The 52,190-nt window shown below is 41.6% G+C and carries 39 protein-coding genes and 1 tRNA gene (1 of these 40 cut by a window edge); 32 read left to right on the plus strand and 8 right to left on the minus strand.

Annotated elements, in window-relative coordinates; genetic code table 11:
• Window positions 1-89, minus strand: partial view of a DUF4301 family protein gene (locus DMB45_RS12275; protein ID WP_041504333.1) — the 5' portion only. Its footprint begins 1,474 nt before the window's first position; the window shows 89 of its 1,563 coding nt (coding positions 1-89); its start codon is at window positions 87-89; its stop codon lies off the left edge, out of view.
• A 113-nt stretch (window positions 90-202) separates the two neighbouring features.
• Window positions 203-454, minus strand: coding sequence for a hypothetical protein (locus tag DMB45_RS12280; RefSeq protein ID WP_041504334.1), 252 nt, complete (start codon window positions 452-454; stop codon window positions 203-205).
• Between the two features lie 203 nt (window positions 455-657).
• Here DMB45_RS12280 and DMB45_RS12285 point away from each other — a divergent pair, with 203 nt between their 5' ends.
• From DMB45_RS12285 to DMB45_RS12325, 9 genes are all read left to right on the plus strand, one after another.
• Entirely contained in the window at window positions 658-1,323 is a 666-nt protein-coding gene (locus tag DMB45_RS12285) for a CBS domain-containing protein (protein ID WP_041504335.1), read from the plus strand.
• Between the two features lie 30 nt (window positions 1,324-1,353).
• Complete coding sequence (locus DMB45_RS12290; protein ID WP_041504336.1) at window positions 1,354-2,241, plus strand: NAD kinase; 888 nt, start codon at window positions 1,354-1,356, stop codon at window positions 2,239-2,241.
• 69 nt (window positions 2,242-2,310) lie between these two features.
• The gene (locus DMB45_RS12295) at window positions 2,311-3,054 is read left to right on the plus strand and encodes an isoprenyl transferase (RefSeq protein WP_041504337.1); all 744 of its coding nucleotides are present in this window, start codon (window positions 2,311-2,313) and stop codon (window positions 3,052-3,054) included.
• Window positions 3,055-3,059: 5 nt separating this feature from the next.
• On the plus strand, window positions 3,060-5,615 hold the full coding sequence (locus DMB45_RS12300) for a BamA/OMP85 family outer membrane protein (protein ID WP_041504338.1): 2,556 nt from the start codon (window positions 3,060-3,062) through the stop codon (window positions 5,613-5,615).
• A gap of 106 nt (window positions 5,616-5,721) precedes the next feature.
• Window positions 5,722-6,237 carry an OmpH family outer membrane protein gene (locus DMB45_RS12305; RefSeq protein WP_041504339.1) on the plus strand — a complete coding sequence of 172 codons (516 nt, stop codon included), beginning with the start codon at window positions 5,722-5,724 and terminating at the stop codon, window positions 6,235-6,237.
• 95 nt (window positions 6,238-6,332) lie between these two features.
• A complete protein-coding gene (gene murI, locus DMB45_RS12310; protein ID WP_041504340.1) occupies window positions 6,333-7,157 on the plus strand; it encodes a glutamate racemase in 825 nt (274 codons plus the stop codon).
• 23 nt (window positions 7,158-7,180) lie between these two features.
• Complete coding sequence (locus DMB45_RS12315) at window positions 7,181-9,391, plus strand: RelA/SpoT family protein (protein WP_041504464.1); 2,211 nt, start codon at window positions 7,181-7,183, stop codon at window positions 9,389-9,391.
• 83 nt (window positions 9,392-9,474) lie between these two features.
• Entirely contained in the window at window positions 9,475-9,927 is a 453-nt protein-coding gene (locus tag DMB45_RS12320; RefSeq protein WP_041504341.1) for a Fur family transcriptional regulator, read from the plus strand.
• A gap of 91 nt (window positions 9,928-10,018) precedes the next feature.
• Window positions 10,019-11,287: an adenylosuccinate synthase gene (locus DMB45_RS12325; RefSeq protein ID WP_041504342.1), complete on the plus strand. Its 1,269-nt coding sequence runs from the start codon at window positions 10,019-10,021 to the stop codon at window positions 11,285-11,287.
• Window positions 11,288-11,317: 30 nt separating this feature from the next.
• Here the strand turns inward: DMB45_RS12325 and nhaD are convergent, their stop codons facing one another.
• Complete coding sequence (nhaD, locus tag DMB45_RS12330) at window positions 11,318-12,724, minus strand: sodium:proton antiporter NhaD (protein WP_041504343.1); 1,407 nt, start codon at window positions 12,722-12,724, stop codon at window positions 11,318-11,320.
• A 76-nt stretch (window positions 12,725-12,800) separates the two neighbouring features.
• Here nhaD and DMB45_RS12335 point away from each other — a divergent pair, with 76 nt between their 5' ends.
• Window positions 12,801-13,463 carry an MgtC/SapB family protein gene (locus DMB45_RS12335; RefSeq protein WP_041504344.1) on the plus strand — a complete coding sequence of 221 codons (663 nt, stop codon included), beginning with the start codon at window positions 12,801-12,803 and terminating at the stop codon, window positions 13,461-13,463.
• Window positions 13,464-13,501: 38 nt separating this feature from the next.
• Here DMB45_RS12335 and recQ read toward each other — a convergent pair whose 3' ends face one another.
• Window positions 13,502-15,676 carry a DNA helicase RecQ gene (recQ, locus tag DMB45_RS12340; protein WP_041504345.1) on the minus strand — a complete coding sequence of 725 codons (2,175 nt, stop codon included), beginning with the start codon at window positions 15,674-15,676 and terminating at the stop codon, window positions 13,502-13,504.
• A 237-nt stretch (window positions 15,677-15,913) separates the two neighbouring features.
• Here recQ and DMB45_RS12345 point away from each other — a divergent pair, with 237 nt between their 5' ends.
• The 13 genes from DMB45_RS12345 to DMB45_RS12405 all read left to right on the plus strand — a co-directional run bounded on the left by DMB45_RS12345 (window position 15,914) and on the right by DMB45_RS12405 (window position 33,279).
• Entirely contained in the window at window positions 15,914-16,879 is a 966-nt protein-coding gene (locus tag DMB45_RS12345) for a KpsF/GutQ family sugar-phosphate isomerase (protein WP_041504346.1), read from the plus strand.
• A gap of 56 nt (window positions 16,880-16,935) precedes the next feature.
• Complete coding sequence (locus DMB45_RS12350) at window positions 16,936-19,431, plus strand: DUF5686 and carboxypeptidase-like regulatory domain-containing protein (protein ID WP_110688811.1); 2,496 nt, start codon at window positions 16,936-16,938, stop codon at window positions 19,429-19,431.
• Between the two features lie 105 nt (window positions 19,432-19,536).
• Window positions 19,537-20,268, plus strand: coding sequence for an LPS export ABC transporter ATP-binding protein (lptB, locus tag DMB45_RS12355; RefSeq protein ID WP_041504347.1), 732 nt, complete (start codon window positions 19,537-19,539; stop codon window positions 20,266-20,268).
• Window positions 20,269-20,330: 62 nt separating this feature from the next.
• Window positions 20,331-20,412: transfer RNA gene (locus tag DMB45_RS12360), tRNA-Leu, on the plus strand.
• 79 nt (window positions 20,413-20,491) lie between these two features.
• Window positions 20,492-21,844: a trigger factor gene (gene tig, locus DMB45_RS12365; RefSeq protein WP_041504348.1), complete on the plus strand. Its 1,353-nt coding sequence runs from the start codon at window positions 20,492-20,494 to the stop codon at window positions 21,842-21,844.
• Window positions 21,845-21,961: 117 nt separating this feature from the next.
• Window positions 21,962-25,288 (plus strand): SusC/RagA family TonB-linked outer membrane protein, encoded by a 3,327-nt coding sequence (locus DMB45_RS12370; protein ID WP_110688812.1) that lies wholly within the window; start codon window positions 21,962-21,964, stop codon window positions 25,286-25,288.
• Window positions 25,288-26,742, plus strand: coding sequence for a RagB/SusD family nutrient uptake outer membrane protein (locus DMB45_RS12375; protein WP_041505131.1), 1,455 nt, complete (start codon window positions 25,288-25,290; stop codon window positions 26,740-26,742). Before DMB45_RS12370 ends, DMB45_RS12375 begins: the two co-directional genes overlap by 1 nt.
• 5 nt (window positions 26,743-26,747) lie before the next feature.
• Entirely contained in the window at window positions 26,748-27,440 is a 693-nt protein-coding gene (locus tag DMB45_RS12380; protein ID WP_160289156.1) for a DUF4843 domain-containing protein, read from the plus strand.
• A complete protein-coding gene (locus tag DMB45_RS12385; RefSeq protein WP_110688813.1) occupies window positions 27,440-28,954 on the plus strand; it encodes a PKD-like family lipoprotein in 1,515 nt (504 codons plus the stop codon). The genes DMB45_RS12380 and DMB45_RS12385 overlap by 1 nt, the downstream gene beginning before the upstream one ends.
• A gap of 142 nt (window positions 28,955-29,096) precedes the next feature.
• On the plus strand, window positions 29,097-29,990 hold the full coding sequence (locus tag DMB45_RS12390; protein ID WP_041504353.1) for a cation diffusion facilitator family transporter: 894 nt from the start codon (window positions 29,097-29,099) through the stop codon (window positions 29,988-29,990).
• Window positions 29,991-29,999: 9 nt separating this feature from the next.
• A complete protein-coding gene (locus DMB45_RS12395) occupies window positions 30,000-30,626 on the plus strand; it encodes a DUF5715 family protein (RefSeq protein WP_041504354.1) in 627 nt (208 codons plus the stop codon).
• Window positions 30,627-30,809: 183 nt separating this feature from the next.
• Window positions 30,810-31,910 carry a redox-regulated ATPase YchF gene (gene ychF / locus DMB45_RS12400; protein ID WP_041504355.1) on the plus strand — a complete coding sequence of 367 codons (1,101 nt, stop codon included), beginning with the start codon at window positions 30,810-30,812 and terminating at the stop codon, window positions 31,908-31,910.
• 67 nt (window positions 31,911-31,977) lie between these two features.
• Window positions 31,978-33,279 (plus strand): NCS2 family permease, encoded by a 1,302-nt coding sequence (locus tag DMB45_RS12405; protein ID WP_041504356.1) that lies wholly within the window; start codon window positions 31,978-31,980, stop codon window positions 33,277-33,279.
• Window positions 33,280-33,300: 21 nt separating this feature from the next.
• Here the strand turns inward: DMB45_RS12405 and DMB45_RS12410 are convergent, their stop codons facing one another.
• Both DMB45_RS12410 and DMB45_RS12415 read right to left on the minus strand, forming a co-directional pair.
• Entirely contained in the window at window positions 33,301-34,365 is a 1,065-nt protein-coding gene (locus tag DMB45_RS12410; protein WP_041504357.1) for an RluA family pseudouridine synthase, read from the minus strand.
• Window positions 34,362-35,186 (minus strand): PASTA domain-containing protein, encoded by an 825-nt coding sequence (locus DMB45_RS12415; protein WP_041504358.1) that lies wholly within the window; start codon window positions 35,184-35,186, stop codon window positions 34,362-34,364. The genes DMB45_RS12410 and DMB45_RS12415 overlap by 4 nt, the downstream gene beginning before the upstream one ends.
• A 204-nt stretch (window positions 35,187-35,390) precedes the next feature.
• Between DMB45_RS12415 and DMB45_RS12420 the strand changes: the two genes are divergently transcribed.
• Complete coding sequence (locus DMB45_RS12420; RefSeq protein WP_041504359.1) at window positions 35,391-37,136, plus strand: LysM peptidoglycan-binding domain-containing protein; 1,746 nt, start codon at window positions 35,391-35,393, stop codon at window positions 37,134-37,136.
• 189 nt (window positions 37,137-37,325) lie between these two features.
• Window positions 37,326-39,509: a RelA/SpoT family protein gene (locus DMB45_RS12425; RefSeq protein WP_041504360.1), complete on the plus strand. Its 2,184-nt coding sequence runs from the start codon at window positions 37,326-37,328 to the stop codon at window positions 39,507-39,509.
• Here the strand turns inward: DMB45_RS12425 and DMB45_RS12430 are convergent.
• Window positions 39,506-40,768 (minus strand): Nramp family divalent metal transporter, encoded by a 1,263-nt coding sequence (locus DMB45_RS12430; RefSeq protein WP_041504361.1) that lies wholly within the window; start codon window positions 40,766-40,768, stop codon window positions 39,506-39,508. The two genes, DMB45_RS12425 and DMB45_RS12430, sit on opposite strands and share 4 nt — an antisense overlap.
• A gap of 121 nt (window positions 40,769-40,889) precedes the next feature.
• Between DMB45_RS12430 and DMB45_RS12435 the strand changes: the two genes are divergently transcribed.
• The 7 genes from DMB45_RS12435 to DMB45_RS12465 all read left to right on the plus strand — a co-directional run bounded on the left by DMB45_RS12435 (window position 40,890) and on the right by DMB45_RS12465 (window position 50,602).
• Window positions 40,890-41,819 carry a calcium/sodium antiporter gene (locus tag DMB45_RS12435; RefSeq protein ID WP_041504466.1) on the plus strand — a complete coding sequence of 310 codons (930 nt, stop codon included), beginning with the start codon at window positions 40,890-40,892 and terminating at the stop codon, window positions 41,817-41,819.
• A 330-nt stretch (window positions 41,820-42,149) separates the two neighbouring features.
• Window positions 42,150-42,557 carry an immunoglobulin domain-containing protein gene (locus tag DMB45_RS12440; RefSeq protein ID WP_041504362.1) on the plus strand — a complete coding sequence of 136 codons (408 nt, stop codon included), beginning with the start codon at window positions 42,150-42,152 and terminating at the stop codon, window positions 42,555-42,557.
• A 246-nt stretch (window positions 42,558-42,803) separates the two neighbouring features.
• Entirely contained in the window at window positions 42,804-43,373 is a 570-nt protein-coding gene (locus DMB45_RS12445) for a sigma-70 family RNA polymerase sigma factor (protein ID WP_041504363.1), read from the plus strand.
• 71 nt (window positions 43,374-43,444) lie between these two features.
• Complete coding sequence (locus DMB45_RS12450) at window positions 43,445-44,602, plus strand: FecR family protein (RefSeq protein ID WP_041504364.1); 1,158 nt, start codon at window positions 43,445-43,447, stop codon at window positions 44,600-44,602.
• Between the two features lie 72 nt (window positions 44,603-44,674).
• Window positions 44,675-48,283 (plus strand): SusC/RagA family TonB-linked outer membrane protein, encoded by a 3,609-nt coding sequence (locus tag DMB45_RS12455; protein WP_041504365.1) that lies wholly within the window; start codon window positions 44,675-44,677, stop codon window positions 48,281-48,283.
• A 15-nt stretch (window positions 48,284-48,298) separates the two neighbouring features.
• Window positions 48,299-49,708, plus strand: a complete 1,410-nt coding sequence (locus DMB45_RS12460; protein WP_041504366.1) for a RagB/SusD family nutrient uptake outer membrane protein — start codon at window positions 48,299-48,301, stop codon at window positions 49,706-49,708.
• Between the two features lie 24 nt (window positions 49,709-49,732).
• On the plus strand, window positions 49,733-50,602 hold the full coding sequence (locus tag DMB45_RS12465) for a hypothetical protein (RefSeq protein WP_146216445.1): 870 nt from the start codon (window positions 49,733-49,735) through the stop codon (window positions 50,600-50,602).
• A gap of 119 nt (window positions 50,603-50,721) precedes the next feature.
• On the opposite strand, the gene DMB45_RS12470 is transcribed toward DMB45_RS12465, so the two are convergent.
• The gene (locus DMB45_RS12470; RefSeq protein ID WP_052634817.1) at window positions 50,722-52,149 is read right to left on the minus strand and encodes a polysaccharide deacetylase family protein; all 1,428 of its coding nucleotides are present in this window, start codon (window positions 52,147-52,149) and stop codon (window positions 50,722-50,724) included.
• Between the last annotated feature and the right edge of the window lie 41 nt (window positions 52,150-52,190).

Below are 52,190 nucleotides of genomic sequence, written 5' to 3' on the forward strand. Positions count from 1 at the left end.
CCTTTCTTGAAATTTTCGATTTGTTTATCAATTTGTACGAGTTTGATGCCCCGGTGTCTAAATTGTTTAATATCGTTCTTTGTATACATAAATTTCAAATTTGAAAGGTTAGTAATAGTTCCGTAATGTACGAATGAATTGTGAAATAGTATGCGATTAATTGTTAAATTAAACAAAAAGCACGGCAGGGCCGCGCTTTTATTTAATTTTCATCTTCATCGTATAGGTCTTCTTGGTTGTCCAGCTCTTTTTCAAAGAAATCTTCTGCTTCTTCCAATAGACTTTCTACATCATCGATGCAAAGAGGCTCTTCGTCAATCCAGTAAATACGTTGATTACTATAGAAGCCGTCCATATCGCATTGTATGATACAACGAGGTTTTTCTGTATGTACAACATACAATAGATCAGATGCTTCCTGTGAATTGTCTGCGATGAGAAACTTCGGTAACATAATGTTTATTGTTTTAAAAATTCAAAGGCAAATATAAAGAATAATTGAAAATTGAAAATTGAAACCCGAAAATTATTTTCGGGTGAACGGGAAGTAGAGAAAAAAGCGTATCTTTAGGGCATAAAAAGAGATAGAATTTAAAGTTCAAGAAGGGAGGAACGGATGCTCTTTTGGGGTAACGTCATATATTCAAGGAGTTAACAATGATTGCATTAAAAATATTATCACAGGTTATTCCCGTATTGAACCGGGAAGATCGTTGTTCTCAAGCATTGGGGTGGATGGAAATTTTTAGAGTTTCTCATTTGCCTGTTGTTGAGGGAGATGAATATTTGGGGTTATTAGAGGATGAGACAATATATGCTCATGGAAATTTGGAAGACCCTATCGCATCTTTGGAGATTCACAGGGAGTCGACGTTTGTATATGAGGATACTTATATTTATGATATTGTCGGTGTGGCTTCAGCCGGAATGTTGTCCGTTATCCCCGTGTTGAGCCGGAGTGGAAAATACAGAGGAGTTATTCTGCCTGCTGATATTTTGTATCAGGTTGATCGCTTGTTAGGTGCTAATTTGCCCGGTGGGATTATTGTTTTGGAGGTAAATAATATTGACTATTCTTTAGCGGAGATCGCTCAAATTGTCGAGTATAATGAAGCGAAAGTCGTCAGTTGCTGTGTAACGGGAGGTGGGGATACTAACAAAGTGTATGTCGTCTTAAAAGTGAATACTTCTAATTTGGAACCTATACTGGAGACTTTCAACCGATACCAGTATTCGATAAAAATTACTTTTGTAAACGGCGAGGAGTACGGCGAAGAGTTGAGGGAGCGTTATGGTCAATTGATGAGATATATGGAGATGTGAAGAAGCATCTGATTAAATTTTGTAGGTGATATGAAAATAGCAATATTCGGGAGGGTGGTGGAAACTCATTTTTTCCCTTTTTTGGAGAGCATGTTGGAAGATTTAAGAAGGAGAGGAGCCGTGTTGAGTTGTTACCGTCCTTTTTATTCTTTTTTGGAGCGGCGGAGCGGGGATATGGCGAAGTATTTCGACTCCACTTTCGACGGGGTTTTGTCTAAAGGGGAGGTCGATGTGTTATTTAGCGTGGGAGGAGACGGAACTTTCCTGAACTCCGTTATCTATGTAAGGGATAGCGGTATACCTATTTTAGGCATTAACAGCGGGCGATTAGGTTTTTTGGCCAATATCGCTCAGGAGGAAATTTCTCGGGCCGTGGCGATGCTTTGCACTGGAGATTTTGAAATCGAACGGCGGGATCTGATCCACCTGGATATAGAAGAAAATCCGTTTTCTGATTTCAATTATGCATTGAACGAGGTTAGCGTGTTGAAAACGGAGCGATCTTCTCTTTTGAAAGTACACGCTTATATTGAAGGTGAATATTTGACCACTTATTGGGCCGATGGTCTGATTGTGGCGACTCCGACCGGTTCTACCGCTTACTCTTTGAGTGGCGGGGGGCCCATCGTGTCTCCTGCCTGCGACAATTTAATTCTGACTCCGGTAAGTCCTCATAATCTGAGCATCCGTCCCTTGATTTTACCGGGAAACGTGAGGGTCAAGCTACAAGTGGAAAGCAGGTCTGCAGACTTTATGCTGAGTTTGGATTCCAGGATGCATAAAATATCGAATATTCGTGAATTGTACATATCTTCGGGGAATTTTAAATTGAATGTGGTTAAAATGCCGGATCACAGTTATTATGAAACACTGAGGAATAAATTGCGGTGGGGTGAGGATTTGCGAAACGAAAAGTGAAAAATAGTAAAAAGTGTGAGAGGATATGGAGAACTCTTGTAAATTTGCAATCTCATCTGGTGAAAAATTATGATAGAAGAAATCAAACACAAAAGGAACGTGCCGGATCATGTGGCCATTATCATGGATGGTAACGGAAGATGGGCCAAGAGTCGGGGGTTGGAACGATGGCAAGGACATAAAGAGGGGGTGGATACGGTAAAAAGAGTTGTGGAGGCAAGTGGGGAAATCGGACTGAAATACTTGACTCTTTATACCTTTTCGATAGAAAATTGGAATCGGCCTAAGGAAGAGATAAGTATGTTGATGGGATTGATGGTTGATGCCATTCTTGCCGAGACGGACAACCTGATGAAGCAACAAGTACGGGTAATGGCTATCGGTAACCTGTCGGATTTGCCTGAAGCGGTATATCGGAAATTGAAAAATTTGATCGCTCTGACGTCGGAAAATACAGGGGTGACCCTGGTACTGGCATTGAGTTACGGAGCCCGATGGGAGCTTTTGGAGGCGGCGAAACATTTGGCTAAGGATTATAAGAGTGGGAAAATATCTGATTTAGAGAGTATTAATGATGAAAAATTCGCGTCATATTTGACAACGACCGGGATTCCGGATCCGGATTTGTTAATTCGGACAAGCGGTGAATGTCGGTTAAGTAATTTCCTTTTGTGGCAATTGGCGTACACGGAACTATATTTTATTGACAAATTTTGGCCTGATTTTGAAAAAGAAGATTTATATTTGGCCATTCGTAATTTTCAAAAACGAGAGAGACGCTTCGGAAAAACCGGAGAACAACTAAAAAAGTGAGTCAGATGATAGGAAAAACAGCGTTTGTACTGATATTTATATTTTGTTTTAATTGGGTTGAGGCCCAAGTTGCGGATTCGACAAAAAAAGAAATCGAGATTTATTATTCTGATCCTAAATCGTACGAGTTGGCCGGGGTGGAGATAACCGGTAGCGGCGGAGGTTATGATAAGGATATTTTATTACAGATGTCCGGATTGATTGTCGGACAAAGGATTACCATACCCGGAGATGCGATAACAAAAGCTATACGGAGATTATATGATCAGGGGATTTTTTCTGATATCTCTATCTCCGTGGACCGGATCGAAGGAGATAAAGTGTATCTGAATTTGTATATTCAAGGAAGTTATAGGCTTTCGAAAGTATTGTATGTCGGTTTGAAAAAATCGGAAGAGACAAAAGTACGGGAAAAATTAGCTCTTATGCCGGGTATCCAGGTAACAGAGAACACGAAGGTCAATATAAAAAGAGGTATTGAGAAATATTTAAAAGAGAAAGGGTATTACAATTCCTCTATCAAGATTATTCAAAGAGATGATCCTGCCGTGGAGGGGAGTGTGATATTGGATGTTATTGTCGAGAAGAATAGCAAAATTAAAATTTCCGATATTATTATTACGGGGAATAAAGAGATTAAAGCCCGGAAATTAAAAGCGGCGATGAAAAAAACAAAAGAAAAATCTTTTGTTAATTTCTTTAAATCCGCTAACTTTATAGAGAAAAATTATGACGAAGACAAATTTAATCTTCTGAGCAGATACAATGAAAAAGGGTATCGAGATGCCGTTATCCTGTCGGACTCGATCGTTCCGGTTTCGCCGAACAGGGTGAAGATTTATATTAATCTGGAAGAAGGGAATAAATATTATTTTAACGATATTACTTGGGTGGGTAATACCAAATACGAATCGTGGCGTTTATCTTCACTATTGAATATCAAGAAGGGAGATGTCTACAATAGCAAGTACCTCCAAGAACGGTTGTATATGGATGAGGATGCAGTAAGTAATATATACCAGAATAACGGTTATCTTTTTTCGAGACTGGATCCTATTGAAACGATTGTCGGCAATGATTCGATTAACTTGGAAATTCGTGTGATCGAAGGACCTCAGGCCACTATTAACAAGTTAATGATAAGGGGTAATACCCGTACGCATGAACATGTGATTCGTCGGGAATTATACACGTATCCGGGTGAGCTGTACAGTCGACAAGATGTTATTCGGAGTATTCGGGAATTGGCTAACATGGGTCACTTCGATCCGGAAAAGATCGATCCTAAATTCGAACCGCATCCGGAAGCCGGAACAACGGATATTATTTACAATGTATCAGAAAAACCCAATGATAAGATCGAGTTATCCGGAGGTTGGGGGGCCGGAATGATCATCGGTTCGTTAGGATTGACATTCAACAACTTCTCTATCCGGAATATTTTTAATTGGGATTCCTATCGTCCTTTACCGCAAGGAGATGGACAAACATTCAGTTTGAAAGCTCAAACGAACGGTAAGTATTATACCTCGTTCAGTATCTCGTTCCGGGAACCGTGGTTAGGAGGGAAGCGTCCGAACTCGCTGAGTGTTTCGGCCTATTTTTCCCGCCAGACAGGTTATTCCCGTAATTATTATAATTCTTATTACGTGAACTCCAATAAATCCAAGGATTTTTATAATTCGAGCGAGTTGATGTTGACTTACGGTATTAGTGTCGGGCTGGGACGGAGAATTACCTGGCCGGACGATTGGTTTACAATGTATAACGAGATCTCTTATCAACGTTACGAGTTGAAGAATTGGCCCTATTATATTTTTAGTGACGGAAATTCCAATAATCTATCTTTTGCAACCGTGTTGAAGCGGAGTTCGATAGATAACCCTTTGTACACGAAACAGGGAAGTGAATTTACCTTGTCCTTGGCTTTTACTCCTCCTTACTCTTGGTTTGATAATCGTGATTACGCGACGGAGAAGGACCGGATAAGGTATAAATGGATCGAATATCATAAATGGAAGTTTAGCGGGAAAGTTTATGTCCCTTTGACGGATGTGAACAAACCTCGTCCTTTGGTCCTTTATGCGTCCGTTCAATACGGTTACCTGGGACATTACGATAGTGATAAAAAATCCCCGTTCGAAGGATTCGAAATGGGTGGAGACGGAATGTCGGGATATAGCTTGTACGGTCGTGAATATATCGGGTTGAGAGGATACGAGAACGGATCGTTGACGAATGCGGGGTCGAGCTTTATTGCACCGAATGCCGCGGATGCGAGTCTTTATTCCAAGATTACCATGGAGATCCGTTATCCTATTTCGTTGGCACAATCGGCGACTATTTACGCGTTGGGATTTTTGGAGGCGGGAAACTCATGGTATAAATTAAAGGATTTTGAGCCTTTTAACCTGTATCGTTCTGCCGGGGTCGGTTTACGCGTATTTTTGCCTATGTTCGGTTTGTTGGGTATAGACTGGGGGTATGGATTTGATGAAGTGCCCGGTCGTCCGGGAGCTGCCGGATCGCAAATACACTTTGTACTCGGTCAGGAATTTTAGTTGACATAATCTTTTTTTTGTAATTTGTTAGGTTAGATTAATAAGATAAAAGAGTGAAAAAGCAATTAATTTATTACTTTTGTAAATCATCAAATAGACAAACATTATGAGGAATACAATGAAATTTTTTGTTTTTGTAGCATTTATTTTTGCTGCACTTACAGCTTCGGCTCAGACGAGTCCTATAAAGTTAGGGCATTTAGATACGGATAAGCTGTTAAGTATAATGCCGGAATTTAAGGATGTACAGACGAAAATACAACAGAAATTTGAGGCTGCAAGGAAAGAGTCTGAGGATATGCGTGCGGAGTTTGCCAAAAAGTATCAAGAGTATCAGCAAAATGCGAAAACGTGGACTGATATTATCAGAGAAACGAAAGAGCAGGAATTGCAACAAATGAATCAAAGAATACAGGATTTTGATACGAATGCAGGTGAAAGATTGGATAGAGAGAGAAACGAGTTGATGGCTCCGCTTCTTGAAAAGATTAAAAAAGCGATTACCGAAGTGGGAAAAGAGAATGGGTATACCTATATCTTTGCAGCCGGTGCATTGCTGTTTGCAGCTGATAATAGCGATGATGTATTGCCTTTGATTAAGAAGAAACTCGGGATTCTATAAAGTCGATCCGATATAAAAAGCCGCCGATGGCGGCTTTTTTTTTTGTTTAATATCTCGAAAAAGGTTATATTAGCACCTATATATAGAAAAGAAGTATGAGTTGTCCAATAGGGGTTTTTGATTCTGGTTATGGAGGGCTTACGATATTGAAAGATATTGTGAAAGAGATGCCTGGATACGATTATATTTATTTGGGCGATAATGCTCGGACACCGTACGGAACCCGATCCTTTGATGTCGTTTATGAATATACCCGCCAGGCGGTTTTTAAATTATTCGAAATGAATTGCCGGTTGGTCATACTTGCCTGTAATACCGCATCGGCCAAGGCTCTTCGTACGATTCAGCAGGTGGATTTACCTTTGATTGACCCGGAAAGAAGGGTGCTGGGGGTTATTCGTCCCAGCGTGGAGGCTGTTCCCCGTTTTACGACGAACGGGCATATCGGGGTATTGGGGACCAAGGGTACCGTGGCTTCCGGTTCCTATCTTATGGAAATTGCCAAGATACATTCGGAAAAGGGACTCCGGGTTACGCAACAGGCATGTCCCATGTGGGTTCCTCTGGTGGAGAATGACGAAATAGATTCGCCGGGGACGGATTATTTTGTAAGAAAATATGTTCAGGAGCTAATGGAAAAAGACCCGATGATAGATACGATTATATTGGCCTGTACCCATTATCCGCTGTTAAGAGAGAAAATAGATGAGATTATACCCGAGGGCGTGACTGTTGTTGAGCAGGGGGGCTTGGTGGCCCGAAGTTTAAAAGATTATTTGGAACGTCATCCTGAAATTGACGGGCGACTTTCCAAAGAGGGGAAAATCATATATTATACGACTGAAAAAGGGGGTATGTTTGACCGGATGGCGGCTTTATTCCTGCAATCGGACGTAACTTCCCGGCATATAGAGATATAACCGTGACCTAAATCATGATGGATATGACAGAGCAGGAAATAATAGAGGCAGCTTTCGAGGATTTATTGAATTCCATGCGGAAGGGGACCACTGAAGAGAATAAGAGGTTAATTCGGGTGGCGTTTGAGTTTGCCAACGAGGCGCATCAGGGGGTTCGGAGAAAATCCGGAGAACCTTATATTCTTCATCCGATTGCTGTGGCCAAAATCGCGACGAAAGAGATCGGTTTGGGAACGAAGTCGGTGATCGCCGCTTTGCTGCATGATGTCGTGGAAGATACGGATTACACGGTAGAAGATATATCCAATCTGTTTGGGCCTAAAATCGCTTCTCTCGTGGATGGATTGACGAAAATCAGTGAGGTGATGGGATCGAATACCACGAAGCAGGCCGAAAGTTTTCGAAAAATGATCCTTACTTTGGCTGATGATGTTCGTGTGATTCTGATTAAAATTGCCGATCGTTTGCATAATATGCGCACGTTAGACTCCATGCCCGAACATAAGCAGGTGAAAATAGCGGGAGAGACGTTGTATATTTATGCTCCTTTGGCTCATCGTATGGGACTGCATGCGATAAAAACCGAATTGGAGGATTTGAGTTTGAAATATGAAAATCCGGAAGAGTATAAAGCTTTAGAAAAACGGATTCAAGCCTATAAAACCGAAAATACGAATCTTTTTCAGCAGTTTATTATTCCTATACGGGAGCGTTTGGCGGAGAATGGTTACCGGTTTGAGATTACGGCACGTACCAAGAGCGTCTATTCTGTTTGGTCTAAGATGCAACGTCGCCATATCTCGTTTGAGGAAATATACGATTTGCTGGCGGTACGTATTGTTTTCGTTCCCAAAAGTAATCAACCCGAAAAATGGCAGTGCTGGAACATATACTCCCTGATTACGGATTTGTACAGTCCCAAACCCGAGCGTATACGGGATTGGGTCAGTGTTCCGAAAGCGAATGGATATGAGGCATTGCATCTGACGGTAATGGGACCGGGGGGACGGTGGATTGAGGTTCAGATTCGTTCGGAACGTATGGACGAAATCGCGGAACGGGGATTAGCCGCCCATTGGAAATATAAGGGCGATACGGATGCTAATTCCGAATTGGATAAATGGCTGGCTGGGATCAAAGAGATGCTGGAACAACCGGGGACGGACGCTTTAGAGTTTCTGGATGAATTCAAAATGAATTTATACGCGAAAGAGATCCGGGTATTTACTCCTAAGGGAGATATGAAAACTCTCCCCAAAGGAGCAACGGCTTTGGATTTTGCTTATGATATCCATACCGAAATCGGAAATTCCTGCATCGGGGCAAAGGTCAATCATAAGTTGGTTCCCATGAGTCATGTTTTACAAAGCGGAGATCAGGTGGAGGTGTTGACGAGTGATAGGCAAAAGCCTCAGGGCGATTGGCTAGATTTCGTGGTTACGGCCAAGGCGAAAACGAATATAAGTGCGACTTGCAGGAAGGAAAAGAAAGAGCAGGTCCGGAATGGCGGAATGATTTTTGAGAAATTGCTGGAGGATATGCGTCTACCCGATTCCCCAGAGACAATGAGGAAAGCACTCAATCATTTGAAATTGAATGCAAAAGAGGATTTGTTTGTTAGCTTGGCTAAAGGGCATCTGGATGTGGAAGAGGTGAAGAGGGCATTGAAAAGAAAATCGGAAAATAAATTTGTAAAATACTGGAAATTACAGTTTTTCAAAAACGACAGATCAGATGCGGCGAAAGAGGGGGGAGCGGGAGATAAAAAGAAAAAGGATGAAAAGGTCTTTAATGATGTTGTGGAGGATGCCTCCGATTTTATTATTGCCCCTTGCTGTAATCCTATTCCGGGCGATGATGTCGTCGGAATGAAGATCGACGATAAGATTACCGTTCATAAACGTAAATGTCCCGAAGCCATTCGTTTAATGTCCCGTTACGGGGATCGAATTGTGCCTGTCAAGTGGGTTAGTCATAAGATTATGTCTTTTTTAGCCGTGATTAAATTGAACGGTATTGATAGTATGGGGATCGTGAGTGATATTACAATGATTATTTCTAAGGAGAATAACGTGAATATGCGCACGGTGCATTTTGAAACGAAAGACGGAATATTCGAAGGAATGATTCATTTATACGTACATAATACGGCGGATTTAAACAATCTGATGATGAAAATAGCTTCGTTGAAAGGAGTGGAAAACGTATCTCGAGTGGAGAATATAGACCTTTAATTAAAATTCTTCTAAATTAGATGAGCATGTTTTCGAGATTTGTTGTAATTTAGCAAAGTCATAAATCAAGTGCTTTGGACTCAATGGAAAAAATAAAGGAGACGGTAAAAGAGATTTTTACTACTTACTTGCAGCAAAAAGGACATCGTAAAACACCGGAACGATATGCTATTTTAGATGAGATCTATTCTCATACAGGACATTTCGATATCGAATCTTTGTATGTTTTTATGAAGAATAAAAATTACAGGGTAAGTCGGGCAACTTTGTATAATACGATTGATTTGCTGTTGGAGTGCAAACTGGTGATAAAACATCAGTTCGGAAATAATATTGCCCAGTTTGAAAAAGCTTACAACAACAGGAAACACGAACATATTGTATGTAAGGTATGCGGAAAGGTGGAAGAGTTTGCAGACCCTCGATTGGAGGAGATCGTTGAGCACGTGGAGGATAAATATGATTTTTCGGTTCATCATCATATGCTTTATATATATGGTGTCTGTCACGACTGCAAGTTGGCTGCTTCGAAATAAATATTACCTTTGTACGTTTGTTTTTTTAGTAATTGTTTTATAATCCAAAATCGTTGTGCTTACGCGGCGATTATAATTAAAATAGTATCAAATGAAAGTAGATGTATTGCTGGGGTTACAGTGGGGAGATGAGGGAAAAGGAAAGGTCGTTGATGTTTTAACGCCTCATTACGATGTGATTGCTCGTTTCCAAGGAGGTCCTAACGCGGGACATACGCTGGAATTTAACGGTGAAAAATATATTCTTCGTTCTATCCCTTCCGGAATTTTTCAGGGGGATAAAATAAATATTATCGGGAATGGTGTCGTGTTGGATCCTGCTTTATTTAAGGCGGAAGCAGAGGCACTCGAGGCGTCCGGTCATGATTTGAAGAAGAGATTGCATGTATCTAAGAAAGCCCATTTGATCCTTCCTACACATCGTTTCTTGGATGCTGCCTATGAGGTGGCTAAAGGAGATGCCAAAGTGGGAACGACGGGGAAGGGAATCGGACCGACTTATACGGATAAGATCAGTCGTAATGGCGTTCGCGTAGGGGATATTTTACATGACTTCGATACTAAATACGCGAAAGCAAAAGCTCGTCACGAACAGATATTGAAGAGTTTGAATTTTTCATACGATTTGTCTGCCGTTGAAAAAGAGTGGTTTGAGGGAATCGAATATTTGAAACAATTTCAATTGGTAGATAGCGAACATGAGGTCAATCATTCGTTGAAAGCCGGAAAGTCTATTTTGGCGGAAGGGGCACAGGGAACGATGTTGGATATCGATTTCGGTTCTTATCCTTTTGTGACCTCGTCCAATACCGTTTGTGCCGGAGCTTGTACCGGGCTGGGGGTGGCCCCGAGCCGTATAGGAGAGGTTTACGGTATTTTTAAAGCCTATTGTACCCGTGTCGGAAGCGGTCCTTTCCCCACGGAGCTGAAAAACGAGGTGGGAGATCGGTTGTGCGACCTGGGACATGAGTTCGGATCCGTTACTGGAAGACGTCGTCGTTGCGGTTGGATTGATTTGGTTGCGTTAAAATATGCCATTATGATAAATGGTGTCACGCAACTCATTATGATGAAAAGTGACGTGTTGGATTCTTTCGATACCATCAAAGCCTGTGTAGCTTACGAAATTGACGGAAAAGAGGTAGAGGATTTCCCTTTCGAAATCAATGATAACATCAAACCGGTTTATGTGGAACTTCCCGGTTGGAAAACCGATATGACCCGGGTGAGTTCGGAAGATGAATTTCCGGAAGAGTTTAATAACTATTTGACTTTTCTCGAAGAAGAGACGGGAGTGCCGATCAAGATCGTTTCCGTCGGACCGGATCGGGAACAAACGATCGTCCGTTATCAGGAGTAATATAAAATGGAGTGTCGGAGGACACTCCATTTATATTTTCTGTAAGATATAAACGGCGATACCACCGAGATAACCGAGGAGGGCGATCCATGTGATATGTTTGAGATACCAAACGAAATTGATACGTTCTAACCCCATGACCACAACACCGGCTGCGGAGCCGATGATGAGGATGCTGCCCCCGACTCCCGCGCAATAAGCCAGGAGTTCCCAAAAGGTACCGTTCGTGACGAAATTCATTAAATAGGGCGTGAGGGGTTGCGTTTCCGGGGTAACGAGAGGATACATGCCCATGGCGGCAGCCACTAAAGGAACATTATCGATGATGGAAGACAGTAATCCGATGATACCGTCGATAAGGTAGACATTGTCCAGTTTCTCGTTAAGGAAGGTGGCCATATGATTTAATATTCCTACGGTTTCTATAGCGGCAACGGCCAAAAGGATGCCAAGGAAAAAGAGTAGGGTCGAGTAATCTACTTTGGGGAGTATGGCCGAGACTCGGTAAGGGAAAGTCGTAGCGGGTGTTTTTTTGCGGTTGTAAAGAATCTCAAGGTATATCCATAACATGCCTAAAGCTAATAGGATGCCGACAAAAGGCGGTAAATGGGTTATGGATTTGAAAACGGGGACAAACAGCAAACCGACGATTCCCAGTAAAAGAATAATAAATTGCTCGCGATGGGAGACGGGTAAATTGTTGCCGGTAGTTGATGATGCGTTGGAAACGGTAGCCGTATCTCCTTTGATCTGAAAAGAGACGATGATCAGGGGTATCACGATAGAGATCAGGCTGGGAAGTAGAAGTTGTTTCATAATGCGAGCGGCGGTTATGTTGTCGTGTATCCAGAGCATAATAGTGGTGACGTCTCCTATGGGAGTCCAGGTTCCGCCCGCGTTAGCGGCGAGGATGACGATGCTTCCGAATATCCATCGTTCCGTTCGATCCGTAATCAGGCGACGTAACAACATGACCATCACCATGGCTGTCGTCAAATTGTCTAATACGGCCGACATGAAAAAAGTAAGAAAGGCGATAAGCCACAATAACTTTCTTTTACTTTTTGTTTTTATCTGCTTGGTAATGATGTCGAAGCCATGATGCGTATCTATGATCTCGACGATTGTCATGGCCCCGAGTAAATAAAATAAAATTTCGGCAATATTCCCTAAGTGGTCTATTATTTGCAGGTTAATAAGATACTGAATGGCTTGCTCCCGGAGAGAGAGAGAATGCAGAGAGGGATTTGCCGTAACGTATTCATGGAAAGAAGTGTTGTTGGCCGAGATAATGATATCCGGGCCCGCAAAGATACAAAGGGTCCAGAGTAGCATTCCTAACACCAAGGCCGTAGCGGTTTTATTAACCCCAAGGGAATGTTCGAGGGCAATAAACGTGTAACCTATGATGAATAGTAAGATAGCAATTGTGATCATATTCTTTTGTTTCTGATAAACATCATACGTTATTTTGCGTAAATTTGTTGGTATTCATAAATAGAAAAGAGAGGATATGATTTGGGATTTTATTTTTAGATTATTTGTTGCGGGTGTTTTAGGTGCGATTATCGGTTTGGATCGGGAATACCGGGCCAAAGAGGCTGGTTTTAGAACACATTTCTTGGTCGCTTGCGGTAGCGCTTTGTTTATGATTGTTTCAAAATATGGTTTTGAAGATGTTTTGGGAGATAAGGGTATAGGGTTGGATCCCAGTCGTATAGCTGCGCAGGTGGTGAGCGGGATAGGTTTTCTGGGGGCCGGTACTATTATTATTCAGAAACAGTTTGTACGCGGCTTGACGACCGCGGCAGGGGTATGGGCAACAGCAGCTATCGGACTTGCCGTGGGAGGCGGAATGTATTGGCTGGGTGTCGGGGCTATGGTTTTGACTTTACTGGGACTTGAAGGGTTGGGGTATTTGTTTAAGAGGATAGGGTTACGGAGTGTATTGTTGGTGTTCACGACAAGCGCGCGTGAAAATATTAAATTGGTCACGGATGAGATCGAACGCAAAGGACATACTATCGCAAGTTATTCGACGGAAACCGGACAATTAGGTGATTCTTCGACTTACCGGGTGACTTTAATTATAAAAACGAGAAGGGCAGGGGATGAAAGTTTGTTATTTCAATATATGCAACATCTTCCGGATATGATGATAGACCGTATGGAATGAAAAAAAAACTGCCTTACAGGGCAGTTTTTTCTATTGGTTTAATTTCCATGTTTGGAATGGAATTTCAAACGCATCAACCTCAGGTCTTCTTCCGCGTAATCCCCGTCGAACTCATCATAAGCATCTCCGATATTGTCGCTCTTGGCTTCCATGAAATAATCGAATATTTCCTGTTGCTGCTCTTCATCGAGGATTTTGTTAATATAGTAGTCGATGTTCAATTTGGTACCTGAAAATACAATAGCCTCCATCTCTTTGATTAATTCCTCAAAAGATAATCCTTCTGCGGAAGCGATGTCTTCCAGATCGATTTGGCGGTCGATATTTTGTATGATGTATACCTTAAATTTGGATTTATTGGCGACGGTTTTAACTACCATATCCTGAGCCCGTTCGATTTCGTTGTCATCCACGTATTGTTTGATCACCTCGACAAACTCCTTACCATATTTTTGAGCCTTTCCTGTTCCTACTCCTTGTATGTTAGCTAACTCTTCGAGGGTAATCGGATAGTTGATACACATGTCTTCCAGTGACGGGTCCTGGAAAATAACATAAGGGGGCAGATTGTTTTTCTTGGCTATCTTTTTTCTTAAATCTTTCAGTATGGCAAATAATGTGCTGTCTAACGCTGAAACACCCCCCTTTTCCTGAAGTTTCTCTTCAGATTCTTCAAAATTATGATCTTCCATCAGCATAAAATCTTTAGGTTCTTTTAAAAATTCGTGTCCTTTTTGAGTTAATTTAATGACACCGTATTGTTCAATATCTTTTTCTATATAACAGCTAACTAAGGCTCTTCTGAAAACCATATTCCAGAATTGGGGAGTTTTTTCAGAACCGATACCGAAAGATTCCAGTTCGTCGTGATGATACGATTTTATAGTAGAATCGGTTTCTCCCATCAGAATATTTACCAGATGCTCGACCTTGAATTTCTCTTTAACTTCCAGAATCGTATTTAAAGCGTCGATCAAATATTCTTTCCCTTCGAATTCTTTTTTGGGGAACAGGCAATTATCGCAGGAACCACAATTTTCTTCCTCGTAGGTTTCACCGAAATAGTGTAACAGGACTTTTCGCCTGCATAGGGAAGATTCCGCGTAAGAGACGGTTTCAAACAAAAGTTGTTTACCTATCTCTTGCTCCGCAATGGGTTTCCCCTGCATGAATTTTTCTAATTTCTGAATATCTTTATAACTATAAAAAGTCAGGCAATAACCTTCTCCTCCGTCTCTTCCCGCGCGTCCGGTTTCCTGGTAGTATCCTTCCAGACTTTTGGGTATATCGTAGTGGATAACGAATCTGACATCCGGTTTGTCAATGCCCATACCGAAAGCGATCGTTGCGACAATGACGTTTACCTCTTCCATTAAGAATTTGTCCTGATTCATGCTCCGGGTTGCCGCATCCATCCCCGCGTGATAAGCGGCTGCTTTGATGCCGTTCACACATAAGACTTCTGTCAGTTCTTCTACCTTTTTTCGACTCAGGCAATAAATAATGCCTGATTTACCCTCGTTGTTTTTAATAAATTTGATGATGTCTTTTGTCGGATCGATCTTCGGTCGTACTTCGTAATATAGATTAGGACGGTTAAAAGAAGATTTGAATACTTGGGCATCCAGCATATCTAAGTTTTTCTGAATATCGTGTTGTACCTTCGGTGTTGCCGTTGCCGTTAAGGCGATTATGGGAGCTTTCCCTATTTGTTCCACGATAGGACGGATTTTCCGGTATTCCGTACGGAAGTCATGCCCCCATTCGGAGATACAATGCGCTTCGTCCACGGCAAAGAAAGAGATATTGACCTTACGGAGGAATTCGATATTACTTTCTTTGGTTAATGACTCCGGAGCTACATACAATAATTTTGTTTTGCCGTTGAGTACGTCTTCTTTTACGCTTAATATGTCGTTTTTACTGAGAGAAGAGTTCATGAAATGAGCTACGCCTTCAGATTCGCTAAAGGAGCGCATTGCATCCACCTGGTTTTTCATTAAAGCAATCAGCGGAGAGATTACAATCGCTGTCCCTTCCAGAATGAGAGCGGGCAGTTGATAACATAAAGATTTTCCCCCTCCCGTAGGCATTAAAACAAAAGTATTGTTTCCTGCCAGTACATTCTTAATAATCTGCTCCTGATTCCCTTTAAAATTATCAAAACCGAAATACTCTTTTAATTTAGCATGTAAATCAATTTGCAATCCCATGATTTTATTAAAAATTTCTACACACCTCCATAGGAGGGAGTGCAAATTTATAACTTAATTTTTTTGTACAAACAAAATAGGCGATAATAAATCTATTCCTACACATTTTTGGGGCAATCGTAAAAAAATAATACTTTTGCCCTTAGTAAAGTTATAGACAAAAACCGAGTGTGCAATAAATTTTGATTTTTTTTTTTGCTGAAACTCGTTTTTTGAAATTAATAAACGAAAAGGAGCATGGTAGACATAAAATCAATCGCCTTGAATGTGATTCGGGATGAGGCCGAAGCTATTCAGAATCTGTCCCGATACATAGATAAAGACTTTGAGGCTGTCGTAAAATTGATTTACGAGAGCAAAGGACGCGTCATTGTTACCGGTATCGGTAAAAGTGCCATCATAGCGACGAAAATTGTAGCGACCCTAAACTCAACGGGTACTCAGGCTATATTTATGCATGCCGCTGATGCTATTCACGGTGATTTGGGAATGATCCGGGAGGAGGATGTGGTTATCTGCGTTTCAAAAAGTGGAAATACTCCGGAGATAAAGGTACTCGTCCCGTTGATACGGAATATAGGTAATCATAACATCATAGCCATGGTCTCTAATACCGATTCTTTTTTGGCACAAAATGCGATGTATGTTTTGAAGGCAAAAGTGGAAAAAGAGGCCGGTCCTTTAAATTTAGCCCCGACAAATTCAACTACGGCACAATTAGTGTTAGGAGATGCATTAGCAATGTGTCTGATCGGTTGCAGAAGTTTTTCTAGTCGGGATTTTGCTAAATATCATCCGGGAGGTTCTTTGGGAAAACGTTTGTATTTAAGGGTCGCAGATGTTTTTGATAAAAATAATCGTCCTTGTATCAAGAAGGAAGCGGGAATTCGTCCGGTGATTTTAGCGATGTCGAAAGGAAGATTGGGAGCTGTTGCTATTGTGGACGAAAACGAGAAACTAATAGGGATTATTACAGACGGTGATTTACGGAGAATGATGGAGAAATATGAAGATGTCGACGGATTGACGGCAAACGATATTATGTCGAAGTCTCCGAAGACTATTTTTGAAGAGGAGTTGGCTTATAACGCCTATCGGTTGATGGAAAAAAATAGTATTACTCAACTGGTCGTTGTTGACGAGAAGTTACGTTATAAGGGAATCGTTCATTTACATGACATATTGCGCGAAGGGGTGGTTTGATGGGATCATGATTTTAAAGGTGGCAATGAAAAATTTAAAAGTGGGAGATTTTGAATATGATGAAACGCGCAAAATTCATTCTATTTTTATTTTTGTCTTTATGGATTACCGAATTATCGGCACAAACAACTAAAGTACGCGGACGGGTGACCGATGCCAAAACGGGAGAGCCTTTACCTTTGGTAAGTATCTCTTTTGTCGGAACTACGATCGGAATTACCACGGATTTTGACGGATATTATACAATTGAAACCCGCGCTGAAGTGTCGGAGATTATGGCGGCTTATCTTTCTTACGAGCGGCAGGTGGTAAAGATAAAGCCGGGAGCATTCAATACGGTGGACTTTAAACTGGTACCGGTTGTTACGGATTTAGAAGAAGTGATGGTGACTCCGGGGGAGAATCCTGCTCACGCTATTTTGCGTAATATCTCTAAAAATAAGAGACGAAACAACCCGGCCGAGAAGGACTCTTATCATTGTTCCACTTATACCAAAATGGAACTGGACGTGGCCAATATAAAACCGGAATTTAGAAATAAAAAACTGCAAAAGAATTTCGGCTTTATATTTCAATATATCGATACCTCTGTTATAACGGGTAAAGCTTATCTGCCCGTTATGATTTCGGAAGCTTCAGCTGACTATTATTATCGGAAAAACCCCCGCTTAAGCAGGGAAATTGTAAAAGCCAGTCGTATATCGGGCATAGAAGAAGATTATACCCTGGCCCAATTCACGGGACATCTGCACGTGAACGTGAACCTGTATGATAATTATATTAATATTTTTGAAGTAAACTTTGCCAGTCCTTTAAGTGAACACGGATTGATGTATTATAAATATTTTTTGGTGGATAGTGTTCAAAAGGAAGGGAGAAAGATATATAAGATTCGTTTCCATCCCAAGGGAAAATCGATTCCGGTTTTCGACGGAGAGATCAATATCGATTCTTTGACCTGGGCTTTGGAGTCCGCTACCTTGCGTATGGTAAAGGGATTAAATGTAAACTGGATTCGAGATTTGGTGATTGAAAATACCAACGAGCTGGTGAATGATTCGACCTGGTTTTTGAAACAGGACAAAATCATGGCGGATTTTACCGTGCAAATGAAAGATTCCTCTAAGTTGATATCTTTTATGGGACACCGGCAAATCGACTATTCAGATGTAAGGATTAACGAGGATATTCCGCCGGAAATTGCCAGGTTGGATAATGATATGATATTGAGTGAGGATGTGTTGAAGAATGATGAGAGTTATTGGCAGTCGGTGCGTCCTTATCAGTTGAGCGAACGGGAACAGAATATCTATAATATGGTAGACTCGATAAAGAATGTGCCTTTGTATCAAAACATATATGATTTGATCAATACGGTGCTGTTCGGTTATTATCCGGTGAAAAAAGTGGAGTTGGGACCTTATTATAAGTTATTCAGTTTTAATAAGCTGGAAGGTGCAAGATTCCAGCTGGGAGCCCGTACCACGAGTGAATTCAGCAAGAAAATACGCCTGAGCGGTTACGGTGCTTACAGTACGAAAGACAATGAATTTAAAGGAGGGGGGAGTGTGGAGATCGTATTCAATACGTTGCCGACTTCCAAAATGACGATCGGGGGTAAACATGATGTGCTTCAATTGGGTGCGAGCGAAAATGCTTTCACTACCGGAAATATTTTAAGTTCTATTTTCTCCCGGGGTAATAATGAAAAATTGACGCTTATCAATCAATTTGATTTACGGTATGAAAAAGAGTGGTGGTCGTGGTTTACCAATACTTTTGCCTATGAATACAGACAGATGTTTCCTACCCCTTATGTGGATTTTTTCCGTCCGGATAGTATGGAGGTAAGCCAGATCCGTACCTCACAATTCCGCTTGGGATTGCGTTTTTCTAAAAATGAGGTAGTGGTACGTAAGACTTTCGACAAGATGTCTATGGGGTCTAAATACCCTATTGTCGGTATGGATTTGATCGCAGGTGTAAAAGGGGTTTTTAACAGTCAATACAATTATCAACGTTTGGAGCTTTCCGTTAAACATGATTTTACGATTGCTCCGATAGGTTACAGCGACGTTATGTTGTCCGGAGGGAAAATATTCGGAAAAGTTCCCTATCCTTTGTTGAAATTGCATGAAGGGAATGCGACCTATTTCTATGATCCTTATGCTTTTTCTTGTATGAATTTCTACGAGTTTGCCTCGGATTTGTGGGGAGCTGTTTTCTGGGAACATCATTTCCGGGGATTTTTCTTGAGTAAAATTCCGTTAATGAAGCGGTTGAAGTGGCGCGAGGTGGCGACAGTAAAAGCGTTGTGGGGATCTTTGTCCGATAAAAATAACGGAAGCCGACCCGACACGGAAGCTTTGTTGCTCTTTCCCCAAGGAATGTCTTCGGTTTCGAAACCTTATATAGAGGCTGGGTTCGGTGTTGAAAATATATTTCGATTTATTCGTATCGATGCCATGTGGAGAATAACTCATCGGAAGGATAAAGATAGGCAGGACGTGGATAATTTTGCCATTAATTTTTCCTTGCATTTGAATTTCTGACGGAGAGTTATCGTATAGGCAAATTGTCACTTTTGATCATTTTTGGGTGACGGCTTTTACTTTTACGTCGAAAAGAATTATCTTAGCGCGATAAAACTGAATAATATGAAATTAAGGGCTGAGGATCTGGTAAAAAAATACAAAAGCAGAACCGTCGTAAAAGGAGTTTCGGTAAACGTGGAGCAAGGGGAGATCGTGGGGTTGTTAGGGCCGAACGGGGCAGGAAAGACGACCTCTTTTTATATGATCGTAGGTTTGATCAAACCGAATGGCGGACGTATTTTTTTGGACGATACGGAAATTACGACGGAGCCGGTGTACCGGAGAGCTCAACTGGGAGTCGGTTATCTGGCGCAGGAAGCTTCCGTGTTCAGACAACTGAGCGTGGAAGATAATATCAAAGCCGTACTGGAGATGAGTAAGTTCCCGAAAGATTATCAAAAGCAACGTTTGGAAGAGATGTTGGATGAGTTCGGGTTGCAGCATATTCGAAAAAGCAAAGGTATCCAACTGTCGGGGGGAGAACGTCGGCGTACGGAGATTGCGCGGGCTTTATCCATTTCTCCGAAATTTATTTTGTTGGATGAACCGTTTGCCGGTGTCGATCCCATTGCCGTGGAAGACATTCAGAGTATAGTACAGAAATTGAAAGAGAAGAATATCGGTATTTTGATTACGGACCATAACGTACAGGAGACCTTGTGTATTACCGACCGGGCTTATCTGCTGTATGACGGACGTATATTGCAATCGGGTTCAGCGGAACAATTGGCGGAAGATCCGGAGGTGAGACGCGTATACTTGGGAAAGAATTTTGAACTAAGAAGGAAAAAATAAAAAAAGGTTTAAAAATTTTGGAACTGATAAAAAAGCACTATATTTGCACCGCAAATTAGCAAGCGGGCGTGGCGAAATTGGTAGACGCACTAGACTTAGGATCTAGTGCCGCAAGGCGTGGGGGTTCGAGTCCCTTCGCCCGCACTTGAGAAAGAGCTGGCCGCCTTCATTTAGGTGGCTTTTTTGTTTGTTTTATCATTATTATCATTTATCATAGAGAAGTATGAATATAACACAAACCCAGATCGATGACCTTAACGCAACTCTTAAGGTTCAATTAGATAAGGATGACTACGCTACCCGCGTGAACGATGCATTGAAGGAGTATCAGAAGAAAGCAGTAATTGACGGTTTTCGTAAAGGTAAAACTCCCTTTGGGATCATAAGGAAGATGTACGGTAAGGCCGTGTTGATAGAGGAGATCAATAAATTGATAGGAGAAGGGCTGACCAAATATATTCAAGACAATACACTGAATTTGCTTGGGGAACCGCTTCCTAACGAAACGGAAGGACAGGATTTGAATTTGGATCAGGAGAATTTCGAATTTACTTATGATATTGCATTGGCTCCCGTGATGAATGTGAAGTTGAGCAAGCGTGAGAAAGTACCTTATTATACGATAAAGATTGATGATGAAATGATAGACAAACAGGTCGAGAGTATCTGTAAAAATAGCGGAAGTCTTGAGGTCGTTGATGTTGTTGAAGGGACAGAGTATTTGAAAGGTGAGCTGATCGAATTGGACGAAAACGGGAAACCGAAAGAGGGAGGAATTCGCAATGAGGATGCTTCTGTTTCCGTGTATCATATGAAGGACGAAGAGGCTCGTAATGCTTTTATCGGGGCAAAAGCGGGAAGTGAAGTTATTTTCAATCCGGCAAGAGCTTATCCGAATAAGACTGATTTTGCCGCCATGTTGGGAGTAAGCAAGGAGGAGGCTGAGAAAGTTAAGTCTGATTTCTGTTTGATTGTCAGTGAGATAAAAAGATATGTCGATGCGGAAGTTAATCAGGCATTGTTTGATAAATTATATGGAGAGGGTGCGGTAAAGAGTGTGGAGGAGTTTCGCGCTAAAGTAAAAGAAGATTTAGGAAACCAGTTTAAGGGACATAGTGAATATCGTTTCTCTGTGGATGCTCGCGATAAAATGCTGAAAAAGAATGAGGATGTTGTTTTGCCGGAAGCTTTTTTGAAACGTTGGATGGTGGCTACGAACAGGGAGATGACACCCGAATCGGTAGAGAAGGACTTCGATTCTTATCGGGAGGAGTTCAAGTGGCAGTTGATTAAGACTGCTATGGTTAAGGAGTACGAAATAAAGGTAGAGGATGAGGATATGAAAGGAATGGCTCGTGAGATTGCGGCAGCTCAATTGCAACAATACGGATTGTACGGTCTGACCAATGAACAGTTGGACGGTTTTGCCGTTCGTTTGTTGGAAGATCAAAAGCAACGTGCCAATATGTACGAGAGAGCTTTGGAGAATAAAATTTTCGCTACCGTGAAAGAAGGTGTAAAATTGGAGGAGCAGTTGGTAACGATGGATGAATTCGGGAAATTGTTTGAGAAGTAATTTTTTTCAATATAGAAAAAACTGCCGGAAAATTTTTTCCGGCAGTTTTTTTATGTTTCCTATTGTTTTTAACATGTTTTGTTTTTAAAATGGAATAGATTACTCTATTTTTGCTGTATGAATAAAGTCTTGTATCTGATCTTGTTATTGCAATTTGTTTCGTGTTTTACTTTTGCTCAAGCTCGGCATCCCGCTAATATAAGAATAAGTGCAGATTTTAAAGATACCCCCATTTTAAAGGTATTGGAAGAGATAAAGCAAAAGAGCGGAATCAGTTTTTTATGTAATCACGAACAAGTTCGGGAACTTCCTCCCGTTACCAAACGTTTCCGGTCGGAGACGATAGAGAATATATTGAAATTTTGCCTGAAAGATTCCGGACTTGATTTTCAGTTTGTCAATCGTGTTATTATTATTACTCCCATGGAGCCTGAGATGATAAATAAAATGGAGATTTCCGGTCGGGTATATGATATCTCCGGACTTCCTTTACCCGGAGTAACCGTGAAGTTGGATGGGACTGTTGTCGGGGTCTCCACGGACCGAGAGGGGCGATTTCGGTTGGATATTTACCCTCGTGAAGCGGGAGTTCTTCTTTTTTCTTTTGTCGGGATGAAACCGCGAAGGATTCCGATTATTCAGGGGCGGACAACGGGTATAAGTGTCTTTCTGGAAGATGATCCGGAATTGATAGATGAAGTGGTGATTACCGGTTATTCTAATTATGCGAAAGGTAGTTTTACCGGAAACTCAACAACTATTTCCGGAGATAAATTGCTGAGGGTTTCAAAAACCAATCTTTTGAGTGCCATTCAGACGTTTGAACCTTCTTTCCGAATCCATGGGAATAATGAATGGGGATCAGACCCGAATACCTTGCCGGAACTTTACGTGAGGGGACGGTCGGGTATAGGAGTCACGGAGTTAAGCAAGGAAGATTTGACGAAGTCGGCCTTGGAAAATAATTCCAATTTGCCGACGTTTATTCTGGACGGTTTTCAGATTGATATTCAGAAAGTGTACGATATGGATATGGATCGGGTGGAGAGTATCACGATTTTGAAAGATGCGGCGGCAACGGCGATGTATGGTTCCAGGGCCGCCAATGGTGTTATCGTTATTACCACTCGGGGAATACGGCCGGGAAAATTGCATGTCGGCTACCGTATGAATGGGGAGGTGGCGTTTCCTGATTTGTCGGATTATAATCTGATGCATGCGGCAGAAAAAATTGAAACCGAACGGATGGCAGGTTTGTTCGAACCGGATAATGCCTCTTCTGAGGTAGCGGGACTTGCGGAGTATAATAGTAAGTTGAAACAATTGGCTAAAGGAGTCGATACCTATTGGCTGTCGAAACCGGTACGTGCGGTTTTCAATCATAAACACTCGCTGGTTATGGAGGGGGAGACCGGAAACCTGCGGGTGGGGGTGGACTTTCTTTATCACCAACAGAACGGTGTTATGAAAGGTTCTTTCCGGAACCGGACCGGTGGAGGTTTAAACCTCGATTTTCGTTATCGTTCTTTGCAACTTCGGAACAGGATATCTTATTACGCTGTCCGGTCGGAGGATTCCCCTTATGGGGTATTTAGCGATTATACGAAACAGCTGCCTTACGACGAATATCGGGATGATAAAGGAGACGATCTGCCTTATTTACAAAATTGGCATTCCGGCCCCTTGAAACTGAATCCTCTTTATGAAGCCGGTTTAAAGAGTTTTGCTTATTCGAATTATAATCAATGGATCAATAATTTCGATATAAACTGGTACGTGAATGATTACCTCTCTTTTAAAGGAGGAATCAGTGTGAGTCACCGGACTTCGGAGCGGGAGGAGTTCACGGATCCGCATTCCTTGAAACCGGTAAATCTGGAGAGTACATTGAAAGGCTATTTGGACATAAGAAAGGGAAAAGCTCCGGAGTGGAATACGAATGCTTTGGTAACCTATGACAGGTCGGTGGGGGTACATTATATTCATATGACGGTAGGAATAAATATTCGTTCTTCCCGGACTGAGTATATATCTTCTGCTTACCGGGGATTTGCTTCAGGGGATTTACATTCTCCCAATTATGCCATGGAAGTCGTTGTAAAACCGACGTTGGGAGAGGTGACCAAAAGACTTTTGGGTGTATTCGGGAGTCTGAATTATGCTTATCGCTCGATCTATTTGTTTGATGTTGCCGGGCGTGTGGACGGTTCTTCCGAATTCGGAAAAAATAGACGGTTCGCCCCTTTTTGGTCGTTGGGTGCGGGAATCAATCTGCACCATTGCTCTTTTATGAAAAAAGGGTCTGCTGTGGATCGTCTGAAGGTAAGGATGAGTTACGGGCAGACGGGGAAAGTGGATTTTCCCGCCTATTGTGCCATCTCCACTTACGAGGTGACCTTGGATGACCTGTATAAAACGGGTTCCGGGGTTTTGATGAAGACTTTGGGAAACCCTAATTTGAAATGGGAACGGACCAATACGATGGATATCGGAATGGAACTGGAACTGTTTAAGGGGGTGTTGGCTTGTAATTTGAGTTATTACGATAGTCGCACGCGCGATTTGATTACGGATGTGACGATTGCAGCCTCTTCCGGCTTTCCCTCTTACAAAGATAATTTGGGAGAGGTACGGAATCGGGGAATCGAATTGTCATTGAGTGGAAACTTGATAAATAAATCCGATATTCATTTGAATGTGTACGGTAATTTGTCGCATAATCGGAATCGAATAATGAAGATTTCCGATGCCTTGAGAGAGTATAATCGAAAAGTTGACGGGTACTATGGAGACTATCACGAGGGGCTGAGTGATTTAAAATATACCCGTCCATTGTTGAAATACGTGGAGGGGGGATCTTTAACCGCCATTTGGGGAATGCGCTCTTTGGGAATCGATCCTTCCACGGGGAAGGAGCTGTTTCTTGGTCGACAAGGAACGATGACCCAGGAGTGGAAGTCCGGAGAACAAGTTGTCATTGGAGATTACGAACCGGATGTTCGCGGAGCTTTCGGATTTAATGTGAAATACAAGGGATGGACATTATTCGCCTCTTTTCTTTATGAGTTCGGAGGACAGCGATACAACGAGACCTTGGTTCGAAAGGTGGAAAATGTAGATATTGCCGAAGAGAATGCAGATCGTAGGGTTTTGTTGGAAAGATGGCGTAAACCGGGGGATAAAACATTTTTAAAAGATATTCGGAATAGGGAGTTAACCCGGCCGACCTCCCGTTTCTGTCAGGATTATAATGTACTCTCTTGGGATGCGGTGTCGTTGGGATATGATTTGGATCGAATAGGGACGGAACGTTTGGGAATAGAAACCATGAGACTGGAATGGAGTATGAATGATGTGTTTCGTTTCTCCTCCATAAAAGAAGAGAGAGGTATTTCTTATCCTTTTGCCCGGAATATGAGTCTTACTTTAAAAATATCTTTTTAATGAAATCGGTATTGGGGATAATAGCTGTTTTGATCGTATTTGCGTTTACCTCTTGTGAAAAGTGGTTCGAGGTAACTCCGGCCGGAGAGGTGGCGGAGGATGATCTGTTTCGGAATGCAGAAGGATTTCGGAACTCTCTGAACGGAATATATCAGGGTATGAGTAGGGCTTCACTTTATGGCCAGGAGTTGTCCTGGGGTTTCATCGATGTGTTGGCTCAGTATTATGACGTGAGAAATTGCAATGATATCGGTTATCGGGTGGTTATTGATGCGGATGATTACAATTATTCTCACGCGACCGTTCGGCCGAGATTGGATACGCTATGGATAAATGCCTATCATTTGATAGCCAATTGCAACACCCTTCTAAAACGGATAGAAAAGACAGATTCATCTTTGTTCAGGGATGGAGGCGGGGAGTTGGAGAGGCGATTGATAGAGGGAGAAGCATTGGCTATTCGGGCTTTTCTTCATTTCGATATATTACGGCTTTTTGCTCCGGCTCCTCTCGTTCATAGTGGAGAAAAGCGGGTGCCTTATTGTGATCAGGCCCCCTCTGTTAATTTTCCTCGTTTAACAACGGAGGAGGTGTTGGGGAAAGTCATCCGGGATTTGGAAAAAGCCAAAAGGTTGACAGCTTCGTTTGATACCCTTTACCAAACTCAGATAATGTTGGTGGATTGTCGTTTAGGAGATTCGAAATTGGCCGGGGTAAGCGATTTCCTGTCTTTTAGGGGGTATCGGTTAAATTATTATGCTATATGCGGGTTATTGGCCCGGGTGTATCTCTATCAGGGAGATAAGGCGTCGGCGATGAGAGAGGCGGAGAAAATGATTTACTCTTCTCTCTTTTATTTTTCAGAACCGTCGGAAGCTAAAAAGGGGAATTTAAAACTATATGATGATGTTATTTTCGGACTGTATAATAATAAATTGGTTGATATATACGGAGCTTTGAATGATGAGGGGCGTACCTCTTACTCCTATCTTTTTTTGAAAGATCGAGAAGAGCTCCGGGATAAGGATCCGGATGACGTGAGGGTGGGCGAAAGTTTGGTGGTTAAACGAAAGGATAGGGACGTATGTGGTAAGTATTTTTACGTGGCTCCTCCGGCTTATCGCTTAAACAACAAATTGATACCCGTATTGCGTCTGAGTGAATTGTATCATATCTATATCGAATGTGTATATGATTTGGTCGGAGAAGAGAGAGCAAAGGCGGTGTTCGCCTATTTACGCTTTTGCCGGGGATCCCGACGGGAACTCTCCTTAGGGAGTAAGGAGCGGCTTTATCGCGAACTACTGTGGGATGCCCGCAAAGAGTATACGGCTGAAGGACAGTTGTTCTATATGTATAAAAGACTGAATCGGAATATTACGGTTGATGGTAAGACCTATGGAATGTCGAAGAATTTTGTATTTCCTCTTCCGGAGGTAGAGACTAATATATGATGAAAATGCGGAAAATAGGATGGATCGGTTTGTGGATTCTTGTTTCTTGTTCTTGTGGTAAGTCCGAAATGAAAATGTTCGGCGGAAAGAATTATGTCTATTTTGCCGGACGTTACGATCGGGATAGCGTCGAGGTATCGTTTTATTTTCATCCGAATACGGAAGTGTTGAGTATCCCGGTTCATTTGAAGGTCTCCGGAGATTTGCTGACTGAAGATAAAACATTCGTGATTGAAGCGGACGAGTCTTCGACGGCGGAAATTACCGATTATACTTTGCCGGAGTGGAAATGGAAGGCGGGGGAGGTTGAAGATTCTTCTTTTCAGGTGGTTTTGCACTATTCGCCTAAATTGGAGACCCGAGTTGTCCGTTTGGTTTTGAAAGTCGTGGAGAATGAGAACTTTTTACCGGGGGATATGCCTTACCGGAAAAAGATCATTCGATTTTCTGCTTTAAAATCAAGGCCGTTGTGGTGGAATGATAAGATTACGGACGAATATTTGGGACCTTATACGGAGAAAAAATTGGATGTTTTCATGGAAATTACCGGGGTAGGCGATTTGACAGGACTGGACGAAAACAGAATACGTTCTTTGGCGGTTCAGTTCAAGTATAAACTTATTGAAGAGGCAGAAAAGGGGAATATTATTCAAGATGAAAATGGCCCCATGTATAAAACGGTAAGTGTAAGCGTGTAATGAGAAAAATTGTTTTAGGAATAGGGATATGTTGTCTCTTGTATGGTTGTTACAAGGATAAAGGAAATGATGACTATGTTCCCGTCAACGAAATCGTCATTCGGGGAATCTCGGCCCTTTATCAAAAGAATGCGGGGGAAATATTGGAGATAAAACCGGAAGTTTATTATAGTTACGATACGATGGCTCCGAAGCATTGGGCTTATCGATGGAAGATCCAAAGGGGTAAAATAATAGGTAATCAGCAGGATTTGCGTTATCTGGCTGATACGATCGGAGAGTTTGAATGCTATTTTAGCGTTAAGGACAGCGTCAATGGTATTGAGTATGTTAAGGAGTTTATGTTGCGGGTGACGTCCCGTTACAATAAAGGATGGATGATATTATCCGAAAAGGATCAGATTTCCCATCTTTCGTTTATTCAAGAGAGGAGTCGGGGAAAAGGGACGGAGTATACGGCCTATCCGGATGTGTATGAGGTCGAAAACGGGGATGTGTTGGGAAGTTCCCCGGTAAAGTTACGAGAACATTGGCCGGGGAGTGATTATTCGGAGGCGGCCGGGGAAGTGATGGTCATGCAGAGAGGCGGACAGGGGTGTGTGGAATTAAACGACGTCTCTTTCCGGAAGGTGATGCATACGCGGGATGAGTTTCTTGAAAAAAATTATCCGCCGGGTTTTGTCATTAAGGATGCGCTTCACGGGATTTGGTCGGGTTATTTGCTTAGTGAAGATGGCGGTTTGTATTTTCGGAAGTATTTGACGAATGAAATATTGCATAGTGGAGCTTTTATGCAATTTAGAGCGGCTTACGGGGGAGAAGAGCTTCAGGTCGACCGATTGGTGCTTACCGATTATCAAAAGGTCCCTTTCTTTTTGTTGTACGATGAACGGCATAGAAGATTTTTGTGGATTTCTGATGCTGAAAAAGATGCGACTCGTATTGAAAAATTATATTATAGGGAGGAAAGACCGGCCGCATTTATGGATATCACGGGATTACCTTCCGGAGTAGACCTGTCGTATATAGGGTATTTGAGCGAGGAGTACAAGAGTTGTGGATTTTTAGTACTGTTGCGACGGAATGATGAGGTGATTGTCCAAACTTTTTCTGTTACCCTTGATCGGGAAATTATAAATCCCTATGCGGTGAAATTCAAACATCCGGATCTTTTGGATGGAAGAAATGTAATGACCCTTTTGCCTAAGCGTGGGTATTTGCTTTTTTCGGGTGGTATGGACCAGCGGGGGTTGTATTGTTATGATCCTGTTTCTAATGATATCAGGCAAGTATATCTATTCGATAGTCCGGTATGTTCGATAGCTTATAATTCGGACGTGACAGACCGGACGAATACCCGGATCGGGGTAGGGTTGGAAAATGGGACCTTCATGGTTCTGGACGCCTCTTCCGATTCTATTATGACAGGTCTTGTCCCGTTATATACTTCAGCTACCTCTTTTGGACGAATCGTCGATGTTGTTTATAAAATGCAACTTAAAAGTGCTTTGTAAGCTGCTTTCGCCTCTAAAGTAGTATCCTTATTCTTTGGATTACGAGAATTGAAGCAGGATTATAAAGAGAGGAAAAACATGGAATCGTTTTTAAGTAAATGAGCTATTATTTTTATCTTTGTTCAAAATTATTTGACAGGAGATGGATGAGAAAAATAGGGAAAAAGAGATCTATCGGGTAACAATCATAGGTTCTGTTGTAAATTTTTTATTATTGGCTTTTAAATTTATTGCCGGAATATGGGGGAAGAGTAGTGCTATGATAGCGGATGCCGTACACTCTTTATCCGATTTTGCGACGGATGTGGTTGTTCTCTTTTTCGTGAAGGTCTCCGCAAAGCCGAAAGATGAGGGACATGATTACGGACATGGAAAATACGAAACGTTGGCGACAACGATTATCGGGTTGATATTGTTATTGGTCGGAACCGGTATCTTTTGGAACGGGTTGAATCGTATTTTGGCCGTGACGAGGGGGGAGGAGATTGGCAGTCCGGATAGGATCGCTTTAATAGCGGCTATTGTTTCGATTGTTTTAAAGGAGATTTTATATCGTTATACCCTTTCGGTGGGGAAAAAAGTAAATAGTCAGGCTGTCGTCGCTAATGCCTGGCATCATCGTTCGGATGCATTTTCCTCAATCGGAACGGCTTTGGGTATTGGCGGAGCTATTTTTTTAGGAAAAGAGTGGCATGTTTTAGACCCGGTTGCTGCGGTTGTCGTGAGTATTTTTATAATAAAAGTTTCAATTCAGTTGATGACTCCCGCTTTGAACGATTTATTGGAACGCTCTCTCCCGGAAGAAGTGGAAAAAGAAATTTTGACCGTTATAAGTGAAGATGTGCAGATAAAGGACCCTCATAATTTGCGAACGCGTCGTATAGGAAATGATTTCGCCATAGAGATTCATGTACGCGTCAACGGTGAATTGACGGTGAGGGTGGCTCATATGATTGCAACGGGAATCGAAGAGCGTCTGCGAAAGAAATACGGTCCCCGTACGCATGTTGCGGTGCATGTAGAACCGGAAAAATAACGTGGAGCGATGCAGGTATACAGGTTGTTTATTTTTATGTATTTCGTTTCGTGCGTGCTCGTTTCGTGCGGAGAGAAAAAAGCGAAAAGGCCTTTTGTATATTTTAGAAATTATTCCCGTACGTTCAATGATTTGAATAATAGGCATATCGATGCTGCTAAGCGCTTGGGAATAGAGCCTCTTGCTTCTTCTGGTGAATTTAAAAGAGCAAGTAGAAAGTTGAAAAAGATCTCTTCCTGTGGATTGTATCATGTGGATGAGTTGACCCATTCGATCCCTTATTTGGTTCCGGAGGCTTATGATTTGCTGGAAAAAATTGCAGAGAATTTTAAAGATTCGCTTCGTGCCAAAGAGCTTCCGGGACATAAACTTATTGTTACGAGTGTATTGAGGACAGGAACAAGCGTTAACCGATTGAAGAAGAAGAATCTGAATGCCAGTTCTAATTCGGCTCATATATACGGGACTACTTTTGATATCGCTTATTCTCGTTACAAGCGAAAAGGGTCGAAATCGGAGACCAGGGATAAGTTGAAAACCGTATTGGCCGAAGTACTCCGGGATTTACGTAAGCAAAAAAGATGTTACGTCCGTTACGAGTATAAACAGGGCTGCTTTCATATAACGGTACGGTAAAGGTTTAAATTGTAAATTCAGCAATTCATACCCATGTACAGACAAGACAGAAAGTATGGTAAGATGCTGCTTTAGCTTAAAAATTGATTATCTTTGCGGACTCGTGCGAGCGGAAGGAGAGAAGGATCTTGTTATTGCTCGATAGCTTTAATTTAATGTATAATTAATTGATAATAATATATTATGAGTCTACAATGTGGAATCGTCGGTTTACCGAACGTGGGAAAATCGACCTTGTTCAATTGTTTAAGTAATGCGAAAGCCCAGTCTGCTAATTTCCCTTTCTGTACGATAGAACCGAATGTGGGGGTAATAACTGTGCCGGATAAGCGATTGAATAAATTGGTGGAATTGGTACAACCTCAAAATGTAGTACCAGCTGTGGTCGAGATCGTGGATATTGCCGGATTAGTAAAAGGGGCCAGCAAGGGAGAAGGTTTGGGGAATAAGTTTTTGTCTAATATTCGGGAAACGGATGCTATAATTCATGTTTTGCGTTGTTTTGATGACGATAATATTGTCCATGTGGATGGAAGCGTTGATCCGGTAAGAGATAAAGAGATTATAGATACGGAGTTGCAGTTGAAGGATTTGGAGACGGTTGAAAATCGATTGTTGAAAGAGGAGAAAAGGGCGAAAACCGGAGGAGATGCCTACGCGAAAAGACTTGTGGAAGTATTGTATCTTTATAAAGAAGCACTGGAGAGAGGGGAGTCCGCCCGGTCTGTTAAATTGACCGACTTACAGCAGGAGGTTGCTAAGGAGCTGATGTTATTGACGAATAAACCGATTTTATATGTTTGCAACGTGGACGAAGTATCTGTTGTAAAGGGTAATAAATACGTGGATGCGGTTCGAGAGGCCGTGAAGAACGAGGGTGCGGAGGTTTTGGTGATTGGAGCGGCCATTGAAGCGGATATAGCCGAATTGGAAACGTACGAGGAGAAACAGATGTTCCTTGAAGATTTGGGGTTGGAAGAGGCAGGAGTCAATAAATTGATCCGGACGGCTTATAAGCTGTTGAATCTGAGAACTTATTTTACGGCAGGACCGAAGGAAGTTAGGGCGTGGACGTTTAAGAATGGAATGAAAGCACCCCAAACCGCCGGCATTATTCATACTGATTTTGAAAAAGGATTTATTCGAGCGGAAGTTATTAAATACGAGGATTTTATTGCTTTCGGGTCGGAGGCTAAATGCAAGGAGGCGGGAAAAATGTCCGTGGAGGGAAAAGATTATGTCGTGCAGGATGGCGATATGATGAATTTCCGGTTTAATGTATAATAGGTGGAAGAACGATAATCAAGACGGTTTTGCTTTTTAAAGGCATAACCGTTTTTTAATTGTGCTTATGAAGACGTTGACTCGATTATTCGGTTTTGATCCGCGTACGATGCGTGTAAAGACAGAGGTAATGGCCGGAGTGACCACTTTTTTGACGATGTCGTATATTTTAGCGGTAAATCCAGATATGCTGTCTGCTGCTGCCATGGATAAAGGTGGGGTTTTTACGGCAACGGCATTAGCCGCGGCTGTCGCTACTTTGTTAATGGCCGTATTGGCCAAGTTGCCCTTTGCTTTGGCTCCCGGAATGGGACTGAATGCTTTTTTTGCTTATACTTTGGTACAGGTCATGGGATTTTCTTGGGAACAAGCGTTAACTGCTGTATTTATCGAGGGAATAGTCTTTATTTTGTTGACACTTTTTAATGTGCGTGAAATGATAGTGAATGCTATCCCTGCCTGTTTGCGTCAGGCCATTTCCGTGGGCATAGGTTTGTTTATTGCTTTTATCGGGTTAAAAAATGCAGGGATTGTGGTCTCTGATCCGGTTACCTTTCTTGCGTTGGGGAGGTTTACCCCGTCGGCCGTATTAGCCATGACGGGTATTGTTTTGGGAGGAGTATTGTTGGCCAGGCGTGTGAAAGGTGCTCTCTTTTACGTGATATTGGTCTGTACTTTGATCGGAATTCCTCTGGGTATTACTCGGATCCCGGAAAACTTTTCTCCGGTTTCTTTACCGCATTCTCTTGAGCCCGTGTTTCTTAAATTTGATTTTCATGCATTATGGGATCCCGATATGTTGATTGCCATATTCTCGTTGATTTTTATGGATATATTTGATACATTGGGAACTCTTGTAGGGACGGCTAACAAGGTGGGAATGGTGGAACCCGACGGAAAAATTCCCCGAATAAAAAAAGCGTTGTTGGCTGATGCGATAGGAACGACGGCCGGAGCCGTATTGGGAACCTCTACAACGACAACCTATGCCGAGAGTGCGGCAGGAATTGCGGAAGGAGGACGTTCCGGACTTATGGCTTTTACGGTCACCTTGCTCTTTTTAGTCTCTCTCTTTTTTGCACCTCTTTTTTTGTTGGTTCCCAGTGTGGCGACGGCCGGAGTTTTGGTAATCGTAGGCGTATTTATGTTCGATGCCGTGGGGAAAGTTGATTTCGAAGATATGACAGAAGTACTTCCTGCTTTTATTACGATACTTATGATGCCTTTGACTTATTCCATTGCCGAGGGGATCGTTCTGGGAATGTTGTCTTATACTTTTTTGAAAGTGTTGAGCGGAAGGTATCGTGACCTGAATCCGGTCATGTATGTTTTATCCTTATTGTTTATATTGAAGTATATATTTGTTTAACAGCCCTTGAGAGAAGGAAGACTACTCTTCCGGCTCTCTGTTTATAACGTAGTTTCTCCATTTGGAGATGAGTTGTTGCATGTCGTCCGGAATTTCCGAATCAAAGGCCATGTATTTTTCCGTCGTCGGGTGAATGAACCCCAAGGTTTTGGCATGTAAAGCCTGACGAGGGCAAATGGCAAAACAGTTTTGTACGAATTGTTTGTATTTGCTGAAAGTCGTTCCTTTCAGTATTTCATTGCCGCCGTATTCCGGGTCGTTGAATAACGGATGTCTGATATGCTTGAAATGAGCCCGGATTTGATGGGTCCTTCCGGTTTCAAGTACGCATTCAATGACATTTACATATCCGAGACGTTCCAGCACACGGTAATGGGTGACGGCGTGTTTGCCGTATTCACTGCCTTCGGGAAAAACGCCCATGATTTTCCGGTTGGAAAGATTCCTGCCGATATTGCCGATGATCGTACCGTTATCTTCTTCTAAATTGCCCCAACAGACGGCGACGTACTTCCGGTCGGAAGTTTTATTGAAAAACTGTAAAGCGAGTTTTGTTTTGGCTTCTTCTGTCTTGGCAATGACCAATAGTCCGGAAGTATCTTTGTCTATCCGGTGAACAAGTCCCGGTCGGGGGTCATTTTCTTTAAAAAGAGGATTGTCTTTTAAATGCCAGGCCAAGGCATTGACCAACGTGCCCGTGTAGTGGCCGAAAGAGGGGTGTACTACCATACCGGGTGCTTTATTTATGATTAGCAGGTCATCGTCCTCGTAAACAATATGGAGTGGAATGTTTTCGGGAATGATCGTGATCTCTCTTTTCGGATGAGACATCATCACCGAAACCACCTCTTTGGGTTTTATCTTGTAGTTGGGTTTTACAGGTTTCCCGTTTACCAATATATTACCCGCTTCGGCGGCATCTTGTATTTTAGTACGTGAGGCGTTGGGAATCCGGTCTACTAAGAATTTGTCGATTCGTAAAAGGGCCTGTCCGGAATCTGCTTCCAGACGAAAATGTTCGAATAACCCTTGTGCTTGTTCTTCCTCTTCGTTCAGTTCGTCTATATCTTCTATTTCTTCGATCATTCTTCTTGTGTTTCAGTGGAAAGAGAATCCTGTACAGCTAATTTTTCCTGATCTTTTGTCAAATAAACCGTTAGGTAACTTCCTAAGGTAATCTTAGGATGTTCTTCGATATCCGGCGTTTGTTGGTAGATAAAAGCTTCAAGTCGATCTTGTGGGGTACGAATGGTTTCATCTGTAATAACCTCTCCTAAATTTAAGAAAGAGAACAGAATAAGAGTTTTGGCCTCTTCTAAGGTTTTGCCCCGTAAATTCGGAATGAAAATCTGGTTATTACTTGTATTCCCATCCCCTAATATGATATCGATACTCTCTCCTTTCTGGATAATATCTCCGGGTTCGATAGGTTCCTCCTTGTACATGAAACCCAATACCAGATTCTTAAAATTGGAGGAGGTATATTTTAGTCGGCCGATATTAAAACCGATATTTTTTAACTTTTGAATGGTCTGTCTGAATGCCGTGTTTTTTAGATTCGGGAAAATCAACTTTTCCGGAGCGTTGGCATTGATGGTGAGTTGAATGGTCCGGCTGTTTTTTACCTTGGATTCGGGAGACGGAAATTGCTCGACGACAGTTCCCGCTTTCGCATGATCGTCGTAGATAGAGTCGATAACGACGGCGAATAAATTTTTTTCTTGAAGAAACGGTGCGGCCTCCGAAGGCGTGAGTCCTCGTAGATCAGGTACGGAAATGTATTGACCGTGCAGAGTATAGCTGTCTAAACGTTGGAGAACAACGTAACCGATAAGAAAAAGAAGTAACACGGCTACCAGCAGGTTGATGCCCCAGAATATGATTTTTTTTGTATTGAATACACTCATAAAATTTTACGTGTTTGAATATTTCATCTTTCCGATTTTTTTACTCAGAATGATGGATTGATCTCTTTCCCTGGCAAAAATAGCAGAGATTTTTCAATTATCTATTACTATTTTACTATTTTTGCTATGAAAAGGGATTTTGGTATTTTGTAAAACGAGGTTTCCCTTTATGAAAGGATTGTTTATTGTAAATGAAATAATAATATGATCAGAATTGTATTGTTGCTTGTTTTTCTTGGGTGGATAGGAGGTGTAAAAGCGCAAGACGTAAAGATTGAGCGCTCTAAAGAGATGGTCGTATGGAAAGGAAAAACATATTACCTGCATACGGTGGAACCCGGCCAGACTTTGTTTTCCATTTGCAAGGCTTATGAGGTTAGCGTGGAAGAAGTGATGGTGCTGAATGAGAAAAAAGACAATAATTTGACTATTCATGAAATATTAAAGATTCCTTACGTGGAGCCTTTTAAACGTTTGGATAACCAATTTTATTATCATAAGATCAAACCCAAAGAGACTCTGTACTCTTTATCCCGTAAATTTGGGATCCGTTTGAAACGTATACTGAAAGATAATCCGGAATACAGCGAAAAAGATCCTATTCCGACGGGTTCAGTCGTTCGTTTGACTTTAAAACAGATAGATAAGGATGTTTTGAATGCTGAATTGGCATGGGAGGACAGGCAAGTCAGGGAGGAAGCGGAGGTGGAGGCCTTACGGGTTGCAGCTCAAACCGTGAAAGATGAGGTCGATCGGGAGATAAAGAGGATAGAAGAGGAGGTACAGCACCCGGTATCGACTTACGCGGAACGTCCGGTCTTTTCCTATCAGGTAAGAGTGGCTTTGCTTTTGCCTTTCTATTTGAATAATAATCAATATCCTGAAGAGAAACCTGTTGTATTGGACTCTCTGGCGGTCGACCAGCAAGAAGAGAAATGGAATTTATATTCGAAGTCAGAACCTTTTGTACAGTTTTATGAAGGGATATTAATGGCTGTCGATAGTTTAAAAAAAGCGGGATATTCGGTTGATCTTCAGGTGTTCGACACGGAACGGGATCCGGGTAAGGCACGGATGATAGCTAACGAGTTGAATCGATTCAATCCCCAATTGATATTGGGGCCTGTGTATGCCAATACTTTTCAAGTCGTGGCGGATCAGTTGTATGATAAGTCCATACCCATGGTATATCCTTTATCTGCCCGTACGGAGGGATTGGGGCGTTTCCCGAATTTTATTCAGGTGAATACCTCTACAACGACATTGCTCGAAAATATGGCTGATTGGGTCGTGAAAAATAGTATCGGAGCTAATCTTGTGGTTATTCGTCCGTCCGGGGTTTCCGCCAATTCGGAGGAGAGTCAATTGCCGTATTTGGTAAGATATCGGTTGCAACCGGATATGGAGATGAAAACGATAAATTGGAGTTCGAGTATAACGGTAGATTCGCTGAAAATGCTTTTGAAACCGCATGCGGAGAATATTATTTTGTTTCCTACGGTTAATGAAGCTGCGGCGAGCCGGGTATTACCGGTATTATCGGCTTTGCCCGATAGTTATAAGGTAACGGTTGTGGGTTTTCCGGATTGGTTGAAATTTACGACATTGGGCGATGATGTGTTCTTTAAACTGAATGTGAAGTTGTTTATGAATAGTTATGTCGATTATCAGTCGGAACCAGCCCGGAAGTTTGCAGAACAACACCGGAAATATTTTTACTCGGAACCTACCCCGATTGTGAATCGAGCTTTTGATATCGGATTGTTTTTTATGAAACAGGTCGCTGATTACGGCAGGCAGGTATTAGGTCATCTGGGAACGGAGGATGAGGAGGCTTTATTCACGAGGTTTAAGTTCAAAATGTTACCTGGGGGCGGGATGGAGAATCGTGGATTGTATTTGGTCCATTTCCGTTCTAATTACGAGATAAAAATAACACCGGTAAATTAAAAGTTTCTTAAAGAGGATGTTATTATTTTTCTGTGTTTGCCGTAGAAAAATAGTCATGTATCGATGACACGGTCGTTGTGATTATTGTCGTTCGTCAATTGGTTTCCCCTAAATCATGTTAATTGAAAATGGACGGCACTCTTTTTGCAGCGATTAATCAGTTCGTATAAATCACTAAAATTTTGCAGTATGGCAGAAGATATAGCCAAGGAGATTATTTTAAAAAAGTACAGGTTACTTCTGAAATCATGTAAGAATTTGATCTCTAAAGAGGATATTCGTTTGGTCCGTAAGGCATTTAATATGGCTACGAGAGGGAGTAAAAATATGCCCGGGGCAGATAGAGAAGAGATGATTCGTATGTTGGAAGTGGGGCTTATCATTACTTCCGAAATAGGATTGGGAAGGACCTCGATTATTTGTGCCATGTTACATAAGGTAGCGGAGAGTGACGGTTTGTCAGAGTTGGAGATTCGGGAGTTATTCGGTGAGAAGGTAGCCCAAATTCTGTCCGGTTTACGCGATATCAGTCGTATTTATGCAACGCATGCGATTGTGGATTCGGATAATTTTCGTAAGCTATTGCTTAGTTTTGCGGAGGATGTACGCGTGCAGTTGATTTTTTTGGCCGAAAAAATTTATGATTTGCGTCGGGCGGATTCGTTTTCCCGAGAGGAACAGTTGAGGTTGGCTCGGGAAACGAGGTTTATTTATATACCGTTTGCGCATCGTTTGGGATTGTATAACGTAAAGTCGGAAATGGAGGATCGGGCTTTACGTTACGAGGAGCCTGAGATATACGAGGATATCTCTCGTAAATTGGAGGATTCGAAAGATACCCGTGAGAAATATATCGCGGAATTTATAGCTCCCGTCGTGGAAGAATTGGATCGACGAGGTATAAAGTATAAGGTAAAGTATCGTACGAAAACGATAGCTTCCATTTTGAATAAGATGCGCAAGAAACAGGTGGAGTTCGAGGAGATATACGATATTTTTGCCGTTCGCTTTATTTTGGATAGCCGGGGAGCAGAAGAGAAAGCCGATTGCTGGCGGGTATACTCTATCGTGGCCGATAAATATACTCCTAACCCGCAACGTTTACGAGACTGGCTCTCTGTGCCCAAATCGAACGGATACGAGTCATTGCAGACAACTGTTTTGGGTCCGAACAATCGTTGGGTAGAGGTGCAGATCCGGACCGAACGAATGGACGAAATAGCCGAGCGGGGATTTGCAGCCCATTGGAAATATAAAGGAGGAACGGCAGATAAGGCGATTGAAAACTGGTTAGCCGAGCTGAGGGATATTTTGGAAAGTCCGGAGGTCGGGGCTGTCGACTTGTTGGGGGATATAAAAATTAATTTGCAGGATAAGGAGGTACATGTGTTTACTCCGGCCGGAGATTTGAAAACCTTATCGGCAGGTGCTACTTTGTTGGATTTTGCTTATGCCATTCATACGGATGTCGGATCAAAGTGCGTGGGAGGAAAGGTGAATCAAAGGAATGAAACCCTGCGCTATGTTTTAAAGAACGGGGATCAGGTTTCTATCTTAACATCTAATAATCAGCAACCGAGTGCCGACTGGTTGAATATCGCGGTAACTTCTAAAGCCCGGAATAAGATCCGGCAATACCTGACCGAGCAATCGAGAGCGCAAGCGGAGTTAGGTAAAGAGATGCTGATGCGCCGTTTTAAAAACTGGAAGTTGGAGTTGACGGATGAGGTGATAAGACGTTTGCAACAGCATTATAAGTATAAATTTGCCATTGATCTGTATCAGGGAATTGCGGAAGGGAAACACACGATGACCGAAATTAAGGAGTGGGTCACGAAACCGAAAGAGGAAGAAAAACTTGTTGTGCCAGCGAAAGAGGTACAGATCATTCATCCTAAAAAGGTGGATGAGGATGTTTTGTTGATTGACCGGAATGTGGACAATGTCGTTTATAAGTTTGCCCGGTGTTGTAATCCTGTTTTCGGAGATGAGATTTTGGGGTTCGTTTCGATCGGAGAGGGAATTAAAATTCACAGGAAGCAGTGTAAAAATGCCATGGATTTGGAAAAGCGTTATCCTTATCGGATCGTAAAGGCGCAATGGACGAACGGGGGTGCTACTTCTTATCAGACGATCTTAAACATTGTCGGACGGGAAGATGCGGGGATGGTGAATAAAATCACAGAGGTGATTTCGAAAGACCCGCATGTTACCTTGAGAGGGTTATCCATTAATTCCAGCGAGGGATTATTTGATGGAAAAATTACGGTATTGGTAGGAAATACGGAACATCTTTCCCAATTGATTTCCCGATTGAAACGGATTCAGGGCGTGATGAGAGTCGCCCGGCATGATTCGGTTATTGAAAATTAAAAGAAACTGATTAACAGCATAATATTTAACAGGGTAACAATTCCGCCGATCGCGTAAAGTAAATATTTCGTATAGGTGGAATTTTTATATTTTCCCATGACCTTTTCGGAAGAGGTGAGATGTACTTGTAGAAAAATAGTGATGGGAAGTTGTATGCTAAGTGCCATTTGAGAGTAGATAAGTCCTTGAAATGGGTTGGAAACAATTAAAATCAATCCGAAAGCCACGATCAAAGAGATGAGTACGCCCCACCGGGAATGGTTGTCTTTAATGTCGTAAGGTTCCTTGAACATACCGGCGAAAATGGAGCCTGCAGCCATGCCTGAGGTAATGGTAGAGGCTACCCCCGCAAAGAGTAGAGCGACAGCGAAGATGATAGCTGCATTGTTTCCCAAAAGAGGCTGGAGCAGGGTATTGGCTTGTTCTAATTCCGTAACGGGAGTTCCGTGTTTAAAAAAGCTGGCCGCGGCTAAAAGAATCATGGCGCTGTTGATCGCCCAACCGATGAACATCGAGAGAATGGTGTCCGCGTATTCGTAACGTAATTGTTTCTTGATCACTTTATCGTCTTGAATATTCCATTGCCTGCTTTGAATGATTTCCGAGTGTAAAAACAGATTGTGCGGCATGACGACAGCTCCTAATACGCTCATGATAATGACCATGGAGCCCTGGGGAAACGAGGGAGTTATCCAGGCTACGGTGGCGGCGTTCCAATCGATATCGACTAATGATAATTCGTAAATGAAAGATAAGCCGATAATGGACACGAAAGCGATAATCCATTTTTCAATGATCCGGTAGGTATTGGTGAAAAGCATAATCGTAACGAAGAGTAGAACCAACAATGAACCGGCCTTTATCGGAATATGAAAAAGCATTTCCAGGGCGATAGCTCCGCCTAAAATCTCGGCCAGTGAGGTCGAAACGGAAGCTAATACTGCGGATCCGAGGATTAAGTTGGCCTGTTTAGGTTTGAGATGGGTTGCCGCTGCCTCCGACAGACAAAGACCGGTGGCTATGCCCAAGTGAGCCACGTTATGTTGTAGAATAATTAACATGAGGGTAGACAGGGTAACCATCCAGAGGAGGGTGTAGCCGTATTCGGCACCAGCCGCCAAATTGGAGGCCCAATTTCCCGGATCTATAAAACCGACCGTTACCAGTAAACCGGGACCGATGTATTTCAATATTTCAAGCCCGCCGAAATTCGGATGATGTTTTGCCGTACTGAATAATTGCTTTAAATGTTTAAGCATAAGTTCTTTTGTAAAAATAGATTTATTTTTGAGTGTATAGACTAAATTAGTTTATAATTTTGAAACTTCAAATATATTCTTTACGATTGTAAGAGGAAAAGAGTTTATATAATAGATGAATATGGTACTGAGTGTAGTTTTAGTTGTATTATCCCTGGCGATTCTTTATTTCGGGGCGGATTTTTTAGTGAAAGGAAGTTCATCCATGGCTGTTCGGGCGGGAATCTCCCCTTTGGTGGTCGGCCTGACGGTTGTTGCCCTGGGTACGAGTGCTCCCGAATTGGTGGTTAGTATAAAATCGGCATTGGAGGGTATCGGTAGCATCGCCGTGGGAAACGTGATCGGTTCCAATATTTTTAATATTTGTGTGATTTTAGGGATTTCCGCCATGATCTGTCCTTTGCAGGTCGATAGACGGTTGATTCGAATCGATACCCCAATCATGCTTATAGCTTCTCTCCTTTTTGTGCTGTTGTTTAGCGATGGGCATTTCGGGCGACTCCCTGGGATCCTGTTTTTGGTGGGGATTGCAGGATATATGTTATTTTGCGTATATAAGGCTAAAAAAGGAGAGGCTATCGAAGGGGAACAGGAGATAAAGCCGACGAAAAGTTGGTTGTTGGATGTAATTCTGGTGATAGGCGGATTGTTGTTATTGGTTTGGGGATCGGATATGTTGGTGAAAAATGCCGTGATCATTGCCAAAGCTTTGGGATGGAGTGAAGCCGTAATCGGATTGACCATCGTTGCTGCCGGAACGAGTATGCCGGAATTAGCGACTTCCGTCGTTGCCGCCTTAAAAAAAAGGACGGATATAGCTATCGGGAATGTAATCGGTTCCAACATATTTAATTTATTTGCCGTGCTGGGAGCTACGGCAACCATTACTCCCATCCGGACAGATCAGATTAATGTATTGGATATGGCTGTCATGCTGGGGGCGGCTATCATTGTACTCCCTTTTATGCGTACGGGATTTCGAATTGAACGTTGGGAAGGAATAGTACTATTTATTATTTATTTGGTTTATACGCTCTATTTATTGATATAATTTTAGTGCCTTCGGATTTCTAAAACGCCAAAGTAACCTTGAGTGACAGGATAGGATGGTATCATCACAAGTACTCGTTGCCGATGCGGTGAAATGGGTAAAAGTCAAAGAGTAATGATAAACGTTTTCGCGTATGAATGTTACGTATATTTAATTTGAGATTATTCTTATAAAATATAATCTATCGATAATCTGCTGTTTTATAATGTAGTACGAGTGTTTATCGTGTAGTAAAGATTGAATACGATCAATAATTTAATTGTTATTATTGTTGGCGTGTGCAATTATTTTATCTATTTTAGTAAAATATATTAATTAAATCACATAACCATGAAGAAGAAATTGTTATTTGTTTTGGTGTTATTTATGAGTTTTACCGGGTTTAAAAACGGAGAGGTAAAGGTATCGGAGGGTTTATATATGACGAAGGGAATCCTTCGGGGTACGGCGATTCAACCTGTAATAACCGAGAAAGTTCCTAAAACTCTTGTTGTTAAGGGTTTTGAAGGACAGATTATTTCGTTTTATATTGTATATACCTCGCAACCAGAGGCTACCTGCGAGGTGTATAAGGATGGTAATCTGTATCATGGAGATATCGAAGTGCAAAAGAAAAAAGTAACTGTTACTATAAAAGAGGCAAAGACCAGTGATTCTGGCAGATATAAAATAGTACTTAGAAATACGGCAGGAACGACCGATGTATCATTTGACGTGACGGTATTGGCTGATCAGTGAAGATAAATTTATAACCTTATTGGAAATGATTGTGCCGGGAAACGGGTTTTGACCGTTTCCGGCACAATCTTTTATGTATAACCTTAATTTTCATGGTTTTTATTCGGTTCATTTTTGTTTGTAATAAAATAATCTGGAAATAAAATACATCATTTGTCGGTCGTGTTCCATTTTATGGCTTATTTGTTTTTATAATTCCATTTAATATGTAGTTTTGTATGTATATATTCCAAAAATGGACGATAAATGAAAAATGATATTCTGAATTTTCTTGCGGGTATAAATACAAAGGATGCTAAGGCATGGGAAAAATTGTACGACGATTATTACATTCCGCTTTGTCATTATGCCGTAAGGATTCTTAATGACCATGATCAAGCTGTTAATTTAGTACAGGCAGTTATTGTTCGTTTATGGGAAAAACCTTTGTATTTTGAACATATTGCGGAATTTAATGTCTACCTCTATCGGGCTGTTCATAATAATTGTTTGAAAGAAATTCGGGATCGTATTCGGGAGTCGGAATATTTGCAGGAGTGGGAAACTTTCGAGGAAAAACATTTTTCGGAGACATTACCGGAGGTCGTTTTTGAAGAAGTAATACGTAAATTACGTCTGTTGATAGACCGGATGCCGCCAAAACGTCAAAAAGTGATCTTGTTGAGTATGAAAGATATGACTAATGAGAATATCGGAAAAGAGTTGGGAATTTCTGTAAATACGGTAAAAAAACACAAGAAAGAGGCTTATGCGATGATAAAAGAGGAAATCCGTTCCGATTTGTTCCTCTTGTTTTTCTTTGGGAATAAATTTTAAAGAATAATTGATTTTTGGAGGTACCCGTTTCTCTTTTTTGGGATTCTTTATAAGATATACTTTCGAAAAGAATGAAAAAGTACTCAAAAATAATAGACGAATTATCTGATTTAACCTGTCGGGAGTTGTTAAGCTGGTTAAACCTTGCAGAGAAGGAACGGTTAAATTTTTTGCGGGAAGAATATGGGATTTCTATGTTTGATAAGAAAAAGATCGTGGCTTGCGTAGAGGCAGCAGAGAATTCTTTTGACAGAAAAAAAGCTTATCGGGAATTTAGAAAACAAATTCGAAAGCCTCGAAATATGTCCGGACGTATTACTTTGTGGGGATCGATTGCTGCAGCATCGATCGTAATTTTTTTAGGGATTTGGCAGGGAATAAAAGAATCCTCTTTACCCTTGGAGCGTGAGGCTATGAATCAGATTGAGCCCGGGCGTTCTATGGCTGTCGTTACGATGGCAGGTGGAAAAAGAATTCGATTGGAAAGAAATTCTCTGCAAGTGAGAGAGGAGGATGGGACAATGCTACATGTGGCGGAGGGGAAATTGACTTATTCTCCTACTTCGGAGGATACGATATCTTTATTAAATACATTAAATGTTCCTCGTGGAGGAGAGTATAATTTGATTCTTTCGGATGGGACAGAGGTGTGGTTAAATGCCGAAACGGAAATCACTTTCCCCGTGAAATTTTCTGGTAATTTCCGGGAAATAGCATTAAAGGGCGAAGCCTATTTTGAGGTAAGGAGTGATTCTTTGCACCCTTTTATTGTTAAAACTTCCAAAGGGAAAATAAGAGTATTGGGAACAAGCTTTAATGTTCGTGATTACGGGAATGAAAATGAAACTGTGACCACTTTGGTTTCGGGAAAAGTGCTCTACTCGTCGAAAATAACAAATGAGGAAAAGTTGACTTTATTACCCGGATTTCAGGTTGTGGATCGTGGTGAAGGCCAGCCGGAGTTGAGAAAGGTAGACTTACTATTTTACACTGGATGGCGGGATGGAAAATATGTTTTTGAAGATACTTCTCTGGAGGATATTATGAATACGTTGGAAAGATGGTATGATATAGAAGTATTTTATGTAACGCTGGAGGTGAAAAAATTACGTTTTACCGGAGATTTGGAGCGTTACAAGAGTATCAGTATTTTCTTGAATCTTATAGAAACCGGTGGCGATGTGAAATTTAATGTAAAAGGAAAAAAAGTTTGGATAGAAAAGAAATAAATACGGATGCTGCGCCAACAACGATCCGTATTTACAAGTGATCATTAATAAATTAACGAAACGTTCAAAAGTATGAAAAAAAATGGTTTCAGTAGGTATGGTGTGCCTATTAATTTACAAAAACTACTGTTTATTATGAAGTTATGGATCTTTTTTATGTTGGTACTGCATTTAGGAGTGAGTGCGGGTGGACATGCCCAGCAGAGAATATCCCTTAATATGTCGGACGTGACCTTGGAACAGGCTCTGAAAGAGTTGAAAAAACAAACGGGATTTCGTTTTTTTTATAGCGTGGATAAAGTGAGAAAAGAACGTAAATCTGAAATAAAAATTAAAGACCTCCTTTTGCAAGATGCTTTAGGTGAGGTATTACGAGGGACAAAGTTGACATTTACCATTATGAATGATGTTGTCGTTATTAAGGATGTGTTGCGGCTTGCAACGGATTCTGTTACAAAAATGCGCAGGACGATAAAAGGAGTAGTTCGGGATAACACGGGAGCGGAATTACCCGGTGTTACTGTCAGAATAAAAGGAACGACCCTTGGTACGGCAACGGATACAAACGGAAAATTTCAGATCGTTTTATCGGATTCGTCCAAAATCTTTTTGGTATTCTCTTTTATTGGGATGAAAACATTGGAAAAGGAGTATAAAGGAGAGGCGGAGATGTCCGTGGAAATGCAAGAAGATGTGGAAGCCCTTCAAGATGTTATCGTTACCGGTTACGGGAATATTGTAAAAGGAAATTACACGGGAGCGGCAACCACCATAAAGGCAAAGGATATTATGATGGCAGGCGCCTCCTCTATCGATCAGATGCTTCAAGGTGTCGTTCCCGGTATGTTGGTGCAAATGGGAACGGGGTTGGTCGGAGGATCTCCAAAGATCCGGGTCAGAGGGACATCAACCCTTCTGGGAAGTCAGGAGCCGGTATGGGTGGTAGATGGAGTGATTCAACAGGATCCTCAACCCTTCAATCAGGAGGATAACACAAAGTTTTCGGTAGATGCTGACGATATACGGCAATTGGCAGGAAATGCAATCTCTTGGTTGGATCCAAATGATATAGAGACTATTACGGTATTGAAAGATGCTGCTGCAACCGCTATATATGGCTCTAAGGCCGCTAACGGGGTGATCGTGATCACGACTAAAAAGGCCGAAATCGGGAAGATTTCGGTAAGTTATAACGGAGATTATTCCGTTGGACAACGTCCGGGATACGGTTTGTACGACCAGATGAATTCCAGAGAAGCCATGACATTCTCGGAAGAGATATACGAGGAACGGGTAAGTTATCCGAATCCCATTTTGCCGATCGGTTATGCCGGATTAATCCAGAGATTGCTCAATAAAGAGATCACGGTAGAGGAGATGAATCGGGAGTATGAAAAGATGGCTCGGGAAAATACGGATTGGTTTAAAATTCTGTTCCGGAATTCTTTTAACCATTCTCACAACGTGAGTATTAGCGGAGGTTCGGAGAAAATTTTGAATCGGACTTCGTTCAGTTATAAGGATGAAAAGGGAGAGGCAAAAGGAAATAATATGTCCCTGTTTTCAGTTACTTCCAATACGACCGTGAATTGGGGAGAACGATTGACTGTAAATATGTTGTTAAAAGGCTCTATACGGAAGGTGAAAGGTTTTGCCTATGGGGTGGATCCATTCAATTACGCTTACTATACGACACGGGTTATTCCGGCTTACCATGAAGATGGTTCCCTATTTTATCATTTGAAAGAAGGAGCGATGAGTCCGGCTATCAAAAATAAGAAAAGTTATAATTATAATATTCTAAATGAATTGGCAAATACAGGAAGTGAGAATCGTAACAGAACCTGGGGAGCTACGGTTGATTTGAAGTGGCGGATTATTCCCGGTTTGGAATATCAGGGATTGGTCTCTTATACCTCTTCTTCTTCCGATTCTAAAAAGTATGCAACGGAGAACTCTTTTTATATTACGCAGTACAGGGGGTATGAATATGGAACCGTAGAGTCGAATGGAACCGAGACTAAGTCAACACCGCTACCTCACGGCGGAAAGTTAGAGACCAGCTTAACAAATACATCGGCGATTACCGTGCGGAACGCCTTGGTTTACGATCGTTTGTTACAGGATAAACACAGGGTAACTCTACAATTAGGAATAGAGACCAATACCACGAAAACGGAAGGAGGAAACAATGCTCGTTGGGGGTATTTAAGGGGCAGGGGAGAAACCTTTGCAACTCCGCCTACTACCTATTTGTATTTGGGTATAAATCAGGAGGATAATAGTTCTTACGTGAACGGTTCTTCAAAAGTAGTAAATAAGGTAGATAATAAATTGAGTGAATATCTTTCGGCCGTTTATACTTATGATGATTGCTATGTGTTGAATTTTAGCGCACGGTTAGATGCCTCCAATCGTTTCGGGCAGGATAAAAACAAACGTTTTGAACCGACATGGTCCGTGGGGGCAAAGTGGAGAGTAACAAACGAACGTTTTGCAAGTGATTTATGGTGGTTGAATAATCTGGAACTATATGCCTCTTACGGTTATCAAGGAAATGCCGTAAGTAATGTCTCTCCCTATTTAATAGCTTCTAATGGTAGTTTGGATTCCTATTATCAATCTTATGTCTTAAACATTAAATCGTTACCCTATCCGAATCTGGGTTGGGAAAAAACAAATACCTATAATATCGGAATCGAAGCCGCTTTTTTAAAGGGACGATTGAATTTTACGGCTAATTATTTTGCCAAAAGTAGCAACGTACTCTCGTCTCGTGATGTTCCTTACGAGAACGGTGTGGGAAATGCAGTGGTTTCCGGTTCTACAATGGAGAATTACGGGTATGATTTTGTCATCAATGTAGTTCCGGTACAATTGAAAGATTTTACTTGGCAGCTTTCGTTGAATACCGGAGTGACACGGAATAAAGTGAAAAAGAACGAAAGGGTAAATACCTTAAATGACTATTTAAACGGGAAATGTGTTGTAAACGGAGAACCCTATTCGACATTTTATTCTTACGAATTTGATAAATTGGATGAAACAGACGGGACGCCATTGTTTAAAGGCATGGAATTGGAGAAAGTGGACGACGCTATTCAGTATTTGGTGAAAAGTGGAAAAATATTGCCCGATTTTTCGGGTGGATTAAATACAATGTTTAAATACAAAAACTTTTCGTTTTATGCATTATTCACCGTGCAATGGGGTGGACACAAACGATTACCGGCTCTCTATCCTGCGGCAGTAGTTCCCGGTATGGGACTCCCTTCTCCCGAACAAAACGTTTCCCGGAAATTGGCTAAGCGCTGGAAAAAGAAAGGAGATGATATTTATAACAATTTACCCTCTTTACCGGGACTCGGTAAAACGAAAATACTTCTGCCTGTCACGGGAAGTGTAACGAGTGGATTGGCTGTAAATCCTTATAATCAGTATGATATGTCGAATATTCGGGTGGCTAATACCGATTTTATCCGTTGTCGCTCTCTTTCTCTTTCTTACGAGTTCGACCGGGAATGGTTGAATCGTATTTATGCCCAACGCATGCAATTGAAAGTGAGTATGATGAATCCGTTTATGTGGGTTTCCGATAAAAAGTGGGAGGGACTGGATCCGGAAACCGGTAATTGGCCTACGCGTCGGGTGACCTCTTTATCTTTACAACTAATGTTTTAACAAGAAATGACAAGTATGAAAAAGTTGAAATTAATGATATGTTTAGTCGGGAGTGTTCTTTTAGGGGCATGTTCCGATTTCTTGAAAGAAGAATCACAGGATGAGGTAATCGTAAAATCGGTAGCGGATTATAGTGAATTTCTTTTGGGGGCCGGATATCCGAGACCGGCCGTAGCTCTTTTTGCCCCACTTTATCTATTCGATGACGATGTGGAGATCAACGAGAAAAAGTTTGTCGGTCAAAACGAAATTACTCCGATTATCAATCGCATGGGATTTTATACTTGGCAACCGGATATGTGGGAAAGTTCTAAGGAATTGACGGAAAGTTATTCTCAGATGTACAACCGGGTAATGGGAGTAAATGCTACTTTAGATTATATCGACGATGCCGTGGGTAACCCTGAAGAGAGAGAACAGGTAAAGGCCGAAGCCTTCGGGGTACGAGGGTATATTTATTATATGCTGGTAAATCATTTTGGAGAACCGTATGCTCATAACAAGGAAGCTTTGGGGGTGGTGTTGAAGCTAACTTCCGATCTGAAAGAAAACGGGTTCCAGCGCAATACGGTGGAGAAGGTATACGCTCAGATCGTGAATGATTTAAAAACATCCTCCGATTTGTTTGAGAAATACCCGAAGCGCCGGGGAAATTACCGGATAAATATTTGTGCCGTGAATATCTTATTATCGCGGGTTTATCTTTATATGGAAGAGTGGGATAATGCGATTGATGCTGCCGATAAGGCTATTAAATATGCGGAGGGATTAACGGATTATACTCAAATACCCAGAGGAACAAAGTTTTATTTGACAAATTATGATCATTCCGAAGTGGAATGGGTGTACGGAAGCGGAGAACAAAATTATAAAAGAGCGATACAAGATGGTTTTCGTCCGTCGGACGATTTTATGTCGAAATTTAAACCGAGAGATCGTCGATTGGATCTCTGGTTTTCTGCCGATGGTTTAATTGTTACCAAGAATCGAATGACTACTCCCAGAAGTCCTTCTACAACGATGCGAATATCAGAGGCATTCCTGAATCGGGCTGAAGCTTACGTACAAGAGAATAAACTAACGGAAGCTTTGGCAGATCTGAATGATCTGCGTCGTCATCGAATTGAAGGGTATCAGGATGTTTCTTACATGGATAAGACAAAGGTATTGGATGAGGTACGACTGGAGCGTCGCTTGGAGCTCTGTTTTGACGAACAGCGTTGGTTTGATTTAAGACGATATGGAATGCCTGCTGTGTCTCATGACTATAAAGTAAAAAAAGGAGATAATTGGGTCGTGTACAGGTTAAAGGAGAAAGATGCCCTTTATACACTACCTATCCCGAATGCAGTCATAGAGAATAACGGGAAATTGGAGCAAAATGCTTCAGCGAAAGAGCCTGAAAGAACGGGAGTGCAAAAATAGAAAGAATCGTTTAATACGGATGATATGAAAACAATGAAGATTTATTTGATGTTATTAATAGCCTTATGTGGAGTGGGATGTGTTGATGATAAGGAGATTGGAAATGTGGAACTACCGAAAGTCGACTATATATTACCCCAGGGAGAGTCTCCTGCCGATGACCGGGTCGTGGAGTTGTATGAAAAATACAACACCTATTTCCTTTATAAATTTACCAAACGAGATTTAGAGTGGTCACAAGTTGAAAACGTGATAAAGATGACTTACGAATACGAGGAGGGTGATCCGCAATATGTCGGAAATATGTTGAATTTTTTGAATGAGGTCTGGTTTAGATTTTATTCGGAAGAGTTCCATAAAAAGAATATGTCGTATAAGGTATTTTTATGTTCTAAATTACAGACTTATGATGATTTTTGGGAAGAGTATGTCGATCACGATTATGTGGTGGGGACAAATTGGATGGCTATAAATAATTGTTCCGAGAAAATATTGAACATGTCTGCTTCCCAAAAGTTAACATATAAAAATTCGTTAGCAAAGGCTCTTTGGATAGGGTGGATACAAAAAGAAATAATTAAAATCCCGGATGAATTTTTTGTCGTAAGTGATTATTCGAAAGTAGCAAATAACGATCCAGCCTCTCCTGATTATGGCGGAACAAGGGGATTTGTGAAAGGAGAATACGAATGGACATGGTATAGCTATCCGTCGGCATTGAAGCCTGCAAACGATTGGAATGCTTATATTTATAGAATGTTAACGAAAACATCCGCCCAATGGGCTGACGATTTGCAATATCCGTTAGTAAAGAAAAAGTATGATTTGTTAAGAAATTATTTTATCAAGAATTATGGTGTTGATATTCAAAAGATCGGGGATGCTACATTCTGAATGTAGTCGGATCTGATGGATGGAAAGATTGTCTCGGAGATTTTTGTTTTTATTGTTTGTATTGTAATCCGGAATGGATGTAGGCAAGGTAACAAGGAAGAAGACTTTCGAGACAATTTTTATTTTATTCTTTTCAGTAATTCTCTCTTTTTGTCGGAGTCCTTTAAGCAATTTATAAAATAAAGGGCATCGATTCGGTTGGATACTGTTTGGTCGGATTCGTATTTCCTGACATAATGGATGGCGTGGTCCGGTAGGAACCTCCGGCAATCGATGTTTAGCATGAGGCCGTTGTTATGATCCGCATAGGATAGTCCGCTAACGGTATTTCCCGAGACGATGGAGATGATATGCTGCTTTTGCAGGTGACCCAGGTTGACGGTAATGGAGGGGTAGTAAAAATGGGCTTTGGAGGGTAGTGTAACGGTTAATTTCAACGTGTTGCCGATGAGTTGTTTTCGAATGACGCTATGTATGCGGTAGTAATTATATTCGTAGTACTCTTCCAGGCTGGGAGACCATACGGAATCGTCTCCGTCTTTTCCGTAAGTATTGTTAAGCCAAAGAAGAAATTGTGCCCAGGCGGGATCGGTTTTGTGAACTCCGATCTGGATGGCGGCTCTCTCCTCTTTGCTTTTTTGTAATTCGGACCGGATGTATTCTTTGGCTTGTTCGGTAGTGTAAAAGAATCTGTTCAGTAGTTGTTTATATAAGTCGTTTGTCGTTTTAAACGGGTATAAAGTGGAAGCTTCGTTTTGTGCCGTCATGATCCGGATCGGATCATACGCCAATGCTGCTTCCACGTAAGTTTTATTGCCGTCGGGCTCCGTTAAAACCTTGCATATCCGTCCCGATAATTTGTCTGAAATAATCCCTTGGGAGGTTATATAATGTGCTTTGATACTATCCGGATTGTGAACCATGGAGGTTTTTACATTATGGAAGGCTATGCCGACGCCGTAATTGACCATCTCGATAACGTTATTCCAAATAAGGCCGGATTTCATATAGAAACGGTAGTAATTTTGGGTGAAACCGACTTGTACGGAAGGTTTCGCATTCATCCATTCCCATTCGGGTGCAAGTGTTGTCGTGAAAGAGAAACGTACCTCGTTGCCGCTCCCGTCTGTACAGCCTAACGTTTTACCGAGATTGTAATTGTCCGGGGGTAAGTCTCCGGCTTTTAAATGGGCCGCATCGTAATAATATTTCGAGGATAACGGTTTACCGTGAATGGCCGCCCATGTATTGCAATAAGCTGTTTGACTACAATCATCCTGTGTTAAAAGGAATAACCAGGACTTATTGTATTTCAAAGGGGGGATTTTTGCTTCAATCTCTTTTAAGTCGATTTTACCGTCCGTCTTAATGACAAGTTCAGCTGTGATATCGTGGGATTCGCTCTTAAATGGATAAATATAAGCAATCTCTTCTTTTTCTTTCTGCTCTTCTTCTTGTTTCTCGGATAAATCGATTTTTTTAATACAAGAAATAAATAATGTAGATACTGAAACATAAGTAACAAGACTGATTATGTGCATTTTCATACTCTATTGTTTAATATTGGATGATAATAAAACGTTCGTTT

This window comes from Sanguibacteroides justesenii (assembly GCF_003204205.1).
GTDB lineage: Bacteria > Bacteroidota > Bacteroidia > Bacteroidales > Marinifilaceae > Gabonibacter > Gabonibacter massiliensis.

Coding starts and splice junctions, on each gene's coding strand:
- DMB45_RS12415 (WP_041504358.1), bottom strand. CDS start 35,186: ATGAGTGTATTCAATACAAAAAAAATCATATTCTGGGGCATCAACCTG.
- DMB45_RS12465 (WP_146216445.1), top strand. CDS start 49,733: ATGAAAACAATGAAGATTTATTTGATGTTATTAATAGCCTTATGTGGA.
- DMB45_RS12345 (WP_041504346.1), top strand. CDS start 15,914: ATGGTAGACATAAAATCAATCGCCTTGAATGTGATTCGGGATGAGGCC.
- DMB45_RS12430 (WP_041504361.1), bottom strand. CDS start 40,768: ATGCTTAAACATTTAAAGCAATTATTCAGTACGGCAAAACATCATCCG.
- DMB45_RS12370 (WP_110688812.1), top strand. CDS start 21,962: ATGAATAAAGTCTTGTATCTGATCTTGTTATTGCAATTTGTTTCGTGT.
- DMB45_RS12285 (WP_041504335.1), top strand. CDS start 658: ATGATTGCATTAAAAATATTATCACAGGTTATTCCCGTATTGAACCGG.
- DMB45_RS12375 (WP_041505131.1), top strand. CDS start 25,288: ATGAAATCGGTATTGGGGATAATAGCTGTTTTGATCGTATTTGCGTTT.
- DMB45_RS12335 (WP_041504344.1), top strand. CDS start 12,801: ATGATTTGGGATTTTATTTTTAGATTATTTGTTGCGGGTGTTTTAGGT.
- DMB45_RS12325 (WP_041504342.1), top strand. CDS start 10,019: ATGAAAGTAGATGTATTGCTGGGGTTACAGTGGGGAGATGAGGGAAAA.
- DMB45_RS12410 (WP_041504357.1), bottom strand. CDS start 34,365: ATGATCGAAGAAATAGAAGATATAGACGAACTGAACGAAGAGGAAGAA.
- DMB45_RS12290 (WP_041504336.1), top strand. CDS start 1,354: ATGAAAATAGCAATATTCGGGAGGGTGGTGGAAACTCATTTTTTCCCT.
- ychF (WP_041504355.1), top strand. CDS start 30,810: ATGAGTCTACAATGTGGAATCGTCGGTTTACCGAACGTGGGAAAATCG.
- nhaD (WP_041504343.1), bottom strand. CDS start 12,724: ATGATCACAATTGCTATCTTACTATTCATCATAGGTTACACGTTTATT.
- DMB45_RS12455 (WP_041504365.1), top strand. CDS start 44,675: ATGAAAAAAAATGGTTTCAGTAGGTATGGTGTGCCTATTAATTTACAA.
- tig (WP_041504348.1), top strand. CDS start 20,492: ATGAATATAACACAAACCCAGATCGATGACCTTAACGCAACTCTTAAG.
- DMB45_RS12460 (WP_041504366.1), top strand. CDS start 48,299: ATGAAAAAGTTGAAATTAATGATATGTTTAGTCGGGAGTGTTCTTTTA.
- DMB45_RS12280 (WP_041504334.1), bottom strand. CDS start 454: ATGTTACCGAAGTTTCTCATCGCAGACAATTCACAGGAAGCATCTGAT.
- DMB45_RS12425 (WP_041504360.1), top strand. CDS start 37,326: ATGGCAGAAGATATAGCCAAGGAGATTATTTTAAAAAAGTACAGGTTA.
- lptB (WP_041504347.1), top strand. CDS start 19,537: ATGAAATTAAGGGCTGAGGATCTGGTAAAAAAATACAAAAGCAGAACC.
- DMB45_RS12470 (WP_052634817.1), bottom strand. CDS start 52,149: ATGAAAATGCACATAATCAGTCTTGTTACTTATGTTTCAGTATCTACA.
- DMB45_RS12385 (WP_110688813.1), top strand. CDS start 27,440: ATGAGAAAAATTGTTTTAGGAATAGGGATATGTTGTCTCTTGTATGGT.
- recQ (WP_041504345.1), bottom strand. CDS start 15,676: ATGGGATTGCAAATTGATTTACATGCTAAATTAAAAGAGTATTTCGGT.
- DMB45_RS12445 (WP_041504363.1), top strand. CDS start 42,804: ATGAAAAATGATATTCTGAATTTTCTTGCGGGTATAAATACAAAGGAT.
- DMB45_RS12450 (WP_041504364.1), top strand. CDS start 43,445: ATGAAAAAGTACTCAAAAATAATAGACGAATTATCTGATTTAACCTGT.
- DMB45_RS12305 (WP_041504339.1), top strand. CDS start 5,722: ATGAGGAATACAATGAAATTTTTTGTTTTTGTAGCATTTATTTTTGCT.
- DMB45_RS12395 (WP_041504354.1), top strand. CDS start 30,000: ATGCAGGTATACAGGTTGTTTATTTTTATGTATTTCGTTTCGTGCGTG.
- DMB45_RS12320 (WP_041504341.1), top strand. CDS start 9,475: ATGGAAAAAATAAAGGAGACGGTAAAAGAGATTTTTACTACTTACTTG.
- DMB45_RS12295 (WP_041504337.1), top strand. CDS start 2,311: ATGATAGAAGAAATCAAACACAAAAGGAACGTGCCGGATCATGTGGCC.
- DMB45_RS12420 (WP_041504359.1), top strand. CDS start 35,391: ATGATCAGAATTGTATTGTTGCTTGTTTTTCTTGGGTGGATAGGAGGT.
- DMB45_RS12380 (WP_160289156.1), top strand. CDS start 26,748: ATGCGGAAAATAGGATGGATCGGTTTGTGGATTCTTGTTTCTTGTTCT.
- DMB45_RS12300 (WP_041504338.1), top strand. CDS start 3,060: ATGATAGGAAAAACAGCGTTTGTACTGATATTTATATTTTGTTTTAAT.
- DMB45_RS12440 (WP_041504362.1), top strand. CDS start 42,150: ATGAAGAAGAAATTGTTATTTGTTTTGGTGTTATTTATGAGTTTTACC.
- DMB45_RS12315 (WP_041504464.1), top strand. CDS start 7,181: ATGACAGAGCAGGAAATAATAGAGGCAGCTTTCGAGGATTTATTGAAT.
- DMB45_RS12350 (WP_110688811.1), top strand. CDS start 16,936: ATGATGAAACGCGCAAAATTCATTCTATTTTTATTTTTGTCTTTATGG.
- DMB45_RS12390 (WP_041504353.1), top strand. CDS start 29,097: ATGGATGAGAAAAATAGGGAAAAAGAGATCTATCGGGTAACAATCATA.
- DMB45_RS12405 (WP_041504356.1), top strand. CDS start 31,978: ATGAAGACGTTGACTCGATTATTCGGTTTTGATCCGCGTACGATGCGT.
- murI (WP_041504340.1), top strand. CDS start 6,333: ATGAGTTGTCCAATAGGGGTTTTTGATTCTGGTTATGGAGGGCTTACG.
- DMB45_RS12435 (WP_041504466.1), top strand. CDS start 40,890: ATGGTACTGAGTGTAGTTTTAGTTGTATTATCCCTGGCGATTCTTTAT.